The sequence below is a fragment of the Maribacter sp. genome (genome assembly GCA_020629415.1).
In the GTDB taxonomy this organism is placed as follows: Bacteria; Bacteroidota; Bacteroidia; order Flavobacteriales; family Flavobacteriaceae; genus Maribacter; species Maribacter huludaoensis.
Window position 1 is genome coordinate 1 of record JAHDDL010000018.1, and the last position, 57,671, is coordinate 57,671.

Annotated in this window: 52 protein-coding genes and 1 other RNA gene; 21 read left to right on the top strand and 32 right to left on the bottom strand. The window is 35.8% G+C overall.

What is annotated here, in order from left to right; all coding sequences use genetic code 11:
• Positions 1-24: 24 nt before the first annotated feature.
• An RNA gene (gene ffs, locus QZ657_RS08930) (signal recognition particle sRNA small type) lies at positions 25-123 on the top strand.
• An 89-nt stretch (positions 124-212) separates the two neighbouring features.
• Positions 213-1,022 carry an SDR family oxidoreductase gene (locus tag QZ657_RS08935; protein ID WP_291960256.1) on the top strand — a complete coding sequence of 270 codons (810 nt, stop codon included), beginning with the start codon at positions 213-215 and terminating at the stop codon, positions 1,020-1,022.
• Here QZ657_RS08935 and QZ657_RS08940 read toward each other — a convergent pair.
• Positions 1,019-2,401 (bottom strand): transaldolase, encoded by a 1,383-nt coding sequence (locus QZ657_RS08940; protein WP_291966364.1) that lies wholly within the window; start codon positions 2,399-2,401, stop codon positions 1,019-1,021. The two genes, QZ657_RS08935 and QZ657_RS08940, sit on opposite strands and share 4 nt — an antisense overlap.
• 179 nt (positions 2,402-2,580) lie before the next feature.
• On the opposite strand from QZ657_RS08940, the gene QZ657_RS08945 reads away from it, so the two are divergent.
• Together QZ657_RS08945 and QZ657_RS08950 are read left to right on the top strand one after the other, a co-directional pair.
• Positions 2,581-4,203: an ABC-F family ATP-binding cassette domain-containing protein gene (locus tag QZ657_RS08945; RefSeq protein ID WP_276472344.1), complete on the top strand. Its 1,623-nt coding sequence runs from the start codon at positions 2,581-2,583 to the stop codon at positions 4,201-4,203.
• Positions 4,204-4,235: 32 nt separating this feature from the next.
• Positions 4,236-5,360 (top strand): hypothetical protein, encoded by a 1,125-nt coding sequence (locus tag QZ657_RS08950; protein ID WP_291966366.1) that lies wholly within the window; start codon positions 4,236-4,238, stop codon positions 5,358-5,360.
• Positions 5,361-5,368: 8 nt separating this feature from the next.
• Here QZ657_RS08950 and QZ657_RS08955 read toward each other — a convergent pair whose 3' ends face one another.
• On the bottom strand, positions 5,369-6,091 hold the full coding sequence (locus QZ657_RS08955) for a hypothetical protein (protein ID WP_291966368.1): 723 nt from the start codon (positions 6,089-6,091) through the stop codon (positions 5,369-5,371).
• Between the two features lie 203 nt (positions 6,092-6,294).
• On the opposite strand from QZ657_RS08955, the gene QZ657_RS08960 reads away from it, so the two are divergent.
• Positions 6,295-6,867, top strand: a complete 573-nt coding sequence (locus tag QZ657_RS08960) for a fasciclin domain-containing protein (protein ID WP_291966370.1) — start codon at positions 6,295-6,297, stop codon at positions 6,865-6,867.
• On the opposite strand, the gene pheT is transcribed toward QZ657_RS08960, so the two are convergent.
• Complete coding sequence (pheT, locus tag QZ657_RS08965; protein WP_291966372.1) at positions 6,868-9,297, bottom strand: phenylalanine--tRNA ligase subunit beta; 2,430 nt, start codon at positions 9,295-9,297, stop codon at positions 6,868-6,870.
• 127 nt (positions 9,298-9,424) lie between these two features.
• On the opposite strand from pheT, the gene QZ657_RS08970 reads away from it, so the two are divergent.
• Positions 9,425-10,648 (top strand): TlpA family protein disulfide reductase, encoded by a 1,224-nt coding sequence (locus tag QZ657_RS08970; protein ID WP_291966373.1) that lies wholly within the window; start codon positions 9,425-9,427, stop codon positions 10,646-10,648.
• A gap of 1 nt (position 10,649) precedes the next feature.
• Here the strand turns inward: QZ657_RS08970 and leuB are convergent, their stop codons facing one another.
• Both leuB and QZ657_RS08980 read right to left on the bottom strand, forming a co-directional pair.
• Positions 10,650-11,768 carry a 3-isopropylmalate dehydrogenase gene (gene leuB, locus QZ657_RS08975; protein ID WP_276472350.1) on the bottom strand — a complete coding sequence of 373 codons (1,119 nt, stop codon included), beginning with the start codon at positions 11,766-11,768 and terminating at the stop codon, positions 10,650-10,652.
• Positions 11,769-11,770: 2 nt separating this feature from the next.
• Positions 11,771-12,943 (bottom strand): 2-isopropylmalate synthase, encoded by a 1,173-nt coding sequence (locus tag QZ657_RS08980; protein WP_276472351.1) that lies wholly within the window; start codon positions 12,941-12,943, stop codon positions 11,771-11,773.
• A gap of 145 nt (positions 12,944-13,088) precedes the next feature.
• Here QZ657_RS08980 and QZ657_RS08985 point away from each other — a divergent pair, with 145 nt between their 5' ends.
• Together QZ657_RS08985 and QZ657_RS08990 are read left to right on the top strand one after the other, a co-directional pair.
• Complete coding sequence (locus QZ657_RS08985; RefSeq protein WP_276472352.1) at positions 13,089-14,633, top strand: hypothetical protein; 1,545 nt, start codon at positions 13,089-13,091, stop codon at positions 14,631-14,633.
• 9 nt (positions 14,634-14,642) lie between these two features.
• Entirely contained in the window at positions 14,643-15,509 is an 867-nt protein-coding gene (locus tag QZ657_RS08990; protein WP_291966375.1) for a DMT family transporter, read from the top strand.
• Between the two features lie 9 nt (positions 15,510-15,518).
• Here the strand turns inward: QZ657_RS08990 and QZ657_RS08995 are convergent, their stop codons facing one another.
• The 3 genes from QZ657_RS08995 to panB all read right to left on the bottom strand — a co-directional run bounded on the left by QZ657_RS08995 (position 15,519) and on the right by panB (position 17,675).
• Positions 15,519-16,049 carry a DUF4252 domain-containing protein gene (locus tag QZ657_RS08995; protein ID WP_276472354.1) on the bottom strand — a complete coding sequence of 177 codons (531 nt, stop codon included), beginning with the start codon at positions 16,047-16,049 and terminating at the stop codon, positions 15,519-15,521.
• Positions 16,050-16,080: 31 nt separating this feature from the next.
• Positions 16,081-16,779: an RluA family pseudouridine synthase gene (locus QZ657_RS09000; protein ID WP_291966377.1), complete on the bottom strand. Its 699-nt coding sequence runs from the start codon at positions 16,777-16,779 to the stop codon at positions 16,081-16,083.
• 77 nt (positions 16,780-16,856) lie between these two features.
• Complete coding sequence (gene panB / locus QZ657_RS09005) at positions 16,857-17,675, bottom strand: 3-methyl-2-oxobutanoate hydroxymethyltransferase (RefSeq protein WP_291966450.1); 819 nt, start codon at positions 17,673-17,675, stop codon at positions 16,857-16,859.
• Positions 17,676-17,798: 123 nt separating this feature from the next.
• On the opposite strand from panB, the gene QZ657_RS09010 reads away from it, so the two are divergent.
• Positions 17,799-18,275: a nuclear transport factor 2 family protein gene (locus QZ657_RS09010; protein ID WP_291960285.1), complete on the top strand. Its 477-nt coding sequence runs from the start codon at positions 17,799-17,801 to the stop codon at positions 18,273-18,275.
• 4 nt (positions 18,276-18,279) lie between these two features.
• Here QZ657_RS09010 and QZ657_RS09015 read toward each other — a convergent pair whose 3' ends face one another.
• Positions 18,280-19,323: a ThuA domain-containing protein gene (locus QZ657_RS09015; RefSeq protein WP_291966379.1), complete on the bottom strand. Its 1,044-nt coding sequence runs from the start codon at positions 19,321-19,323 to the stop codon at positions 18,280-18,282.
• A 155-nt stretch (positions 19,324-19,478) separates the two neighbouring features.
• On the opposite strand from QZ657_RS09015, the gene QZ657_RS09020 reads away from it, so the two are divergent.
• The gene (locus QZ657_RS09020) at positions 19,479-20,009 is read left to right on the top strand and encodes a hypothetical protein (protein WP_291960287.1); all 531 of its coding nucleotides are present in this window, start codon (positions 19,479-19,481) and stop codon (positions 20,007-20,009) included.
• A gap of 9 nt (positions 20,010-20,018) precedes the next feature.
• On the opposite strand, the gene QZ657_RS09025 is transcribed toward QZ657_RS09020, so the two are convergent.
• Entirely contained in the window at positions 20,019-20,909 is an 891-nt protein-coding gene (locus QZ657_RS09025) for an alpha/beta hydrolase (RefSeq protein ID WP_291966381.1), read from the bottom strand.
• Positions 20,873-21,187: a hypothetical protein gene (locus QZ657_RS09030; protein WP_291966383.1), complete on the bottom strand. Its 315-nt coding sequence runs from the start codon at positions 21,185-21,187 to the stop codon at positions 20,873-20,875. Before QZ657_RS09030 ends, QZ657_RS09025 begins: the two co-directional genes overlap by 37 nt.
• A gap of 180 nt (positions 21,188-21,367) precedes the next feature.
• On the opposite strand from QZ657_RS09030, the gene QZ657_RS09035 reads away from it, so the two are divergent.
• Entirely contained in the window at positions 21,368-22,372 is a 1,005-nt protein-coding gene (locus QZ657_RS09035; protein WP_291966385.1) for a sugar kinase, read from the top strand.
• An 8-nt stretch (positions 22,373-22,380) separates the two neighbouring features.
• Here QZ657_RS09035 and QZ657_RS09040 read toward each other — a convergent pair whose 3' ends face one another.
• The 4 genes from QZ657_RS09040 to QZ657_RS09055 form a co-directional block, all read right to left on the bottom strand.
• Entirely contained in the window at positions 22,381-22,812 is a 432-nt protein-coding gene (locus QZ657_RS09040) for an OsmC family protein (protein ID WP_291966387.1), read from the bottom strand.
• A gap of 117 nt (positions 22,813-22,929) precedes the next feature.
• A complete protein-coding gene (locus tag QZ657_RS09045; RefSeq protein ID WP_291960295.1) occupies positions 22,930-23,388 on the bottom strand; it encodes a DUF3291 domain-containing protein in 459 nt (152 codons plus the stop codon).
• A gap of 91 nt (positions 23,389-23,479) precedes the next feature.
• Entirely contained in the window at positions 23,480-24,256 is a 777-nt protein-coding gene (locus tag QZ657_RS09050; protein WP_291966388.1) for a TIGR03915 family putative DNA repair protein, read from the bottom strand.
• 208 nt (positions 24,257-24,464) lie between these two features.
• Positions 24,465-25,724, bottom strand: a complete 1,260-nt coding sequence (locus QZ657_RS09055; protein ID WP_291966391.1) for a putative DNA modification/repair radical SAM protein — start codon at positions 25,722-25,724, stop codon at positions 24,465-24,467.
• 139 nt (positions 25,725-25,863) lie between these two features.
• Here QZ657_RS09055 and QZ657_RS09060 point away from each other — a divergent pair, with 139 nt between their 5' ends.
• Positions 25,864-26,631, top strand: a complete 768-nt coding sequence (locus tag QZ657_RS09060) for an XRE family transcriptional regulator (RefSeq protein ID WP_276472366.1) — start codon at positions 25,864-25,866, stop codon at positions 26,629-26,631.
• A 9-nt stretch (positions 26,632-26,640) separates the two neighbouring features.
• On the opposite strand, the gene QZ657_RS09065 is transcribed toward QZ657_RS09060, so the two are convergent.
• The 4 genes from QZ657_RS09065 to QZ657_RS09080 form a co-directional block, all read right to left on the bottom strand.
• A complete protein-coding gene (locus tag QZ657_RS09065; RefSeq protein WP_291966393.1) occupies positions 26,641-27,066 on the bottom strand; it encodes a GNAT family N-acetyltransferase in 426 nt (141 codons plus the stop codon).
• A 515-nt stretch (positions 27,067-27,581) separates the two neighbouring features.
• Positions 27,582-28,280, bottom strand: a complete 699-nt coding sequence (locus QZ657_RS09070; protein WP_291966394.1) for a hypothetical protein — start codon at positions 28,278-28,280, stop codon at positions 27,582-27,584.
• Between the two features lie 61 nt (positions 28,281-28,341).
• The gene (gene ggt / locus QZ657_RS09075) at positions 28,342-30,033 is read right to left on the bottom strand and encodes a gamma-glutamyltransferase (RefSeq protein ID WP_291960973.1); all 1,692 of its coding nucleotides are present in this window, start codon (positions 30,031-30,033) and stop codon (positions 28,342-28,344) included.
• A 62-nt stretch (positions 30,034-30,095) separates the two neighbouring features.
• Positions 30,096-30,692: an acyl carrier protein phosphodiesterase gene (locus tag QZ657_RS09080; protein ID WP_291966396.1), complete on the bottom strand. Its 597-nt coding sequence runs from the start codon at positions 30,690-30,692 to the stop codon at positions 30,096-30,098.
• Positions 30,693-30,787: 95 nt separating this feature from the next.
• Between QZ657_RS09080 and glmM the strand changes: the two genes are divergently transcribed.
• A complete protein-coding gene (gene glmM, locus QZ657_RS09085; RefSeq protein ID WP_291966398.1) occupies positions 30,788-32,176 on the top strand; it encodes a phosphoglucosamine mutase in 1,389 nt (462 codons plus the stop codon).
• 73 nt (positions 32,177-32,249) lie between these two features.
• Here glmM and QZ657_RS09090 read toward each other — a convergent pair whose 3' ends face one another.
• The gene (locus QZ657_RS09090; RefSeq protein ID WP_291966400.1) at positions 32,250-33,146 is read right to left on the bottom strand and encodes a lysophospholipid acyltransferase family protein; all 897 of its coding nucleotides are present in this window, start codon (positions 33,144-33,146) and stop codon (positions 32,250-32,252) included.
• A gap of 57 nt (positions 33,147-33,203) precedes the next feature.
• Between QZ657_RS09090 and QZ657_RS09095 the strand changes: the two genes are divergently transcribed.
• On the top strand, positions 33,204-33,854 hold the full coding sequence (locus tag QZ657_RS09095; protein ID WP_276472373.1) for a rhomboid family intramembrane serine protease: 651 nt from the start codon (positions 33,204-33,206) through the stop codon (positions 33,852-33,854).
• A gap of 127 nt (positions 33,855-33,981) precedes the next feature.
• The gene (locus QZ657_RS09100) at positions 33,982-35,646 is read left to right on the top strand and encodes a hypothetical protein (protein ID WP_291966401.1); all 1,665 of its coding nucleotides are present in this window, start codon (positions 33,982-33,984) and stop codon (positions 35,644-35,646) included.
• 74 nt (positions 35,647-35,720) lie between these two features.
• Here QZ657_RS09100 and QZ657_RS09105 read toward each other — a convergent pair whose 3' ends face one another.
• Positions 35,721-36,839 carry a TlpA disulfide reductase family protein gene (locus QZ657_RS09105; protein WP_291960965.1) on the bottom strand — a complete coding sequence of 373 codons (1,119 nt, stop codon included), beginning with the start codon at positions 36,837-36,839 and terminating at the stop codon, positions 35,721-35,723.
• A 103-nt stretch (positions 36,840-36,942) separates the two neighbouring features.
• Positions 36,943-37,422: a hypothetical protein gene (locus QZ657_RS09110; protein WP_291966402.1), complete on the bottom strand. Its 480-nt coding sequence runs from the start codon at positions 37,420-37,422 to the stop codon at positions 36,943-36,945.
• Between the two features lie 90 nt (positions 37,423-37,512).
• Here QZ657_RS09110 and QZ657_RS09115 point away from each other — a divergent pair, with 90 nt between their 5' ends.
• On the top strand, positions 37,513-40,428 hold the full coding sequence (locus tag QZ657_RS09115) for an FAD-binding and (Fe-S)-binding domain-containing protein (protein WP_291966404.1): 2,916 nt from the start codon (positions 37,513-37,515) through the stop codon (positions 40,426-40,428).
• Here QZ657_RS09115 and QZ657_RS09120 read toward each other — a convergent pair whose 3' ends face one another.
• Positions 40,429-41,301, bottom strand: coding sequence for a UDP-2,3-diacylglucosamine diphosphatase (locus tag QZ657_RS09120; RefSeq protein WP_291960960.1), 873 nt, complete (start codon positions 41,299-41,301; stop codon positions 40,429-40,431).
• A 229-nt stretch (positions 41,302-41,530) separates the two neighbouring features.
• Here QZ657_RS09120 and aroC point away from each other — a divergent pair, with 229 nt between their 5' ends.
• Positions 41,531-42,595 carry a chorismate synthase gene (gene aroC, locus QZ657_RS09125; RefSeq protein WP_291966406.1) on the top strand — a complete coding sequence of 355 codons (1,065 nt, stop codon included), beginning with the start codon at positions 41,531-41,533 and terminating at the stop codon, positions 42,593-42,595.
• Between the two features lie 60 nt (positions 42,596-42,655).
• Complete coding sequence (locus QZ657_RS09130) at positions 42,656-43,957, top strand: dicarboxylate/amino acid:cation symporter (RefSeq protein WP_291966408.1); 1,302 nt, start codon at positions 42,656-42,658, stop codon at positions 43,955-43,957.
• 11 nt (positions 43,958-43,968) lie between these two features.
• On the opposite strand, the gene QZ657_RS09135 is transcribed toward QZ657_RS09130, so the two are convergent.
• From QZ657_RS09135 to QZ657_RS09145, 3 genes are all read right to left on the bottom strand, one after another.
• Positions 43,969-45,063 carry a DUF748 domain-containing protein gene (locus QZ657_RS09135; RefSeq protein ID WP_291966410.1) on the bottom strand — a complete coding sequence of 365 codons (1,095 nt, stop codon included), beginning with the start codon at positions 45,061-45,063 and terminating at the stop codon, positions 43,969-43,971.
• A 132-nt stretch (positions 45,064-45,195) separates the two neighbouring features.
• Positions 45,196-45,600, bottom strand: coding sequence for a thiol-disulfide oxidoreductase DCC family protein (locus tag QZ657_RS09140; RefSeq protein WP_291966412.1), 405 nt, complete (start codon positions 45,598-45,600; stop codon positions 45,196-45,198).
• A 159-nt stretch (positions 45,601-45,759) separates the two neighbouring features.
• Positions 45,760-47,931: an endonuclease MutS2 gene (locus tag QZ657_RS09145; protein WP_291966414.1), complete on the bottom strand. Its 2,172-nt coding sequence runs from the start codon at positions 47,929-47,931 to the stop codon at positions 45,760-45,762.
• A gap of 153 nt (positions 47,932-48,084) precedes the next feature.
• Here QZ657_RS09145 and QZ657_RS09150 point away from each other — a divergent pair, with 153 nt between their 5' ends.
• Both QZ657_RS09150 and QZ657_RS09155 read left to right on the top strand, forming a co-directional pair.
• Complete coding sequence (locus QZ657_RS09150; protein ID WP_291960977.1) at positions 48,085-48,750, top strand: uracil-DNA glycosylase; 666 nt, start codon at positions 48,085-48,087, stop codon at positions 48,748-48,750.
• 81 nt (positions 48,751-48,831) lie between these two features.
• Entirely contained in the window at positions 48,832-49,260 is a 429-nt protein-coding gene (locus QZ657_RS09155; protein WP_276472384.1) for a response regulator, read from the top strand.
• A gap of 6 nt (positions 49,261-49,266) precedes the next feature.
• Here QZ657_RS09155 and QZ657_RS09160 read toward each other — a convergent pair whose 3' ends face one another.
• The 6 genes from QZ657_RS09160 to QZ657_RS09185 form a co-directional block, all read right to left on the bottom strand.
• Positions 49,267-50,112 (bottom strand): substrate-binding domain-containing protein, encoded by an 846-nt coding sequence (locus tag QZ657_RS09160; protein WP_291966416.1) that lies wholly within the window; start codon positions 50,110-50,112, stop codon positions 49,267-49,269.
• Complete coding sequence (gene ppk1 / locus QZ657_RS09165; RefSeq protein ID WP_291966418.1) at positions 50,099-52,135, bottom strand: polyphosphate kinase 1; 2,037 nt, start codon at positions 52,133-52,135, stop codon at positions 50,099-50,101. The genes QZ657_RS09160 and ppk1 overlap by 14 nt, the downstream gene beginning before the upstream one ends.
• A 54-nt stretch (positions 52,136-52,189) precedes the next feature.
• Positions 52,190-53,056, bottom strand: coding sequence for a nucleoside phosphorylase (locus QZ657_RS09170; protein WP_291960945.1), 867 nt, complete (start codon positions 53,054-53,056; stop codon positions 52,190-52,192).
• Between the two features lies 1 nt (position 53,057).
• The gene (locus QZ657_RS09175; protein WP_276472388.1) at positions 53,058-53,990 is read right to left on the bottom strand and encodes a DUF1835 domain-containing protein; all 933 of its coding nucleotides are present in this window, start codon (positions 53,988-53,990) and stop codon (positions 53,058-53,060) included.
• A 108-nt stretch (positions 53,991-54,098) separates the two neighbouring features.
• Complete coding sequence (locus QZ657_RS09180; RefSeq protein ID WP_291966420.1) at positions 54,099-54,428, bottom strand: translation initiation factor; 330 nt, start codon at positions 54,426-54,428, stop codon at positions 54,099-54,101.
• 5 nt (positions 54,429-54,433) lie between these two features.
• Positions 54,434-55,384, bottom strand: a complete 951-nt coding sequence (locus tag QZ657_RS09185) for an isopenicillin N synthase family dioxygenase (RefSeq protein ID WP_276472390.1) — start codon at positions 55,382-55,384, stop codon at positions 54,434-54,436.
• Positions 55,385-55,506: 122 nt separating this feature from the next.
• On the opposite strand from QZ657_RS09185, the gene QZ657_RS09190 reads away from it, so the two are divergent.
• Positions 55,507-57,483 (top strand): dehydrogenase E1 component subunit alpha/beta, encoded by a 1,977-nt coding sequence (locus QZ657_RS09190; protein WP_291966421.1) that lies wholly within the window; start codon positions 55,507-55,509, stop codon positions 57,481-57,483.
• The last annotated feature ends 188 nt before the right edge of the window (positions 57,484-57,671 follow it).

A 57,671-nucleotide genomic window follows, 5' to 3' on the forward strand; every position in this document is an offset into this window, starting at 1 on the left:
TTTAAAAGATTGTATATTTGCACCCGGCAAGTCCTACACGACCAGCTCCTGTAGAATCCCCCAGGGTGGGAACGCAGCAAGGGTATACGGTCGTAGCGGTGCGATGTAGGTAGCTTGCCTTTTTTTGTGCCCTAAAGTGAAATTTTATATTTTAGGCTAACACATTCATAACCAATTCTATATAAAGTTTAGCATCGCTTATTTTCTATAAAATGAAAACAAAAGTAGTTCTAATTACAGGGGGGTCTTCGGGTATTGGTAAAGCAATAGGTACATATTTAAAGGAGAAGGGGTATAATGTTTATGGTACAACACGTAGCAAAAGCAAATATCCTTCATTTTCAGAATTTCCACTCTTAGAGATGGATGTAAGAGATGTAACTACTATTAAAAGTTGCATTGCAGAATTGCTTAAAATTGAAGGTAGAATTGACGTTTTAATCAATAATGCAGGAGTAGGCATAACAGGACCTATGGAAGAGACTCCTCATGAAGAAGTCTTAAAAGCGTTTGCCACAAACTTCAACGGGCCATTGAATGTTATGAACACTGTATTGCCAACAATGCGTAGGCAAAAAGAAGGCCTGATCATTAATATTACTTCTATTGCAGGTTACATGGGCTTACCGTATAGAGGAGTATATTCAGCTTCTAAAGGAGCTCTTGAAATTGTAACAGAGAGTTATAGAATGGAAACCAAATCTTTTGGCATTCATCTAACAACATTGGCTCCAGGTGATTTTGCTACCAATATTGCTTCTGGTAGGTACCACACTCCTGTGTACCAAGATTCTGCATATAAAGAAGCTTATGGTAATACTTTGAAAGCTATAGATGCGGATGTTGATAGTGGTGGTGATCCTTCTGATGTTGCTAAAAAAGTTGCAAAGATAATTGAGACAAAAAATCCAAAACCCCATTACAAAGTAGGTTCTTTCATTCAAAAGTTTTCGTTGACACTTAAAAATATACTGCCCGGGCGTTGGTTTGAGAAGTTACTTGAAAGTCATAGTTCTCACTAGTTCTTATATATATTTGAAAAGCCGTCCACAATAACGGAATTGTCTGTTATAATAGCTTTGTTCATAGGATAGAGCACCAATTTTTCAGTCAGTTCTTTAAAGTCGTTGCTATGGTATTGTAATGAAGGATCAACACCTAATGTGCCAATAATTTTTTTCCATTGCTCAAACTCTGTTTTAATATTGATACCAATGAGAACATGGTCTGGTTTCTTCTCTCTTAACAATGCTATTCTTTCAAAGATATTTTTATATTGTCTACTGTTGGTGCCGGACCAAAAATAAAAAAGGACTTTTTTATTGGCGGTAATATCGGTTAGCGTTGTGGTTTCATTTTCAAAAGAAATAACATCTAAGTTAGGAATTATTTTTGTGGGCTGTAAGTTTGCAATACCCTCATATAGATTTTCTATTTCCTCTAAATGCATATTATTTTTAGAAACTTTCTTAAATTCATTCAAGAAAATTTCAGTGTTTTCAGGAGCGTCCTTTTTCTTTAACAGATAGTCAAAAGCAACGTTTCTAAAAAGATTGTCTCGCAATTCTTTCTCAACCACAAGACTATCTATTAAATGTAGTTTATGCTTTTTGTAATGTAGTTGCTTGCTCTCTTGTTTATGTTCGGTATCACAATCATTTAAGCAGCTCATATATGCTAAATTTCCTAAGTGGGCTTTCATGAAATCATAATAGGGTCTAAGGTAAGTTAGGGTGTGGTCACCATAATTAACTTGATTTCTGTAGCCGTAAAAATCTTTAGGTAATTCATGAAAATTTTGTTCTGCAGTTTTTCTTTTATGTCTAAAAGGGTAAATTTCCTTATACCTATTGTACGTATAATCTATACTGCCGTTCAATAACTTTAGCGCTTCATCAGAAAGTTGGCTTTCAGAATTTAATTCTTTTAACTTATTGACTTTTTCCTGTTTTAATAATGTAATTTTATTTAGGAAATCTAAAGGTTCTAATTCATAATATTCAGAATACATTTCAGAATCCTCTTCTTCGGTCGCCAAAAATAATTCTAAAAGAAAATTATTGGTTTCCTCATTACTACCTGAAAAAACAAGGGATTCATCAAAATAAATGGTATTCAGTCTAACCATTAAACTATCGCCCTTTTCCAAATAAACATATTGATGTTCTGGCGCTAGATTAAAATGGTACAATCCGTTTTCAATAGAATTCAGCTTAAACTTAAAGCGGTTTCTATCGTCAAGTTTGGCAGAATCAACTTTAACTCCTCCCTTTAATAAAATAACTTGATCACTTGTAGGGTTTACGATTTCGCCTGCAAATAGTACGGTTTCAGAATCTTTTTTTTGGGAGGAACAACCCACTAATAAGGCTACGCATGTTGATAGTAAAATTCTTATCATATAATATATGGGACTGGTAACAGTCAAAATTAAGAAACCTAATCACCAGATGTTGTTAATAGCTAGTTAAATGTTATGTAGTGCCAACTTAAAAATCTTTTGTGGAATTTGAGGGCAATCTAGGTACGTCAAGCCTATAAATTCAGTATTTTTGCACGGATTTTTAAAATTTTGTTTTTATGTTATCTGTTTCTAATCTTTCTGTTCAATTTGGAAAACGAGTGTTGTTCGATGAAGTAAACGTTGCCTTTACCCAAGGCAATTGTTACGGTATAATTGGTGCCAATGGTGCTGGTAAGTCAACGTTTCTAAAGATTCTTGCAGGGCAATTAGATCCTACTTCCGGCCATGTGCATTTAGAGCCGGGAAAGAGGATGTCGATATTGGAGCAAAATCATAACTCTGCCGATGAATTTACGGTATTGGAAGCTGTGGTCATGGGTAACAAACCACTTTATGAGATCAAGAAAGAGATTGATGCCCTCTATGCTGATTATGATGATAAAAATGCAGATAGAATAGGGGAGTTACAAGTAAAGTTTGAGGAAATGAACGGTTGGAACGCAGATAGTAATGCTGCTGCGTTATTGTCCAACTTAGGTATCAATGCAGATATGCATTTTACTTTAATGTCAGAGTTAGATTCCAAGTTGAAGGTGCGAGTGCTTTTGGCACAAGCATTGTTTGGAAATCCTGATGTATTGATTATGGATGAGCCAACCAATGACCTGGATTATGAAACAATTAGTTGGTTAGAAAATTTCTTGGCAGATTATGAAAATACAGTTATTGTCGTAAGTCATGACCGTCACTTTTTGGATACAGTTTGTACGGATATTGGTGATATTGACTTTGGTAAATTAAATTTATATTCCGGTAATTACACGTTTTGGTATGAAAGTAGTCAATTGGCCGCTCGCCAACGTGCACAACAAAATAAAAAGGCAGAAGAAAAAGCAAAAGAATTACAAGAATTCATTGCTAGATTTAGTGCTAACGTTGCAAAGAGTAAACAAGCTACTTCCCGTAAAAAGATGCTTTCAAAATTAAAAGTGGATGATATTAAGCCTTCTAGTAGAAGATATCCGGCAATAATTTTTGATAGAGAGCGCGAGGCTGGTGACCAAATATTGAATGTAGAAGGACTTTCCGCTTCAACGGAAGAAGGAGAGCTGTTGTTTGATAACGTAAATATTAATTTGGCAAAAGGGGATAAAGTAGCTATTATATCAAGGGATTCTAGAGCTACATCTGCATTCTACGAAATTATAAACGGAAATAAGAAAGCTGATAAAGGTACCTATCAATGGGGTGTTACTACAACCCAATCTTATTTACCTGCGGACAATTCTGATTTCTTTACCAGTAATATAAATTTAGTAGATTGGTTGCGCCAGTACGCTAAAACAGAAGAAGAGCGAGAAGAGGTTTATATACGTGGTTTTTTGGGTAAAATGTTATTTAGCGGAGAAGAAGCGTTGAAAAAATGTACGGTACTTTCCGGTGGTGAAAAAGTACGTTGTATGTTAAGTAGAATGATGTTAATGCGTGCTAATGTATTAATGTTAGATGAACCTACCAACCACTTAGATTTAGAGAGTATTACGGCATTCAACAACTCCCTTAAGAATTTTAAGGGCACCGTTATGTTGACAACACATGATCACGAGTTTGCACAAACCGTAGCGAATAGAATTATAGAATTGACTCCTAAAGGCAACATTGATAGGTATTCTACGTTTGATGAGTATATGTCTGACAAGGCATTAAAAGATCAGCGTAATAAAATGTACGCTGATTAAACATAGAATAGATTAACCCAAATCGATGTTTTATGAAAACCTACAAATATGTGGCCTGCTTTGTGCTGGGTTTAAGTTTCTTCGCTTGCGAAAAATCTTCAGAACAAGTTGAAGATAATATAGCTCCAAACTTACAAGTAGAATACACTGTTTTTTTACAAAATAACAATGTGTTGAACGGAGTTGTTTTAGGGTCTGGTGAAGATGAATTTTCTGTAAAAAGTAGTTTAAGCACTTTTAGCAATTTCCCTTCCAACGCAATTAAGTATAGAACAAAAACTGATATAAGTTACTTTGCTACAACAAATTGTAAAGCAACGTTGCAGTGGTTTAATTCAGAAAATTCAGAATCTACATCTGTAGCTCTTTTTGAAGACATAAATGCTTGTGACATCAATGTACATGCCATGGCACGTTTCAATGAAATTGTGGCTGTAGCATATGAACGGGATTTGTTGGGTAAGGATAAACAGTTTGTGGTTCGTTTAAACTCTTTTGTTGGATCGGTCAACAGTCCAACAGAAATTATCTTGGACAAGAAGCCGGTAGATTTGTTGTTTTCATCAAACAGATTGTTTGTTTTGACGTTAAATGAGTTTGTAACCGAAGAGTATCACCTGTCCGCCATTGATTTGAATACCAATGAGATTTTAATGGAACTTGACTTGGGCTTAGATGCTAAGCGTTTATTTGCCAATAATGTAGGTGAGATAATTGTTAGCTATCCCAAATTACACACTATTATTGATCCTGTGACTTTAGATAAATCATACACTTCATATGGTGATAATACAGAACCTGGGTTTGTTACAACTTCAGATTTCTTTATGGATAATGCAGGAAAAATCTATTTCCAAAAGAATGTTCCAAGTGCAGAAATAACAGAGGTACCCGCTATTTATGACTTTGAAAAAAACAGTACGGTAGTATATCTTTTTGAGAATTTTTTGACAGAAACCGAACTAAACATAAAATATGATATCGCCCAAACAACATCGGTTGCCTATGACGAAGCGAATAATTACGTTCTAATTGGTTATCAGAAAAAAGGTCAAGTCGATAAAGGCGGAATTCTAAGAATAACTCCTGCACCCGATTTCAAATTAATTGATAATATTGATTTGGATGGAGTACCCAATACTATTTTTATAAAATAATTATAGTATTAACTATTAAAATATTTACTGTTCCAGATAGCAGGATTAAAATTTTTCCCCATAGCAAATCCGTAAAAAATAACTACAGAGGCTATACACTTAAACATAAAGAAAAATAAAATCCAAAATTGGGCATTTGAGCTTGATTTTGAAAATAATCCATCTGGTATAAGTATTGTAGTTGCAAAACTTATTAGAAGAACTAAGAAAGCAAGGTTTACTATGCTTTTAAAAGGCCACATTAACAACTTGCGTAATGGGTGAAGGTCATTGCCCCATTGGTGTATTAAATAATAATATCCATTGCCAATAGAAGCAAATAACAATGGGTCGTCTTTATCTTCCAGCTTAAAAAGTTTAGAAGGCGCTATAATTTTAAAAGCTTTAATTTCCAGATCATGCTCTTTTTCCAATCTCTTGATTTTTGATAAAGCTTCAGCCGGTATGGTGCCTTTAAAATATTTGGTATCCAGAAAGCGCAATCTGTAGTCAATGCAAATTTGTTTTATCTCTTCAATATGAAAGATTTTAGAACTTTCTAATAAATCTACATTGAAATTATGATAAATGGTATTGTTAGTCGATGAAATGTTTTGCTCAATTCTGTCAAATTCTTGGTCTAAATTAGAAAGAATGTGATAAACCTCTTTCATCCTTGCCTCATCGGATAGCACCTTGCTATTTCTAACTTTTGAAAGTTTTTGTTCAATATTTGTCTTAGGTAAAAACATGTTCTTTTTTTAGCAATACTCTCAAAATTAATCAATTGGTAATTTTATTAAAATCTTGTTTAACTTAATTAAAAGTTAATAAAATGTTAAAATAATTAATACGTATAATTTGGGTTAGGTGTAAAACACATCTAATTGTATATTAACGGAGAAATCGATCCGTTTATCGATTTTTGAACAGTAGCCCCTAAGAACCAACTATCATGAAAAAATGGACATCCCTCGTGTCCCTGTGTGTCCTATTGCTAGGGCTTTATACCAATGCACAGGACAATGTAATAGAATTTAAACTAGAGAAAATAATTTCTACCATTGTCAATGAACAATCAATTTTGGAACGTACAGCGTCAATTGCAGACCATTCTACTTTGTTAAAAGGGCTGAGAGTTACAAACTTGGATAAAGTATTGGATTACACAGGAGAGTTTACCGTTTTTGCACCATCAAATCTCGCTTTTAATAAACTTTCTAAATCCACTGTGGATAGATTATATAATCCAGAAAATAGGAAGATATTAAAGGAGATACTTTCCTATCATATCATAGCGGATAAATTATCCGCCTCTAAAATATTAAAAGCAATGTGTAGGGGAAACGGGGTGGCAAAATTTACAACTATACAAGGTGAGAAAATTACTGCTACCATGAAGGGTATAGATATAATTCTTACAGATTCTTCAGGAAACGTTGCAACTATTACCAATGCGGATGCGAATCAATCTAACGGCATCATTCACGAGGTAGATGCCGTATTTGTTCCACAAGATAGGTTTTGATCAACGAAGCGTAGCTCCTAAGTTACGCTCGTAAGCGTTCTGTAATTTTGACATAATTTTCTCAATTTGCTTTTCTGTCAATGTACTTTTATCATCTTGTAAAGTAAAACTTACTGCATAAGACTTTTTACCATCCGGTAGGTTTTTGCCTTCATAGACATCAAAAAGGGTCATGTCTTTTAAATACTTGCGTTCTGCACCAAATGCAAGGTCATAAAGCTCTTTGTAAGATGCATTGTTATCTAGCAAAAGTGCAAAATCTCTTTTAACTTCCGGATGCTTTGGAATTTCTATATAGGAAACAGGTGCGGTGTCAATTTGCTTTAAAACCGCATCCCAGTCAAAATCTGCAAAAAGCACATCTTGCTTTATGTCAAAATGCTTTAGAATTGATTTTTTTATCAGCCCAAAAGAAACCAATACTTTTTTCTTGTGTGTAAAAGATAAGCCTTCAGAAAATATTGTTGCATTGGTTGGTGTACTTTTTAAATTGGATAATCCTAATCTAACAAGCACTGACTCTACTATGGATTTTAGTTCAAAAAAGCTTGTGGCAACCTGCTTATTTGTCCAACTAACTGGTATTGAGTCTCCGCTAATTAGGATACTCAAGTATTTTGGTTCAATCCTTTTATCACCTTTTGTAAAATAGGTCTTACCAAATTCAAATAATTTAAGGTTAGGTTTTCTACGATTGATATTGTAGCTGGCAGCCTCCAAAGCAGAAAACAAAGACGTTCTTCTAAGTACTGATAAGTCTCCACTTAAAGGATTGATTATCTCTATGGATTTATGCTCCTCGTTCTCCTTGTTTAAAATTGAGGTGTAGTCCGGGTTCGTTAAGCTGTTGGTCAAAATTTCGTAATACCCCTTTGCTGCCAATGCGTTACCAACAATGTTTTGAACGGTATGGTCTGCTGCAGCTTCGGTTGTAGCGATAGATGCATTTAATTTCTGACCAAATGCTATATTGTTATAACCGTAAACTCTTAAGATTTCTTCAATAACATCTACCTGTCTCTGAACATCTACACGGTAAGAAGGCACTTCAAGACCCATACCTGCCTCGGTTACGTTTTTAACCTTAATATCTAGAGAAGCCAATATTGATTTAATGGTGTCTTGGGGAATTTCCTGTCCTATAAGCTTATTAATTTTTTCAAAAGCCAAGAACACTTCAAAATTAGGGTGTTTTTTAGGGTAAAGGTCATAGACATCAGAGGTTATTTCCCCTCCTGCAATTTCTTTGATTAATAGAGCTGCACGTTTTAAGCTGTATTCAACATTTTCAATATCAATACCTCTTTCAAATCTAAATGAAGCATCGGTATTTAAAGTGTGTCTCTTAGCTGACTTCCTTATGGAAACAGGGTTGAAATACGCACTTTCCAAAAATATAGAAGTGGTTTCCTCGGTTACTCCTGAACCTAATCCCCCAAATATACCCGCTAGACATAAAGGTTTCTCGGCGTCGCAAATCATTAGGTCATCTTCATGTAAAGTTCTTTCTACTCCGTCAAGAGTAGTGAACTTTGTGCCTTTCTCTAATGTTTTTACTATTATTTTATTTCCTTTGATTTTTGCTGCATCAAAAGCGTGTAACGGCTGCCCAAGTTCATGTAAAACGTAGTTCGTAGCATCTACAACATTGTTCTTTGGGGTAAGCCCAATAGCTTTAAGTCTATTCTGTAGCCAAGTAGGTGAAGGCTGTACGATTAAATTGCTTAACGTAATGCCGCAATAGCGTGGCGCCAATTCAGGCTTTAAAACATCTATATCAATTTTAAGCGATCTGTCGTTTATATTAAAATGACTTGTTGAAGGCGTAATCAGTTCTTTGGTAATTTCCTTCTGTTTAAGTCCAGCTTTTAAATCTCTTGCAACACCAAAATGGCTCATGGCATCGGCTCGGTTAGGTGTTAGCCCAATTTCAAAAATCTCGTCTTCTTTAATATCAAATACTTCAGAACAAGGTGTGCCTACCTTTAGGCTTTTTTCTAGTACCATAATACCTTCGTGACTATTACCAAGACCTAATTCGTCTTCTGCGCAAATCATACCAAAGCTTTCCTCTCCTCTAATCTTTCCTTTTTTAATGGTCCATGCTTCACCTTCGGGAGTGTAGAGTGTTGTCCCGATCGTTGCTACCGGAACTTTTTGGCCAGCAGCTACGTTTTTAGCGCCACATACAATTTGTACCGGTGCATCTAAACCTATATCTACCATGGTAACGTTCAACTTGTCCGCATTGCTATGTTTTTCGCAACTTAATACATGACCTACTACAATGCCCTTTAATCCGCCTTTAACAGATTCAAATTTTTCTATGCCTTCAACTTCCAAGCCTAAATCGGTTAAAAGTTCTCCGGTTTTTTGTGATTCCCAATCTATTTGTATGAACTGTTTAAGCCAGTTATATGATATTTTCATTCAAAAAATTTATTGGTAGCAAAGATAAAACAATGCCCTAATACATTCAATAAGCTATATAGTCTTTATTTTAATTTTTAATTCTGCCATTTTAATTGTTTATTAGAAGTTAATTTAAAAATGAACTATGAGAATTGGTGTTGCAGTACTGGCCGTTTTGATGTTATTTATTGGTTGTAAGGAGGATAAGCAAAACGAGGGCTTGTCCGAAGGTCTTTGGGTTGTGGAGTTAGAAATAATGGACAACCAGGTTTTGCCATTTAATCTGAAAGTCAATAAAAATGATAACGGCGATTATGCAATGCAAATTTTTAATGCGGAAGAAGTTATTAATGTAGATGAGATTGAAATAAAAGGAGACTCCATTGTAATGCGTACACCTGTTTTTGAAGGTTATTTAGCAGGTACCTTTACCAAGAATAGCATTGAAGGTAAATTCATTAAAGAAAGTTTGGATAGAATAGTACCATTTAAGGCCGTGCAAAGTAAGGCGGAACGTTTTACTGCCAAGAACGATAATACCAATAAGAATGTCTCTGGTATTTGGGAAACATATTTTAGCCCTAATGTAGAAGAAGAATATGTGGCTAAAGGTATTTTTCTACAGGAGGACAATAGGGTAACGGGTACTTTTAGAACTACTACAGGTGACTACAGGTATTTAGATGGTATACTTGATGGAGATTCATTAAAATTATCGGCTTTTGACGGTGCCCATGCGTTTCTTTTCAATGCAAAGATTACAGATTCTACTATGAACGGTATTTTTTACTCAGGAAATCATTTTAAGGAACCGTTCGTTGCAACCAGAAATGACGGGTTTGAATTGCCTGATCCGGATTTATTGACCTTTCTTAATAAAGGTTATGATAAATTGGCGTTTACATTTCCTGATTTGGAGGGGAAAATGGTTTCTTTAGATGATGAGAAATATAAAGACAAGGTGGTAGTTATACAATTAATGGGAACTTGGTGCCCAAATTGTTTAGACGAAACAAAATTTTTGGTAGAGTATTTGAAAGAGCATAAAGATATAGAAGTAATTGGTTTGGCGTTCGAATCTGCCAAAACAAAAGAATTGGCTATAAAGGGTATAAAAAGATTAAAGGAAAGGGTAGGGGTGACCTATCCAATTTTACTGGCGCAATATGGGACTTATGATAAGCAAAAAGCTCAAGAAAAATTACCGATGCTAAACCATGTGTTGTCTTACCCTACTACAATATTTATTGATAAAAAAGGGAATGTTAGAAAAATTCATACTGGTTTTAACGGTCCTGCCACCGGAGAGAAATATGAGGAATTTAAAACTCATTTCTCTACAATGATTGATGAATTGAGCAATGAATAGGTTATATGATCGTAGATTTTCCCAATCCTATATTTTCATCATTTATATTGAAGCTTCCATCTAGTTCCATGATGTTATCGGCAATGAAATCTCCAACATAATTGGTGCCGTATTTAGAGCTGCCTAAAATATCTGGAGTAACAATTTTTTTGGAAAAAGACTTTAATACAGCGGCAACAACGGCATCGGATTCTTCGTTCATTTTAAAATGCTGTAATAACATCGCCATACTTAAAATGGAAGCAACAGGATTCGCAATATTTTTCCCTGCCGCATTTGGGTAAGAGCCATGTATGGGTTCAAACATTGCATGTTCAAGTCCTACTGATGCAGAAGGTAAAAGACCGATCGAGCCAGCTATTACACTACCTTGGTCGGATAGAATATCACCGAACATATTATCGGTCAAAATTACATCGAACTGTGACGGATTTAAAATCATCTGTACAGCTGCATTATCAATAAATAGGCAATTGAGGGATACATCTGGGTAGCTTTCGGATATGGAACGTACTACACGTCGCCATAAACGAGAAGTTTCTAGCACATTTGCCTTATCTACGAGAGTTACCTTCTTTTTTCTGGAACGTGCAGATTTGAAGGCTAAATGTGCAATTCTGCTTATTTCAGATTCTGTGTAGGTACATGTGTCCGTGGCAGAATTTTTTTCTTCATCAATAGACTTGTCCCCATAGTAAATTCCACCGGCAAGTTCTCTAAAAATAACTAAATCTGTATTTTGGACTTGGGTTTTTGATAATGGTGATTGCTTTACCAATGAAGGAAAAACCTTTACGGGTCTAATATTGGCGAACAGTCCTAATTTCTTACGTAATTTAAGTAGACCTTGTTCAGGCCAAATTTTTGCTTTGGGGTCGTCATCAAATTCCGGTAAGCCTAATGCACCAAATAACGTTGCATCGGTATTCTTACAAAGTTTTAAGGTCTCTTTTGGCAATGGGCTGCCGGTCTGTTTGATCGCAGTTGCGCCTATAAGTCCTTTTTTAAAGGTAAAGCTATGGCCAAAGGTCTCTTCTACGGAGCGTAAGCACTTAATAGATTGTGCAACGACCTCCGGTCCAATTCCATCTCCTTCTAAAACAGCAATGTCTAAATGCATAATTAGCTAATACTTTGTAAATCTATATTTGAAGTTTCAATAATTTGATGAATGTCATCATCTTTAATTTCTTTTCTAGTGTCGGCGTATTTCAAGAATTCTTGGTATACATCGTCTAGTTGCGTTTTTGTTAATTCGTAACCTACTATTTTGGCTCTATAGGCCAAAGCGGCCCTACCACTTCTGGCAGTCAATACAATAGAAGATTCTGTAACGCCAACGTCTGCGGGATCAATTATTTCATAAGTTTCTCTATTCTTGATAACACCATCCTGGTGAATGCCAGAGCTATGTGCAAAAGCATTCGCGCCTACAATAGCTTTGTTGGGTTGTACCATCATACCCATTTTGCGAGAAACCATTAAACTGGTGTCATACAATAATTGGCTGTTTATGGTCGTGTCTAGATTTAGGTTAGGGTGCTGGCGCATGATCATGACCACCTCTTCTAAGGAAGTGTTGCCCGCACGTTCGCCAATACCATTAATGGTACATTCAATTTGTCTTGCTCCGTTTATAACACCTGCAATAGAGTTTGCGGTTGCCAAACCTAGGTCGTTATGGCAATGGCAAGAAAGAATAGCTTTATCTATTCCTTTTACGTTTTCACGTAAGTATTTAATTTTAGCGCCATATTCATCTGGTAAGCAATAACCGGTAGTGTCTGGAATGTTAAGAACGGTAGCGCCGGCTTTAATTACGGCCTCACAAACACGTGCCAAAAACTCGTTATCCGTACGGCCGGCATCTTCGGCATAAAATTCAACATCTTCAACAAATGTCTTTGCATAGCTGACCGCAGAAACTGCACGTTCTATAATAGCATCTCTGTTAGAATTGAACTTAAATTTTATATGAGAATCAGATGTACCTATACCTGTATGAATTCTTGGTGTTTTAGCATGTTTTAAAGCTTGGGCCGCAACTTCAATGTCATTTTTGACAGCACGCGTCAAACCACATACCGTGGCATTTTTTACGAGCTTGGCTATAGCTTCAACAGATTGAAAGTCACCAGGGCTAGATACGGGAAAACCAGCTTCAATTATGTTAACCCCCAATACATCTAGGCGTTCTGCAATGACCAGTTTCTGTTCACGGTCTAATTTACAGCCCGGTACTTGCTCCCCGTCTCTTAATGTAGTGTCAAATATTTGAACGATATCTTTACTCATATTATTTACGTAGTTTTACTCGTCAAACGAATATATAACCTAAAACATAATGCTTATAAAAAATGTAAACTTGTTTACAACGTTAAGCTAGTTTTTTAGGTGTATAAAACATTGAATTTCAATTATTTAAACTCATTTTTTTACGATGACAAATGCGCATAAAGATGCTTTGTTCGTTTTAGTTAAATCACTTTCTAAATCTGAGAAACGTCAATTTAAGCTTTACGTTGGCAGATTAGGGGTGAATACCGATGCCAAATTTTTGGCATTGTTCAATTTATTGGATAAAATTAAGCAGTATGATGAAAAAATAATTTTACAAAGTGGAATCGTCAAGAAAGCACAGCTATCTAATTTAAAGGCTCACCTGTATAAGCAGATTTTGGTAAGTTTAAGATTGAATCCGGTCAATCAGAACATAAGGGTTCAAATTCGTGAGCAGTTAGATTTTGCTACTATCTTATATCAAAAAGGACTTTACAAGCAGAGTTTAAAAATTTTAGATAAGGTAAAGGGTGTTGCCATTGAGAACGAAGAGAAGAACATAGCGTACGAAATAGTAGAGTTAGAAAAAATTATTGAAACTCAGTACATTACTCGTAGTATACCTGACCGCGCAAATGAACTTGCCATACAGGCCAAAGAATTGTCCGGTCATAATGTAATGACCAGTAAGCTGTCAAATCTGTCTTTACAGCTTTATGGTATGATGCTCAAAGTTGGTTATGCCCGTAGCGATGAAGATTATCAAAAGGTGAAAACGTACTTTAACGACCATTTGCCTCTATATAATTTAGAGGATTTGGGTTTTAGGGAAAAATTGTGGCTGTATAAGGCTCATTTATGGTATAGTTTTTTGACCCAAGATTTTTTATCGTGTTTTAAATATGCAAGTAAATGGGTAGATCTTTTCTACGATAATAAAGACATGATTTATTTAAACCCTGTATTCTTTTTGAAAGGGAATCATTATTTATTGGAATCACTTTTTTATGTGCAATATAGTTCTCAATTTAAAGAAGTTTTAGAGCGTTTAGAAAATACGATCAAGGAAAAGGAGTTTCCTGATAACGACAATATCAACTCACTGGTATTCATGTATTTAAATGCGAATAAATTAAACTTGCATTTTCTTGAAGGCACCTTTGAAAAAGGGTTGTATCTGGTTAAAATTATTGAATACGGTATAAACAAACATCGTGATAGAATAGATGTGCACCATGTAATGGTACTGTACTATAAAATTGCCTGTCTATATTTTGGTATTGGAGATAATAAAACTTGTATTCAATATTTAAAAAAGATAATTGAAAATAAAAATTTAAAAATGCGTGAGGACCTTATGTGTTTTGCACGTGTTTTAAGTTTGGTTGCCCATTATGAAGCTGGTATGGATTATCATTTAGAAGTACAATTAAAAAGTACATATAAGTTTCTTTTAAAAATGGATGATATGCATGCCGTACAAAAGGAAATGATCAAGTTTCTTAGGAGTTTGGGGGGTATTTACCCTAATCAGTTAAAGGCAGAATTTCAAAAACTGTACAACGAACTTAAAAAGTACGAGGATCATCCGTATGAAAAGAGGGCTTTTCTGTATTTGGATATTTTATCGTGGTTAGAGAGTCACTTACAGAACAAACCTGTTTCTCAAATAATGAGAGAAAAAGCGTTGGCAAAATCCCGTTAAGTAAAATTCATGCAGAAGAAAAGCAACCATGTAAAACATTTGCTTGAAATTAACCTGGCAATGCTATTTGTAGCTACTTCAGGTGCTTTAGGGCGTTATGTTCAGTTACCGGTACCAGTTGCAATTGGTGCTAGGGCGGTTATAGCTTTTTTTGCTTTAGTGCTGTATTGTAAATGGAAAGGCTTCAACTTAAAAATCGATAAAAAGGACGCACTTGTAATTTTTTTAAGCGGATTATTGATGGGCGCGCATTGGGTAACCTATTTTTATTCGTTAAAATTATCTAACGTAGCAATTGGTATGCTTTCCGTTTTCACATATCCTGTAATTACTTCATTTTTAGAGCCAATTCTTCTTAAAACCAAATTTCAATTGATGCATTTGCTTCTTGCTTTTTTGGTGCTGACCGGAATGTATTTTCTGAGTCCTACACTAGATTTTGAAAATTCGTATACCATTGCCATTGCATTTGGGGTTTTTTCTGCATTGGCATATGCATTAAGAAACATTATATTAAAGCAAAAAGTTTCTAAATATAATGGAACTGTGCTAATGACATATCAAACAGCAATTGTAGGTGTTATTTTATTTCCTTTTCTATTAACCGTTTCAACAGATGCAATAGTAAATCAATGGGAGGTTTTGGTAGCATTAGCAGTGTTGACCACGGCAATTGGCCATACCATGTTTTTAATGACATTTAAACATTTTAATATTACAACAGTTAGCATTTTAAGCAGTGTACAGCCCGTGTATGGTATTTTAATTGCAGTTGTTTTTTTGTCTGAAATACCTAAGGGTACAACAATTTTAGGAGGTATACTGATTTTAAGTTCTGTTGTAATAGAAAGTATTCGCTCAAAAAAGAAGACTTAGAGATATGTTTTAATTTTGAGAATTGATGCCAGGTGTACTTGCTCCGAACTGATTAATGATGTTGTCTCCAAATTTGGTAAACTGTTCGTTTTTTGCCATTTCCCTAACTTTTACCGGATCAAAGTCTCCGTTGAAATATAGAAATGAACCTGTTTGGCTATCGTTGTTATAGATAAGAATTTCTTTAACCAGGTTCTTTTTCTCTCTGATCGAGACAACGTTACGCTTTAGATTGTCATTTTTTCTAAAAACTTCTATAAAAGAATTGCCGGTAATGCCGTTCATCTGCTGATTTAAAAATTGTGTTTTGCTAGAAGTTGCACTCGGAAATTGCATATATCTTAAATCCTTGGCATTGCCGACCATAGCTTTCATTTCAGGCGAAATTTCGCTGATCATTGAAAGCATAAACTGTGGTACGCGTATAGCGGTTACCTGATTGTCATTTTTATGGGCATCGTAAAAAGAGTCAATAGAATTATAACTGCCGCATGAAGTTATACTTACAAATAAAATAAAGGTGAATATTTTCTTTAACATGGTTATAGTGTTTAAGTTAAAAGTAAGAAAATTAAAGACATGCATTCCAAATAGGGTCAATAGGAGGAGGGGCTATAATTTCTAAAGGTTCTTTTTTTACCGGATGCATCAACTTTAATTTTCTAGCATGTAGATGTATGCTTCCATCGGCATTGCTTCTGCTGAAACCGTATTTTAAATCTCCTTTTATAGGGCTTCCTATTGCGGTAAGTTGAGAGCGTATTTGATGATGACGACCGGTTTCCAAGTCTACTTCAAGAAGAAAATAGCGATCAAGTTTTTTTAATATTCTATAGCTTAAAATAGCTTTTTTACTATCCGGAACCTCTTTAATGTTAGCGTAAGATTTATTTTGTTTGTTGTTTCGCCTCAACCAATGAACCAGTCTTTTCTGGGGTTCGGTAGGACTGTCCTTTACAATTGCCCAATATGTTTTTTTGGCATCTTTTTCCGCGAACATTTTGTTTAGCCTAGGCAATGCCTTAGAAGTTTTTGCAAACACTACAATGCCCGATGTAGGTCTATCTAAACGATGCACTACGCCTAAATAAACATTTCCTGGTTTATTGTACTTCTTTTTAAGAAAAGCCTTAACGGTGTCGCTTAAAGGTTTATCCCCGGTTTTATCACCTTGTACAATATCTCCAGGCCGTTTATTGATTACGATCAAGTGGTTGTCTTCAAACAGAACTTGAAGATTATCTACGGTAGAATGTTGTTTTTTTGACAAATTTCAGACGTATCTCATTAACTTTTCAACAGTATAAATTTGCAATATCCTTAAGGTGTTTGGATAGTGGATCTTGTTTAATATTGCTCTTCGTCATTAGGGAAATCTTGACTTTTTACGTCACTGACATAATTTGATATTGCCTTCCCCATTTCCTCGTAAAGGTTCATGTATCTACGTAAAAATCTAGGGTTAAATTCGTGGGTCATACCTAATAGGTCATGCACCACTAAAACTTGACCGTCAGCATGTTTTCCTCCGCCAATTCCAATAGTAGGAATGGTCAAACTTTCAGAAACCTTTTTTGTGAGTTGAGCAGGTATTTTCTCTAATACCAAACCAAAACATCCTAACTTTTCTAATAATTTTGCATCCTCCATCAGTTTTTCCGCTTCTTCCTCTTCTTTTGCACGAACTGTATAGGTTCCAAATTTGTAAATAGACTGTGGCGTTAGGCCTAAATGTCCCATTACCGGTATTCCTGCTGCTAGAATTCTCTTTACGGATTCTTTAATTTCGGCACCACCTTCTAATTTTACAGCGTGGGCTCCACTTTCCTTCATAATTCTAATTGCAGAACGTAAAGCTTCTTTTGGATCACTTTGGTAACTACCAAAAGGTAAATCTACAACTACCAAAGCTCTGTCTATAGCTCTAATGACCGATGATGCATGGTAAATCATTTGGTCTAAGGTAATGGGTAGGGTTGTTTCATGACCGGCCATTACATTACTGGCAGAATCGCCAACTAAAATAACATCTACCTTGGCATCGTCCACAATTTTGGCCATGGAATAGTCATATGCAGTAAGCATAGAGATCTTTTCTCCATTCTTCTTCATATCTACAAGTGATTTCACCGTTACTCTTTTATATTCTTTTTTGGCTACAGACATATTTTTATATTGATTAAGAGCCATAAAAGTAAGGAGTTTTAACGAGATCTAAATAGAATCCATTGGAAAGTGTTGGTGCTAAATTTGATTATTTTTACCGCAAGTAACTTTTTATAAGAATCCATGAAATATTTTGCTTTCCTTTTACCATTCTTGTTTATCAACCTAATTAAGGCACAAGCAGATGAAGAGGTAAAGGTCAAATACGCGGTTGAAACTTTTTTTTACGCATTAAATGGTAAAAATGAACATGCAATGAAACGTGTAGTCAAATCTGATATTTTAATGCAGACCGTAGTTACCTTAAATGAATCAGGTAAAATGGATTACCGAAAAAACGGTATTCAGGATTTAATATATTTCATGTCTTCCACACCGGATTCAATACCTTTTCACGAAAAAATATTGGATTATAAATTGCAAATAGACGGGGGTATTGCCCACGTCTGGGCCCCATACGAATTTTGGTATAATGGTGAGTTCAGTCACTGCGGTGTTAATTCTTTTCAGTTAATGAAAGAAAAAGATGCATGGAAAATCATCCACTTGCTAGATTCTAGGAGAAGAGAAGACTGTAAACCAATATCCGATCAACATTAAAAATCTATTTCCATGATCGGGAACTGGAGGTCTCCGCTGATGGAAAATCTTTAGGAATCTTTTGGGTAACCTTGCCTGTAGCTGCCCATTCGGTACCGCGCTGTAACGTAGTTATAAAACCAACACACTCCATAGAATAATCAAAATGTCCTAAGGTAGAATGAAAAATACGCCCCTTACCGTAATTAATGACCATGAGTTGAGGAACATTCTGACCTAAACCTGTAATTGAAGGGTCCCAAGGCGGGGCATTCTTTTCAACGTCTGCAAATGCCGTCGCCAATATGGTTGCATTTTCAAAAGGACCTCTCATGCGCTCGTACATTTCATCGGGTGTATGTAGCCATTTTTCAGGAATACCTTTCATAATCGGGTGATCCGGTGCCCTATTGGTCAATTCAAACTCATATTCAGGACCGTGAGAACCACAGATTCCCTCAGAGGTGTCTATTATCAATTCCCCGTTAGCATCATAGTACACATATGGTCCGGATTTCTCATCACGACCTCCCCATGCTCCTAAACCGATCATTTTATTATATTCTTCCCAGTCTCCCCATGCGTTATCGGCAGAATGTATTACCACTAGACCTCCACCGTTTTTCATATATTCCTCAAAATCTTTTCTGGTCTGTTCTGGCCACAGAGGAGAATCGGCCCCTAGATTGGAAATTATAACATCATAATCGTTAAAAGGGAATTTAAAATCAGAAGTTTTTATAGGACTTTCAGATATGTGATATACTTTATCGTTCAAAGGATAGGATTCTATGAAAGAAGTATAGCTTTCAGGTCTTGTCTTATTATATTTTATGCCCAACCAGATTGAATCCATTCTTTGAATATCTACCGTGAATAAATTAGTCTGCTCTAAATAATCTTTCATCATCATGGTAGTCTTTGGCCACACATAATGATTATTCTGTCCATCAATAATTAATGCTTTTAGTTTAGAAGGTGGTTGGGCTTGTTCGGCAATTTCTTTCTTTTTCTCGCCACAAGCGGTGAACATTAAGCTACATAAAATTATTGCCATTAAATTTTTCATATTGATGGGTTACGATTATTGTTGACTTTAAATGTACATGAAGAAGTTAAGATGACAAAAAACTTGGTACAATAAGTATAGAGTAAAAAATAGACATCTTTTTGCTGAAGATAAAAACTGATCTTAAATTAGCATGGAAATTAAAGCACAGCAGAATGAAAATATTAGGAATAGGGTCAAGAATAATACATAAAGAATACGGCAAAGGAGTAATTACCAATGTTTCAAGCAATATGTATTGGGTCACATTCATTGATAAAGGATTGGAGACCATAGAAATTGATGCGGATATAGAGGTTGTTGAAGCAATTGAAAATGAAGTGGATACCGTTAGTTTTTTTGATGTAGAAAGTTCTTTGGTAGCTATTTTGCAAAAATGGAGTGATGCAACACAGCGAGTGGCCATTGCCGATAAGTGGAAGGGTGGAAGTTTAATTTTAGAGCCCGGGGAAGTAGGTATGAGCAATAAAGAAATTCCAATAAATACGTTCTTTCATAAAATTGTGATGGTGCGTGACCGTATACGGGTTATGGAGCAAAAAATAAATTCAAGCAAGAATTTAGATGATCAAGAGAAAATAGATTTGCAACAGTATATTACTCGTATCTATGGTAGTTTAACAACATTTAATGTTCTTTTTAAGGCAAAAAGCGATCATTTTGTTGGCGAGAAATCGGGTAAATAGATTTCCGGTTCAATGTTGAACACGAAGCGCTTTTACAATTTCATATTGTTTTTTAACAATAGCTTCATTTACCATATGGGCCGCTTTTGAAACGATTACAAATTCTTTTCTTGGGGCCCTAATTTTATCAAAATAAGGTTTGGTCAATTCCTTTGGGCATAAAACGTCATTTTCTCCTTGAATTAAATAAACCGGTAGCTTAAATGTTACTGCTGTTTTATCAAAATCAATGTGTGTGGTCATTGCGGGTACCCCCAAATACTCATCGCCCACAAGATTTAGAAAAGTATAATCATCGCCATCGTATCTATTTTTACTATCATGGTTGTTGTCATATTCATCTGCAATTTTTCGCCATTTAGAGGGTACAGGTTCTGAATGTTCTTTTTCAAACCGTTGCACTACATTTAGTAGCTGACCATAATCTTTTGCTCTCCGGTATGGTGGCGCGCCCAGATCATTAAGTTTTTTTACGGCTTGATCATCTAACTTTTCTTTGGCAAATTTAAAAACTTCACAATAGGCATTATTGATATTTCTAGTAAATTTTACAAATTGAGCATGGCCAAGATAGGCGTGAAATAAATCTGGATTTTTTTGCGCCATTTGTGTCGCCAATATAGAGCCCCAAGAAGTGCCGATCAATATTAATTTGCTCTTATCTAATCGATTTAATACATACTCTGAAACTGCAATACCATCATTGGCCATTTGTTCAAATGAAAGTAGATTATTGGTATAAAAATCATTGTTCATTTCTTTAGGTCGATTAATACCAAATGTTTTACCGGAGCCTCGTTGATCCCAATGTACTATGGTATACTCTTTCATCCAACCAGCAAAGACATTTTCTTTATAATAGCTCATGGTGCTTCCCGGACCACCGTGAACCAGCAACACCACGGGATTATTGGTGTCATTTCCGCTAATGGATACCCATTGTTCAATACCGCCAATACTTCTGGTAAGACATCTGTTTTCTTTAAAGTCATTTTAATAGCATATGCAAGACTGTACAGTGCCTGAATATATTCTGTAAAAGTTGCACTAGTAGGATTACCCTCACCGTGGATACTTAAATATTTAAACTTTGGTATGGTTACTAATTCTGGGGTACTCTTAGGCAAATAAATACCTTTTTCCGTTTTTCTCCATTCATGTTTTACTATCGCCTTCATATAAACAAAGTAAGTGAATAAGGCAAAAGGTTGCACGGTTCATATAATTAACTTGTAGTTTTTAGTACCGTATAAAGCTTTATCACGCAGTTATTATTCATTTGTTAGCTGTTTTATTATATTTTATAATAAGACTTGTTTTTAATTGTGCATTGGCTATTTTAGAATAAAATTTATATCATGGGTAAGGTGGTTACGTTCGGTGAAGTATTAATGAGAATCTCACCTAGAGGCAACAAAAAATTCGTTCAATCCAATATTGTTGAGTTTTATTTTGGCGGGACGGAGTTAAATGTGGGAATTTCCATTTCTAATTTTGGAGGCAATGTAAAACACATTAGTGCCGTATCCGATGATTTTATTGGAGTTACTGCCTTGACCTATATTCAAAAATTTGGGGTAGATACATCTGCAGTTGTAAAGTCTAAAAGACCTTTGGGTGTTTATTTTCTAGAAGTAGGCGCAGTAATAAGGCCCAGCATGATATCTTATAACCGATCTCATTCAGCATTTTCTGAAATAGAGCCCTCTAGAGTAAATTGGGAAAATGCATTGGAAGATGCAGGGTGGATGCATTGGACAGGTATAACACCTGCATTGTCAGAGGGAGCTTATGTTACCTTGAAAGAAGGATTAAAATTAGCAAGAGAAAAAGGTATTGCCGTTTCTGCGGACCCTACCTATCGTAGTGGTTTATGGAAATATGGTCAAGATCCAAAAGAAGCATTAATAGAATTATTGCATTATTCTACCATATTTATTGGTGGCGTAAATGAAATTAATGAGGTTTTGGGAACCGACTTTGGATATGAAAACGATGACTTTATAGCGGCTAGTAAACAACTGATGAAGGAATTTCCAAACATTGAAAAAGTATTTGATAAAATTAGGACTTCATTAAATTCTTCTTGGCATAAAATAAGGGCAAGAATGTGGAATGGTAAAGAGTTTAGGGAGACGCAGGATATAGATATAACCCACGTTGTTGACCGTATAGGAACAGGTGATGCGTTTGCTGCAGGATTGATTTACGGGTTACAACAATATGGTGATTATAAAGCCATGGAGTTTGCCAGTGCAGCATGTGCTTTAAAGCATACTTATGAAGGTGATGTAAATTTTGCAACCGTAAATGAGGTCAACAATATAATTGCGGGCAATATTACGGGCAGATTGGTACGATAGAATTAAGACTATTGTAAACTTTCAACTTTTATCATGCCTGTAATTTGGCATGAGCGTTTTACCGTGTTGTATATAGTACCGTGTTTTTCAATATTTTTTTTCAAAAGTCTTGTATTTAGTTTTTCATCATTGCTATAAATAATTAAACTGTAAACAATGTTATCCATTCTCGGTGGATTTTCAAGCCTATCTGCGTTAATTTCTAAATCGGTTTTCTGATATTCAAACTTCATCATTTTAGAAAAACGTTCAACATTTTTTAACATGCAAGCAGCAAAAGAACCCAAAAATAATTCCGCAGGATTTGGAAGACTTTTTGAAGTTGAATTGGTAGTTACAAAATCTATACTGGATTTTTTAATATGAATTGTAGCGTCATCGTTAGATTTAGAATTAGCATTTATTCTATAGTTTATGTAGCAATTTTTATATTTTAACAATACCGTATTAGTATACCATTGTAATATTTAGTAGTGTAAAATTACAATTGAATGCGCTACTAAAAACTGATTAAAGTCACACTTATTCAGTTAAACATAAAAGCATGAAAAAAGAATTTAGGGGTTAGGGGATGAGAACTTGTTTTTAAAATCGAATACTTTTTCTGAAGCACCGTTTATTTGAAGGTAATCAAGAAGAGCAACAGCGTTCTGCACAGTAGGGTAATCACCCTTATTGATCCACCACATTGCATTAGATGCCTTACCATATTTTAAAAACCATTCTTTTCTTCTTCTTAAAAAATCTGTATGGAAAGTTCTGTATACAAATTTTTCTAAAGTTTCAGTAGATTCCCAAACAGATATGTTTACAATTACTTGTTCATCATTGTAAGGGTTGAAGCTGGTAGCATCATTGGTTTCATCTTTAAGTCGCCATATAAAACCTTCACTTTGTTCTGCTAGCTGGTTGACCTTGTCTAAGTTGTCGACAAACTCTTTCATAATTGGGTCGTTAATGCTTACTCCCCTCATTCTGGCAATATTGATCTGTGCTAATTGGTAATGGTTCTCCATGTAATCAATGCTTATAAATATGAGCTTAATAAAATATATTACATATTTATACCAAGGTAAATTACCAAATTAACAAAAATGAATTATAAATCTACACGGCTTCCTTTTTTTCAGATAAATATTTCCAATAACGCTTTGGTACATGTTGAACATGTAATTTGGTATTGATTCTAGACTTAATAGTGGTACTTTTAAAATAGTTGTTCCATAAGTCTTGATAATTGTATTCTTCCTTTGTAAATACAGCGCTTTTTTCAATACTATTAGTGTGAATATCCGTTAAATCAAGTGATATGATTTCTACGGTCTGTAAATCATAAAATATCCCGTATTTACGCTTAACATCATAAATAATCCATTGCTGATCGGCATATCTATTTCTAAAGTGTTTTGATATTAGTGGTAGTACATCAAAATCTGGCTCAATATTGGCAAAATAAACATCGTCTTTAGTGAGTTGAAATCGAACAAAGGCTTCCATTCTGTGTTTTTCTCTACCTACTTTATGAGCTATTTGATTTATTTTCAAAATTGCATCATCGCCAAAATCTGTTGAGCCCAAGTACTTGCCACCCATTAATTTTTGTATGTAGTGATAGAGTAGTGCCTCAATATTATTTTGCTCACTTAAAAAAGCAAAGTAAATATTCTTAATTGCCGAATTATTTTTTTTTCGTACACCATTCCAAACACGCTGTGCTTTTTCAATATTTGTAAAAATTGTTTCGGTTTCGGCAAAGAGTCCTTTTTGAAATTGACTGTTTTTTTGAATATCGGCATGAGCTAATTTTTGTTCAAAGCCAATAAAAACAGCAGTCAAAAAACCATTGAAACTACCATCGTAAACTAGAATTTTTGAAGTATTCATATTATAGTTTTAGAAGTTAAAAAAAAATATACGAGTAATGATTTTTAGTCTTTTTTTAATTTTAGTTTTTAATAATACCAATTGGTATCCTAAAGTTAAAATTTGACTCTGACTACGGTTCAAAACAATGTTCAAAATTGAAATGTTTTGTGTATTTAATGGGCTGTTTAGATTTTCCATAGTCATAAAATTATAATTAAGTTATACTTTAGTTAAATAGTGATAATTGATTGTTATATTGATTTTTGAATTTCCCGTTTTGAGATTGTAAAATCATTCCTTTAATTTTAGGTGCGTCTAAATCTCTACGTTCCCAATCATTAGAATTACAGATAATAAAATACTTAGCTCTATTGAGCGCGATTCCCATTTTTTTAAGATGTTCCCAATTTAAACTACGATATTTTCTTGCACTTATTATTTTATGTACAGAGCCCATACCTATTCCCGGTATTCTTGCCAGCATTCGTGGTTCTGCTTTGTTGATGTCTACCGGAAAATGATTTAGGTTACGTAACGCCCACATTAATTTGGGGTCAATATCCATATCTAAATTTGGATTGTCAGCATCCAATATTTCATTTACACTAAAACCATAAAAACGAAGGAGCCAATCTGTCTGATATAACCTGTTTTCACGAAGCATAGGAACTTCTGAGCCTAATGACGGTAGTCTACTATCTGTAGAAATAGGAACATAGCCGGAGTAATACACACGTTTCATTTTATAATTTTTATAAAAATGTGTGGCAGAGTACATAATGTCCTTGTCACTTTCTCCTGTAGCACCAACTATCATTTGGGTGCTCTGACCTGCAGGAGCATATTTGGCGGTACTTTTAATGATTTTACGTTCTTCTTTGTAACGTATAATTTCATCTTTAACCTTTTGCATAGGCTTAATGAAATCTTCATGTTTTTTATCTGGGGCCAATAGTTTAAGGCCGGAAATAGTGGGGATTTCAATGTTGACCGATAAACGGTCAGCATATAAACCGGCCTCATACATTAGTTCGTCACTGGCGCCAGGTATGGACTTTAAATGAATATAGCCGTTAAAACTTTCTTCTTCACGCAATTTTTTAGCTACGGCAATAAGTCGTTCCATAGTGTGGTCGGCACTTTTGAAAATACCGGAACTTAAGAACAGACCCTCTATATAATTTCTCCTATAAAAATTAATGGTTAGGTCTACTACTTCTTGTATTTTAAAAGCAGCTCTTTGTATGTCGTTACTTTTACGAGTAACACAATATGCACAATCAAAAATACAATGATTGGTTAACAATATCTTTAACAAGGAGACGCAACGCCCATCTTCTGTGTAGGTATGGCAAATTCCGGTACCGGTGTCTCCCAAACCATTATTTTTGTTTTTACGATTACTGCCGCTACTTGAGCAAGACACATCATATTTAGCGGCATCTGCCAAAATATTCAATTTTTCTTTAATTCGATTAAAATCCATAGCAATTAGTAATTAATCCAAAATTATGGAAATATTCCTAATTATGGAAATATTCCTAATTATTTTTTGGATATAATCCATATTCACTATATTTGAAGTATCGAGAATGCTAAATACTTGATTGATAACGAGCTATATTATGGAAAACGAATTGACGTTAAAACGGTTTACAGATTTGAGACGGGAATTAGGATATACCCAGGCAGATTTTGCCAAGTTGATCGGAGTCTCTAATACCACTGCTGATATAGAACGGGGCAGAACAAAACTTTCAGGTAAAGTGGTTTCCGAGTTATTGAAGCAATTTAAAATTAATCCGCTTTGGCTTTTTGGCGAAAGTGAAGAACAATATTTAGAAACGTCAAAGACAAGCGTTATACCCAAAGTTGTAACGGTTGATTCCGCTAATAGGGATAACATGGTTTTGGTGAATGCGAAAGCTGCGGCCGGGTATCCTCAAAATATTTCGGATACCAGTTGGTATCAGCAATTACCTGCTTTTGATTTGCCTATTCCCGAATTTAGAAATGCTACTTATCGTGGCTTTCAAGTAGAGGGAGATAGTATGTTGCCCAATTTACATCCGGGTGAATGGGTTTTGGCCAGGGCAATTGAACATATAGATTATGTAAGTGCGAATAAAATGTATGTAGTGGTTTTGCAAGATTCTATAATGGTAAAAAAGGTGGAGAAAAGACCGAATTCAAATAATGTAACACTGATTTCTTTAAACGAAACATACCCTCCTTATGATATAAAACCTTTTCAAATTCAAGAAATTTGGGAGGTGAGCAGTAAAATTACGTTCAATGTAGATGCTACAACGGATAGTGGATTGCTGCGACAGCTTCAAGAGTCTATGAAAGAGTTAAAAGATCAATTACAACATGTTAAGAAGGTTAATTAAATAAATACTTTAAATTTTTTTAATATATATTCCGCTTTCTTTTAACGTAAATCCTAAGCTTTTGTAAAGCGCTATAGCGGCAGTTCTATGGTGACCGCTAAATAGTAATACATCGTCTAGTTTTGATGCTTCAGCACGTTCTAAAAGTTTTTCCATTAGTTTTCTTCCAATACCTTGACCTCTATAATCTGATGATACGATTACATCCTCAACCATACCTTTATGTCCTGATACTACTTTGTATTTTGCCATCATGGCAATACCTACTAGTTTTTTATCTACCAAACAAACTACGGCTTCAGTAGTATTGTAATCGGACAATGCTGTGGCAATGTCCAATTGTGTTAATTCCGAATTAAGTTGCTTGTATAGTTCGGTCAGTTGGGATTGTAGTTCGGAGGTGACTTCGTTAAGCGTTATTAATTTAATTTCCATATTCATATTTCAAAAATTGAAGTAATTTCATTTATTGTATCTAATGTAATCTGGTATTACTTTTTATACTATTTATGCTAGCTGAGTTTAAATTGTTTATAAGCTAAGTATATATCTAAATAAAGTGATGCGCTGTGGCAAAATTTTATAGTTTTTAAAGCATGAGTAGAGCCATCTGTACCATTTGTTAATAAAGCTTAAAGCATTTTGATTTCCATTAAACTTTTGCAACATAGCTGGTAAAGCGTAGGTAAGCTATGAACTTTCCACGCTTACAAGTATTCCGGTTAGTTCATTTTATAAAATATCCAAGCAAACTAAATTTAGAATGAAGCCTTTAAATACTTGAAAAATAAAAACTAGCAACTCAAAAAGTCAAAAATCATGGTACAGGTTTACGGCAGAGTAATCATTGAACAAGGTTCTAAATAGAAAAAAAATCTTCAAAAGAGTTTTTCTCTTGTTAGAACAAATTATCAGTGATACAATATTCTAATAACGATTTGCAATATGTGTTAGCGACCAATAACATCGCCCATAGAAATTGAAAGCGGTCCTAATTTGTGTTGTGTTGGTAAAAACACTCCGCTTTCGGTTTTAACCCACTCTTCCCAACTAGCCTCAATTCCGCCTATAGGAATTATTTTTGTCCATAATTTAAAACTTTTAGGTCTTCCACTGGGTTCAATAATCCACATATAAGAATCACCTGGGGTATCTCCACCTTTCGTATAAGTAACCAGTAGTGCTTCTGAACCATCTTCCATATCTATTAAATAGCGCTCTGTGCCTTGGTCAAAGGCTTTAAATGGCGCTACCAGCCAGAAAGAATCATTGTTAAAATAACTTTGTGCTTTTTCAATAAGGTCCTGTGTTTTTTCGTAGGATACAGATTCGTTATTTATACTTGCCGTACTAGAAGAAGGGGTGATCAAGTCTAATTGAACAATAATATTGTCCCATGAAACTGTAACAATCTCCTTCTCTCTATTCCATTTGTAATGGTGGTCGTCACGAAAAGACCATTCTAAAATTTTAGTTTTATTATAATTTTTATAATTAAGGGCATCTAACATTCTATAGGCCAAAGCGTCCGCTTCAGGTCCAGATTCCCCTGTAGGTAATGGCTCATTATAGAGGTAGTAAAGAATTCCATAACCTATTAATCCAAGTAAAAATAGAATTCCGATTATTTTAAATAGTTTCTTAATCATAATGTATATAAATTATTGTACAGTAAATATTTATAAAATAATAAAAGTTTGTTTAATAAGTTTAAAATCCTACGGCTGCATCATCTCCACGTTTATCGGCACCGCCCTCAAGCTTTCCATTATCCAATATACGAATGGCATCTACTTTGCCAATGATAGGTGTTCTTTCTTCATTAATAATATAACCTTTGGCCTTGAGTTCATCCTTTAAGCTGGCGGAGAATCCGTCTGGTTCAAAAATGACCATATCAGGTAACCATTGATGGTGAAAACGTGGAGCGTCAACCGCTTCTTGCATGCTCATTTTAAATTCGTATCCGTTTAGAATAGTTTGTGCAACGGCAGTAATGATCGTAGATCCGCCTGGGGTACCTACTACCATATATAATTTTCCATTACGTTCAACTATAGTAGGAGTCATGCTACTAAGCATTCTTTTTTCGGCGGCAATACTGTTAGCTTCCGCACCTACTAGACCAAACATATTTGGTACACCTGCTTTGGCACTGAAATCATCCATTTCATTGTTCAAAAAGAATCCAAGCTCATCTGAATATAACTTAGAGCCATACGCACCGTTTAAAGTAGTTGTTACGGAAACGGCATTACCATCTTGATCAACAATAGAGTAGTGGGTGGTCTCCATACTTTCAACAACATCAATTTTACCATGCTCTACCTCAGAAGATTTTGTTGCCTTGTCAAATGTAAAATTGGCCATTCTTTCGGCTAGGTAGTCCTCACTTAATAATTTGTCATATGGAATTTTAACAAAGTCGGGGTCACCTAAAAAATAATTTCTATCGGCATAGGCCCTTCTAGATGCCTCGGTAAATAATTGTACCATTTTAGGGGTATTGTGACCTAGTTTTGCTACATCATATTTTTCCATCATTTTGAATATCTGATTGATGGTTACGCCGCCACTGCTTGGCGGACTCATGGAAATGATGTGCAAATCTTTATAATCAAAAGTAATTGGGTCTCTCCATACCGCCTGGTATTTTTCTAAGTCCTCTACAGTAACGTAACCACCTTTTTCTTGGATGAATGCTGCCAGTTTCTTGGCAATCTCACCTTTGTAAAATCCGTCTCTTCCATGCTTTGCAATACTTCTAAAAGTATTTGCTAATGCCGGGTATTTAATGGTGTCGTTTGTTTTGTAAACAGTTGCAAATTTGGTGCTGTCACCATTTACCTCAATAAATTTATCTCTTTGGCTGGATAGTCTTTTTTCTTGATTAGCGGTAACGACAACACCGCGTTCCGCTAGAGCAATAACGGGAGCCATAATTTCTTCTAAGGGGAGAGAGCCGAATTTTTTGTGTACTTCAATAATTCCGGCAACCGTACCCGGTACCCCAACAGCAGTAGCACCTAATGTGCTTTTGCCGGGAATTACATTGCCCAATGAATCTAAATACATGTCTTTATGAGCGGATAAAGGTGCTTTTTCACGATAATCCAAAGCACCGACTTCACCGTTTGCTTGTCTGTAGACCATGAAACCGCCGCCGCCAAGATTACCTGCAAAGGGGTAGGCGACTACCAAAGCCATTTCTGTAGCTACCATAGCATCAAAAGCGTTACCGCCTTTTTGCATGATGTCACTACCAATTTTTGAAGCTTCTTCACGTGCCGAAACTACCATTGCTTTATCCGTTACCCTACCTGTAGGTGCCGCAGGATTCTCTTTGCAACTGCCTAATATTACAAATGCAGCTAACCAGAATATAAATTTTGTTTGGTTCATAGATGGTTAAATTAATTATTTATATAAATGAGTTTAAATATTTGGTCAATAGTAAATAATATTTATACTTTTTTTATTAATGATGTGTATTTTTGTTTTGAAAAAGTAATAAGTTCTTCAAAAAACGCTGTAAACTCGGCCTCAAAAGCATCATAATGTTCTTCAAGGTCTAGAATGGCAAAATTCATTTTGGACTTATTGTTGGTTCTACGGTTCATACCGTTAAGTACGCGAGCTATTCCATCCATCTTAGAATAGTTATATATCCAATTATCGGCAATCATATAAGGCATCATCTTTTTGACTCCTATAGGCAGAATCTCGTAATTATCTTCTAAGAGGTCATAAAAATTATCTACAAAAACATCTAACGGAACGTCAGAATATTTAGACCAATTCTTTGCCAAAAAATGGTCATAGTAAATATCGACGATAACTCTACTGTAATGGCTGTAGTTTGCATGAAGCCGCTTACTGCTCAACTTTGGTATAACATGACTATCTGTATAGGTATCTATATGGCGATGTAATTTTATGCCTTTTTGTACCTTAATAGGTAAATGTTCAAATTTATTGGCACGAATACTATCGGCTATAAAGTTGCCAATAGTAATTTCTTTATCGTTGAAAGAAAGATAAATATGTGCTAAAAAATTCATTGGATTAAATTAAGCTTAGTAGTTCGAATTTACAAAGAAGGGCAATAGTGGTAAGTATGATCCGTTTATATTTGCAAAAAACTTATTAAGATTATATGACACTAATAAAATCTATTTCAGGAATACGGGGCACTATTGGGGGAAAGCCAGGAGACAATCTTACACCTATAGACGCGGTAAAATTTGCTGCTTCTTACGGCATTTGGCTAAAAGACTATTCCATAAAAGATAAGTTAAAAGTGGTTATAGGTCGTGATGCACGTTTGTCTGGCGAGATGATTCAAAACCTTGTAGTTTCTACTTTGGTGGGTTTAGGTATTGATGTTGTAGATTTAAATTTATCTACCACGCCCACCGTTGAAATTGCGGTGCCTATGGAAAATGCAGATGGTGGTATCATCTTAACTGCCAGCCATAACCCAAAGCAATGGAATGCACTTAAGCTCTTGAATGAAAAGGGTGAATTTTTAGATGCTGCACAAGGTGCCAAGATTTTGGAAATAGCGGAGAAAGAAGATTTTAATTTCTCTAAGGTTGATGATTTAGGTATTATCAATAAGAATGACAGTTATATAGATATACATATAGACGAAGTTTTAAATCTTTCTTTGGTTGACGCCGAAGTGGTCAAGAAAGCTAAGTTTAAGGTTGTTGTTGATGGGGTAAATTCTACAGGTGGAATTGCCATACCAAAACTTTTAAAGGAATTTGGTGTAGAAGTGGTAGAACTGTATTGCGATCCTACTGGTCATTTTCCTCATAATCCAGAGCCCTTAAAAGAACACCTAAAGGATATCTGCGAATTGGTGGTAAAAGAAAGAGCTGACTTTGGTATTGTTGTAGATCCGGATGTTGACCGTTTGGCGTTCATTAGCAACGATGGTGAAATGTTTGGGGAGGAATATACCTTGGTTGCCTGTGCGGATTATGTTTTAAGTAAAACAAAGGGCAATACGGTCTCCAATTTATCGTCTTCGCGAGCATTACGGGATATTACCCTAAAACATGGCGGAACTTATGAAGCTGCAGCTGTAGGTGAGGTTAACGTTGTTACTAAAATGAAGGCTAACAATGCAGTAATAGGTGGTGAAGGTAATGGCGGTATTATTTATCCTGAAAGTCACTATGGTCGTGATTCTTTAGTGGGTACGGCATTGTTTTTAATGCTAATGGCAGAAAAAGGCGGTACCGCTGCCGAGCTTAGGGCTAGCTACCCAAGTTATTATATGAGTAAAAAGAAAATTCAATTAACACCTGGTTTAGATGTTGATGGTATTTTAAAATCTATGGCAGAAAAGTATGCCAATGAAGATATTTCAACCATTGATGGTGTAAAGGTAGATTTTGCGGAAAACTGGGTTCATCTTAGAAAGTCGAATACAGAACCTATAATAAGAATTTACACAGAAGCCAAGAGTCAAATTGAAGCTGATGCACTAGCGGATAGAATTATTGGTGAGATAAAAACAATTGCAGGTTTGTAGGGTATACTTCTAAAATTTGAGATAAAAAAGAAACCGGAAATAGTTCAGCTATAACCGGTTTTTTTTTATGATTTTAATTTACATCTGCAAATGACGCAGGTTTTTTGCCCCTATGTTTCCAGCGTTTATGCGTCCATAGGTAATATTCCGGTTTTTCTCTAATTTGTTTTTCTGTAAGTCTAAGGAACTTATCGGTTATTTCGTGCTCTTTGGTTTCTTTGCTGTTAATGGATATAGGAATAAATTCTGCCTTATAAAAACCTCGTTTTACTTTACTGACTTTTAGAAATACCGTAGCAATCCCTGTCTTACGGGCCAAAGCTTCGCCGCCATTGAATATAGGTACCGTAATCCCCATAAAATCTGTCCAATAATGAGCTTTGTGTGCTTGTGGAGATTGGTCGCTCACCATGCCGTAGGTTGCCCTTACATTGTTTCGGTAGTTTTGAATAATCGTTTTAGCTGTTTGGGCCTGTGTAATCAATACGGTATTCCAGCGTGCCCTAACTTTTTTAATGAATTTGTCAAAATAAGAATTGTTTATTTTTTGATAGACCGCATAGCCTTTAGAATTAACGTAATTATTGATACTTACGTTCCATTCCCAATTGGCGTAATGAGCGCATAAAATTATAATACTACGCTCTTTTTCTATTTCCAACAAAACTTCAGGATTGACCAGCTGGTATTTTTTTGCAACGGCCTCTTTGCTCAAATTCATGGTTTTGACCATTTCTAGGAACATATCACAAAGGTGTTTGTAAAAATTCTTCTCAATACGCTCAATTTCCTGTTGAGACTTTTCAGGGAAGACCAAATTTAAGTTCTCTTGAACTACTTTTCTTCTATAACCAAAAACACGATAGATAAAGAAACAGGCAATATCGGATAAACCATAAAAAAGGCGATGCGGCAAAATGGAAACGACCCATAAAAAAGGATAGATTAAAACAAAGGCCAATAGTTGCATTCTCAAAAAAATTATGGACAAATATAGTTATATTTGACGCCAAATAAAGGGCAGTAAATGTACAACATTGATATAGCGACCATAGCAATAATAGCGGCAAATGTATTAGTATCAATAAAAGGGTTTAATGATACTACGTTTTTTGAACGTTATAAATTTAGTATTGGTGCTATTAAAGCGGGGCAAAAAGACCGGATGGCCACATCAGGTTTTTTACATGTAGATGTTTCTCACTTGCTATTTAATATGTTGACACTTTATTTCTTTGCAGGCGTTGTAATTAATTGGTTCGACACAACAAAATTTCTGATTATATATGCAATAAGCCTTGTAGGCGGTAGTTTATTAGCGCTAAGTTTTCATAAGGATGAGCCGTACTATTCCGCAGTAGGTGCCAGTGGTGCCGTAACCGGTATTTTGTATTCAGCAATTCTTCTTCAGCCTAATATGCGTTTAGGTATTATGTTTATTCCAATCCCCGTACCTGCCTACGTAGTAGGTATCGGTTATTTATTGTATTCAATTTATGGTATGAAAAAACGTTTGGGCAACATTGGGCATACCGCACACTTTGGTGGTGCAATAGGGGGTTATCTGACTACACTTTTATTTATGCCAAGTCTTTTACAGACCGAGACACTAATGGTAGGCTTGCTTGCCTTACCGATTATCTTATTGATAGTACTTGAAAAAATGGGTAAGATTTAGACCACTTTCAGTAGTATTTATCGATGAAGTGTATTTTTTACGTTAAAAACATGCATTTCATCGTATTTCTCTGTGTATAGACAACAAGAGGGCAATTCGGTACGTTAAAACCGAAACCCCGAATTAAATGAAATCAAACCTATCTGTAAGAAAAGTATGGTTTTTATCAATTGCTGCATCCTTCTTTGCGGCAAGTTGTAGTGATGAAACCACAATTTTTGAAAACCCTGAAGATAATTTAGTAAGTGAAACTGATCAATCTAAACTGGATAACAGTATTAGTTTTGAGCGTGCCGGTGTATTGGATATTTTTGAAGATCCGTCGGTCAGCGGAAAAAGATCAACTATTACCGGTAAAGATGAAGAGGAACAAGCAGGTGATTATCCACTTTCTCTAGTTGCTCAAATAGAGCCTCCTACATTTACTAACGGACAAAATTTAGCGGCTACACATGTTGCCTTAGATGGTGATTATGGTTATGTATCTTATAATACGGTTGGCCTAGACTATGTTGGTGCCATTGATGTTATAAATATTAGTGATCCAACAAGCCCTAGAGTTACGTCAAGAGTATATTATACGAATGCCGATTTAAATTCTATTGCGTATGATAATGGGTATATATATGTTGCAGGTGGCGTAGATGCGGAACAGTCCGTTACCGCAACGGCAAATTCCCTTGTGGCCAAAATAGCTGTTAGTGGTGGTAGAATGAATACGTCTAACATAACTTATGGTTTTCAAGAGGGCTTTAATGCAACAGATGTACGTATAATCAATAATAATGTAGTGGTTACAAGTGGTCAAGATGGCTTTGTGGTCGTTTATGATAAAAATGATTTAAGTGTGTTGAACGAGGCAGCATTTTCAGATTTACGTTCCGTTGCTTATAATGGTAATGAAATGGCTGTTTTGGACGCTGCGCAAGGAGTGAGCTTTTTAGATCAGAATTTGAATACCACGCGTAGTATTGCTATAGATTCCGATTTTGGAATAGATGCCAAACGTACATTAGATTTTTTAAATGACAATATTGTTGTTTCGGAAGGAACCAGAGGAGCAGGTGTATATAACGCAACTTCAGGTAGCTTTATAGAATACTTGCCAATATTGACGAGTCCTGAAAATGCCGAGCCGGGAGAAATAGTGACCAATGGTGTAGCCGTCAATGAAAATGTATTATTAATGGCAAACGGTGCAGGAGGGTTAAGTCTTTCTGAAACCAATGATGATAATACGGTTGGTGTAGGTGTAATTGAGCTTACAGGTTCTATTAACTATGTAGCTACAAAAGGCGATTATATTTTTGCAGCTTCAGGAAAACAAGGTTTTCAGATTATAAAACTAAATAGGCCAGATGATAGTTTGGTTACACGATGTGAGGATTTGAATGCATACTCAGGTAGTTCCTATTTAAACGTTAATAACGAAGATACCCTTGCTTATAGAGGTTCTAAAAGATTCAACAATATTAATGTTGGAGGAAATTTATTGCTATGTGGATCATGGACCGTAAGGGATGGTGTTAATGTAAATGCAGATGGATTGTTTGAAATAAACGGTACATTGGTTGTTGGTAGAAATAATAGACAAAGAAATGTAACCATTAATTCTGGTGCAACATTAAGGGTAGAAGGTAATTTGACCATTTATGGCGATTTAATTCTTAATGATGGTGCTTCCATTGAATTTATAGGAGATGACTCTGTAGTAAATATCTTTGGTAGAGTTACTAGAGCAGCTAATACTACGATAGAAGGTACCTTTAGAGATGTAAGAGATGTGTTTTGATCATTTTGATATAAGGACATAAAAAAAAAGCCCGAACATTTAATGTTCGGGCTTTTTTTTTAATACTTTAAAATCTAGTTGAGTAATTCTGCCACTTTAGCTTCTAAGGCGGGTCCTCTTAAGTTTTTGGCAACAATAATCCCGTTTTCATCTAGTAAAAAAGCCGCAGGTATAGCATCAACATTATATAGCTTTGCAATTTTATCATCAAAATAAGAAATATTAGAAATATGGTTCCACTCCAATCCGTCTTCCGCAATTGCTTTCTTCCAAGCTTCTTCCGTTCTATCTAAAGAAACCCCAAGTATATTTAATCCTTTGTCATGATATTTATTGTAAACTGCAACAATATTAGGGTTTTCTGCTCTACAAGGCCTACACCAACCGGCCCAAAAATCTATTAGGGTTACCTTACCCATAACATCCTTTAGTGCAATTTCTGTGCCGTCAAGACTTGGACCTGAAAATTCTGGAGCCTTTGCACCAATACTTGAGTTTTTACCGGCAGCTTCAGAAGCCTTTAGCTTTTCAATACCTTCTAAAATCTGTTTTCCGGGCTTGGAGTTTTTTATTTCATCGGATAATGTCTTGTAAATTTCCTCGGCTTCTTGTAGTTCAATTGCTTTGGTAGCAACTGCTCTGTCCAGCACCAAAGCAGAGATTAGTGCCTTAGGATGCTTCTTTACATAGTCAAGCTCAAAAGTTTTATATTCCTCTTGCAACTCTTTCATCTCGTCTTGTAGTGCCAATGCCGCTTCGCCAGATGCAGATTTCATATCTTGCTGTATAGATTGTGCTTGTAACGATATTTCCCTGGACTGTTCCATGTAATCAGCAAAGGTGTCGTTCTGAAAAGTTCCGCCTATATCTGCAAAACCCATACTATCTCTTTGAGCGCTAAATTGTATTTCCCCATTTTCTAAAATAACTGCGGTATAGCCCGGCAACTGTTCAACGAAGATGTAGTGAAGCTCAGGAATATCAGCAGTACCTGTAAAGGTAAACTCACCATTGGTGGTCGTAGCCGTGTCTACTTCCATAGGTTGGTTGTTTTCTCCTATTTTCTTCAAAAAAACACGAGTTCCATCGGTCATTTCACCTCTTAATTTACCATTAAGGGTAAAGCCTTCCGGTTTTGAATTACAGCTGAACAATAAGACGCCTGCAAGCAGTATTAAAATACTATTTTTCATAAATTTCACTTAGGTTAAGTTGCAAATGTACTTATATATAGGATATAAAAAAAGACCCTTGGCGCAATGGCCAAAGGTCTTTTTAATATTGTTTTATTTAGTTTTAAAATTGATAGCGAATACCTAATCCAATATCAAAATCAAAATTATCAGAGAATCCGTCATAGCCTACAACGCCTAGTTCTGGTCTAAAATCTAAAGATAGGATCAGTGGTATGTTAAAATTGTATTCAATACCAACATCGCCTGCGGCAAAAACAAATAGCCCTCCATCGTCACCGGGAAAATCAACATTGCCCAATCCGCCACCAACACCGTAGTACCATTGAAAGTCACCTTCAATGGGTCTTACCCATTGGTAAAGTCCTGCAATTTTAAAGGCATTAAAATTTCTGCTATCCCTCCAACCTAGGTCAAACTCCAGCCTGGTGTCCCTAGTTAATGACTTTTGATAACTGACTTCTGCTCCAAATCCGTCACTATCCCCTAATCGTAATCCTAAGGCGTGATTAGCTATTTCTTGAGCGGAAAGCGAGCAGGTTGCCATAAAAATCAATACGGTAATACCCTTTAAAATCTTCATATAGTTGTATTTTTTTGTGATGAAAAATGAGCTAATTTGTAATGTAGCTCACACAATAAAACTTAATTTAGCAATCAAAATTGTGTTACGTTGGATAATAATTCGCTGTTAAAGTTACAACAAGATATAGAGGGAGATGTACGATTTGATAATCTTACCAAGACTATTTACGCTACAGATGCGTCCGTATATAGAAAAATACCTTTAGGGGCCGCTTTTCCAAAGAGTGTAGATGATATCAAAAAAATAATACAATTTGCAAATAAGGAAGGAATAGGAATTATTCCTAGAACTGCTGGTACCTCTTTGGCCGGACAATGCGTGGGTGATGGTCTGGTAGTGGATGTCTCAAAATATTTTACAGAGATCATTAGGGTAGATAAAGAAAAGAAACAGGTAACCGTTCAGCCAGGTGTTATTAGAGATGAGCTAAACCAGTTCTTAAAACCCTACGGTCTGTTTTTTGGGCCCAACACCTCTACCTCTAATAGATGTATGATCGGTGGTATGGTAGGTAATAATTCATCGGGCACCACATCCATACAATATGGGGTTACTAGAGATAAGGTTGTTTCTATCAAAACCATATTGTCAGATGGTAGTGAAGCTCAATTTGGAAGAATTTCAGCAGCTGAATTCAAACAAAAACAACAAGGTAATTCACTTGAAGCATCTCTTTACAATAACATATTTAATGAACTAGTTGATAAAGATGTAGCTTCTGAAATAAAAGAACATTTTCCAAAACCTGAAATTCATAGAAGGAGTACCGGTTATGCCGTGGACGAATTATTAAAATCAGAAGTGCTGGGAGGTGAATTGCCGTATTTTAATATGGCGGAATTATTATGTGGCAGTGAGGGTACATTGGCTTTTACCACCGAAATTACGGTTCAATTAGATGACCTTCCGCCAGCATTGTCGGCAATGGTAGTTACGCATTATACCTCTTTGGAAGATTGCTTAATGGATGTAGTTCCGGTAATGGAACACCCCTTGCAATTGTGTGAAATGATGGATAAGGTCATTTTAGATTGTACCAAAAATAACCGTGCGCAGTTGGCCAATCGGTTTTTTGTTGAAGGCGATCCGGCAGCGCTGTTAATGTTACAGGTATCGGCACATACCGAACAGGAATTGAATGCATCTGTGGCTTCTTTGCAGAAAACTATAGCGGAATCAGGTCTTAGTTATGCCAACCCTGTCCTATATGGCAATCAAATTCCCAAAGCCATTGAGTTGCGTAAAGCAGGATTAGGTTTGTTGGGAAATATTGTAGGTGATATGAAGGCCGTAGCCTGTATTGAGGATACTGCAGTGGCTTTACCGGATTTAAAAGATTTTATTACAGAGTTTTCCGTAATTATGAAAGGTTATGGGCAAAGTGCGGTGTATTATGCACATGCAGGTGCTGGTGAATTGCATTTGCGTCCTATTCTGAATTTAAAGAAATCAAGCGATGTAGGTCTTTTCCGTGCCATAACTACAGATGTGGCTAAGCTGACCAAAAAATATAGAGGTTCTTTTAGTGGCGAACATGGCGACGGGATTGTTCGTGCGGAATTTATACCTGTAATGATAGGTGAGAAGAATTATCAATTGCTAAGAAGAATTAAGTATTACTTTGATCCAAAAGGTATATTTAATCCGGGTAAGATTGTAGACGCTTATCCAATGGATCAATCTTTTCGTTATGAGGTGGATCGTAAAGAGCCGGATATCAATACATTAATGGATTTTTCGGACAGTGAAGGTATACTCAAGGCTGCCGAAAAATGTAATGGCAGTGGTGATTGCAGGAAAACCCATCATATGAAGGGTGGCATGTGTCCAAGTTATCATGCGACCAAGAATGAAAAAGATACAACCAGAGGAAGGGCCAATACGTTAAGAGAGTTTCTGACAAACCCTAACAGTACTGCAAAAAATAGTTTTGATAGTCCTGAAATCAAGGAAGCTTTTGATCTTTGTTTAAGTTGTAAGGCATGTGCTAGCGAATGTCCAAGTAACGTAGATGTATCTACACTAAAGGCAGAATTTTTATATCAGTATCAAGAGGCCAATGGTTATTCCTTAAGAGGAAAATTGTTTGCCTATAATACAAAGTTGAACGGATTGGGAAGTAAGGTTTCCGCGCTTACAAATGCCATGTACGATTCTAAATTGATTGGCGGTTTATTGAAAAAAACTAGCGGAGTTGCCAAAGAAAGGAGTCTTCCAAAAGTTTATAGCTTTAATTTTGATAAGCATCTTCAAAAATCTAATAATCAAAATACTAAAAAAAATAAAAAGGTAATTTTATTTATTGATGAATTTACGAAATATTTAGATATTGAAGTAGGTCAAGATGCCATTGAACTTTTAACGGCTTTAGGGTACAATGTAGAGTTGTATTATGCAGAAAGCGGTAGAACATTTTTGTCAAAAGGCTTTTTAAGGCAAGCTCAAGAATTGGCAATTAAAAATGTTCTGGAGTTAAAGAAATTCGCAGAATCAAATTTACCGGTTTTAGGTTTGGAGCCTTCTGCAATATTATCGTTTAGGGATGAATACAAACGTTTAACCTCTGATAAGAAAACAGCACAGGCAATAGCCGACAATTCGTTTTTAATAGAGGAGTTTTTGGCAAATGAAATAGCGGAAGGTAATTTAAGTTCATCTAATTTTACCGATGAAGCTAGGGATATTAAAATTCATAATCACTGTCATCAAAAGGCATTGAGTAATCAAAAAGTAACTTTTGATGTTTTAAATCTTCCCGTAAATTATAAGGTAACCATTATAGCTTCTGGCTGCTGTGGTATGGCGGGTTCTTTTGGGTATGAAGAAGAGCATTATGAGACCAGTATGAAAATTGGGTCGTTAAAATTATTTCCGGCAGTAAATAAATCAGCTCCTGAAACAATAATTGCGGCAAATGGCACTAGTTGCAGGCATCAAATATTTGATGGTACTAAGAGAATAGCAAAACATCCGGTAAGTATTTTAAAAGAGGCTTTATTATAATTATAAATCGTTAAGACCGTCTTTTTCTTTCTGATTTTTTAGTTTTCTGGCCTTACGTTCGGTTATGGTCGCAATTAATTCGTTCATATCCATAGATTTAAGTTCCTCATCCATGTAAAATGAAGCTAGCTTGTCATTTTCATAGCGGTACAGTTTCCAACGTTTAAAAGAATATTCTAGGGCGGTCATATGTTTTACCCAATCGCCAGAGTTTAGATATAGGCATTCTCCTTTTTTAGTTTCAAAAAGTTTTTTGTTAGGTGCGTGGCTATGACCACAAACAACATTGTCATAGTGTTGCTTTATTGCCATTTTGGCTACGTTTTTTTCGAACAAGGCAATTTGCTCCGGGTCACGATCGCCCTGTTCTAAATCTGGATTTGTAAAAGGTTTGTTTTTCTTTCCAAATAGTTCTAACCCCTTTGTTTTTAATTTTGCCAATTTTAAAAGTGCATCGAAACCAAATTCTCCAAAATTTAATAGCCACTGTGAGTGACGAAAAGAAAAGTCAAATATATCACCGTGAAAGAATAACGTGTTTTTGCCATTAAGTTTAAGTGTTAGCCTATTGGAAACTTGTATGGCGCCCATATAAATGTCATCTATTTTACGAAAAGGTTCATCTCGGTTACCGGTAATATAATGTACGACGGTACCTTTTGCCGCTAAAGAGAAAATCTTCTTTACTACTTTTAAGTGCGAAGGGGGAAAGTAGTTGTTACGCATTTTCTTTGCATCAAGTATATCACCGTTTAGAATTAAGATTTTCGGGTCTATACTAGATAGATAGGTCAATAGTTCCTCTGCATGACAAGCGTAGGAACCCAAATGAACATCCGATAAAACAGCTATTTCAAGACGTCGTTTTTTCAAGGGGATAAATTTTAGGTCAAAATTAATGCTAACGCTATAGTTGACAGTAGTTTAGTTGGTCAACAATTATTAATCTTTAGGTTAAATAATCATTATCACAAAAGAGTAAGGTTAAGCTAATATTAAGCGCTTTTTAAATTTTTCTTTCATGCTTTTAACATTTACCTTTGATGTCAATTAAATTGTAATTTTTTACAATAAGTAAAATATCATATAGAACGTACGTATTATGGCCGGAAATACTTTTGGAAACCTTTTTAGGGTCAGCACTTTTGGAGAATCTCATGGAAAAGCAATTGGGGGAGTTATAGACGGCTGTCCTTCAGAAATATCTTTGGACTTCGCTGCTATTCAAAAAGATCTTGATCGTCGTAAACCTGGGCAGTCCGCCATTGTTACCCAAAGAAAGGAGCCGGATGAAGTAGAGTTTTATTCAGGAATATTTGAAGGAAAGACAACGGGTACACCTATAGGATTTGCAATTCATAATACCAATCAAAAATCTAAAGATTACGGACATATTAAAGATTCTTACAGACCATCTCATGCAGATTACGTTTATGATCAGAAATATGGATTTAGGGATTACCGTGGCGGAGGTAGAAGTTCTGCTAGGGAAACTGCCAGTAGGGTAGTGGCGGGCGCTATTGCAAAACAATTTTTGAAAGGAATAGAAATACAGGCGTTCGTTTCTCAAGTAGGAGACATGAGTTTGGGCAAACATTATACAGATTTGGATTTATCGTTGACAGAATCTAACGCAGTTAGGTGTCCCGACCCGGAAATGGCGGTAAAAATGGAGGATTATATTAAGTCCATTAAAAAGGACGGAGATACTATTGGTGGAATTATTACCTGTGTTGCCAAAAATGTACCGATTGGTTTGGGTGAGCCCGTATTCGACAAGTTGCACGCAGAATTGGGTAAGGCAATGTTATCCATAAATGCGGTCAAAGGTTTTGAATATGGTAGCGGCTTTGACGGTGTAAAGATGAAGGGCAGCGAGCATAATGATCAATTTAATAGTGATGGCTCTACAAAAACAAATTACAGTGGGGGTATACAAGGCGGTATAAGCAACGGAATGGATATATATTTCAATGTAGCCTTTAAACCCGTTGCTACAGTGATCCAGGGTTACGAAACTATTGATAAAGAGGGGAATATGGTTAAGACTCAAGGTAAGGGAAGACATGATCCCTGTGTTGTGCCAAGAGCCGTACCTATTGTTGAGGCGATGACTGCTTTGGTCTTGGCGGACTATACTCTAATGAACAGGACCATTAAATTATAGGTTCCTTTTTAGCACTTTTCCTAGCAAAATACTATCTTACTTCCCTAAACTAATTTATATATGAGGAAGCTTGAGTTGCATTGGCAAATACTGATAGGAATGTTGGCAGGTGTTTTATTTGCATTGGCAATGGTTCAATTGGAATGGGGACCAAAATTCATTTCGGATTGGATTAAACCTTTTGGTAACATTTTTATCAATTCATTAAAGCTTATAGCCGTTCCTCTTATTTTAGGCTCATTGATCAAAGGTGTATCCGATTTAAAGGATATCTCCAAGCTTTCCCAAATGGGCGGTCGTACCATCGGTATTTATATTGCTACAACAGTAATTGCTGTTACTATAGGATTAGGAGTGGTAAATATTGTAAAACCTGGTGCCTCCATTACGGAAGAAACCAGGGTAGAACTTGTTGAGAACTACAAAGGTGATGCGGATGCAATTAAAAGCAAAGCCGATAAGCAAAAAGAAGCAGGACCGTTGCAGGCTTTAGAAGATTTGGTTCCTAGTAATATTTTTAAAGCTGCTTCAGATAACGGTAATATGTTACAGGTAATTTTCTTTGCAATATTTTTTGGTATAGGACTTATTCTAATACCTGAAGAACAGGCTACACCGGTAAAAAAATTCTTTGACGGATTTAATGAAGTTATTCTAAAACTGATCGATTTGATTATGCTGGCCGCACCGTTCGGTGTATTTGCGTTACTGGCCGCTTTAATAGTAGAATCGCCAAGTTTAGATCTATTCAAAGCTTTGGCGTGGTATGCCTTTTGCGTGGTTTTAGGACTTTCGCTAATGTTAGGGGTCTATTTAATAATGGTCTGGGTATTTACCAAAACATCGCCCAATACGTTTATGAAAGGTATGTCGCCCGCTCAACTGCTTGCTTTTTCCACAAGTTCAAGTGCTGCTACCTTACCGGTAACCATGGAAAGGGTTGAGGAGCATTTGGGTGTAGACGAGGAGGTAACAAGTTTTGTATTGCCAATTGGTGCAACGGTAAACATGGATGGTACTAGTCTTTATCAAGCTATAGCAGCTGTCTTCATAGCACAGGCATTTGGGATGGAGTTGAGCTTGTCCGCCCAACTAGGGATTATAGTTACCGCAACTTTGGCCTCTATAGGTAGTGCGGCAGTACCTGGGGCAGGTATGGTCATGTTGGTCATAGTTCTTGCCCAAGCAGGTATACCGGAAGCGGGCTTAGCTTTAATATTTGCCGTAGATAGACCCTTGGATATGTGTAGAACGGTCATAAATGTATCCGGTGATGCATCTGTTTCTATGATGGTGGCTAAATCTGTAGGGAAATTACATGAACCAAAAATTAAGAATTGGGATGATAACTACAAAAAGTAAATATATCTATTTTACTCTTTAAGTTTATCTGCGCCGTCAGTGGCATCCTTAAAACTAAGGTCATTGTCAACAACATCTTTATAGGCTTGAATCCATGCATTTCTAAATATTCTTGTAACGGTAGGTAAAATCTTTGTTTTTACGTTGTTTAAATCGCCTTCAACGGGTATTTTGGTCGCAAGGGTATCTTGTTTATGATTTTTTAAAATGAACTTAAAAAAGCCGACAAATCCCTCCCATAGGGTTTTTAAAAATCCATCGTCTTTACCAATAAGTTTTGCATTTTTTAAAATTGGTTTAAACGATCCCTTCATATAACCATCGGCAATGGCAAGTTCGCCGAAGAGATCAAAAGAGCCCTCGTCAAAATCAATACCTGCGTAATAATTGGTAAAATCATTAAGAGCTTTAGCATTGGCACTTTCCAAGCTAAAAGAAATATCCATATCAGGTATTTCCTTTACCAGGTTCATCTTGCCATCTAGAACAACGTTTCCATTTCCTATTGAAGTTGCTGTGGCGTGAATATTAGAAGGTAAAGTCCTTGTCTTTTCTACCACATTTCTAAGGTTTGATGCAGACAATTGTACGTTGGCCAAATGTAAATCAATGTTAGGATCTGCCTGTAATTGTAGAAAAGCAAATTTGCCATTTTTAACGGTAAATTGATTTATATCAATTGGTACTAAATCTGTAAGTGCTTTTGACCAATCCTCGGTATCTGCCACACCAGTAGTATCTTGTTGGTCTTCAAATACATATAATATTGTAGGTTCGGTCATCTCAATTTCGCTTACTATTTTACCATGAAAAAGAGCATTCCATTCTACTGAAATATCGGTCTCTTTAATATCCAAAAACGGCAACTCGTTATTGCCATTGACCGTGTTTAAGTACATTCCATGAATGGTATATGCTCCGCGGATCAGCGATATGTCTATATCTTCAACATGACCGTAATAACCAGGTATATCTGCAAGTACTTTGTTAACGTAATTTTTTGCTAAAGAGGGCAGAGATAAACGAAGTATAAGCAGAAATACTACCAATAGGATGGGGATTATGTATCTCTTCTTCTTGTAGCGTGATTTATGTACCTCGTTCATCTAATTCAAAATTTATTTAAAACATTTATAATATAAACGTTTTAAATTAAAACTATTGATATACAAGGCGATAGAAGTAAAAAAATTAAGGTTAGAATTAAAAATAGCTTTTTAAATGTCTAAAGGCGGTATTTAAATGAATTTACGTTTTAAATCCTCAGTAGGAATCATGCAAGCTTCTTTTTTACCGTACCATTTATATCTGTTTGCGGCTATAAAATCGTATACGATATTGCGAAAAGACTCGGGAAGCCACAGTAAAATGGAGGAAATAGTACGCAAGCCTCTTAAATTTTTTCCAATTTCAAGTGCTGCGGTAGATTTAGTGTAGTAAGCAATGTTAGGTTCAATAAGAATTATAGAGTCCACTTTCTTAGTGTCAATACTTCGTTCTTCCAATAACCTTTTACCGGTTTCACTCTGTAGGGCAGCATATCTAAAAATGTCATTTTCATCTCTTTTAATGGCAAACTGAACACTGCTATTGCAAAGATTGCAAATGCCATCAAAAAGAATAATTTTTTTATTTGATTCCACTTTGTAAAATTAAGACAAATGACAAACAACTATTCACAACATATTTATAATTTCTTAACTTAAAACTGCTTTTGAATAATAGTCGGTAGCTCTAGATATGCGTATTACATCTGTTTTTTAATCGTATACGATTTAATGTAACTATTTGAAATTGAGTTGCTATTTCTTTTTTTCTACCATTTCTAATTGATCAACGCTAACATTAGTGGTAAAAATGCCATAGTTAACAATTGCCTTGCCTTTTTCCAGGGAGTCAATGCTGCCAACAGCTTTACCATCTAGCATGCGAACACGATCACCAATTTTAAATACTGGTCTTGGCTTGTTTTTTTCTTTGAAAAGGGCTTTTTTCTTTTCAACCTTCTTTTTTTCTCGAATTACCTTTACCTCTTTTTGAACTTCCTGGGCCACTTTTGCTTTTTTAGCACGTTCTGCCTTTGCCTGGTTTGCGGTCTTCTTCTTACGCTTACTGTTCTCGGTTTCAACTATTCTTAATAGTTCGGAAACTAAAGGTCTTTTCTTGTTGTCTTGAAAATATTTATCAGCGGCAACGTTAACTTTATTGCCCAATTGTATCATACGCTGATCATGATCGTAGAGTTCTTGGTAGTTCTCTAGTTTTGACTTTATTTTGGCGTTCAATTTTTCTAACCTTTCATTTTCTTCCCTGGCCCTGTCTTCTTCCTCTTTTAACCTAGAGCCGGTCTGCGCCATTTTACTACGTTCTTTTTGTAGTTTGGCAATGGTGGCATCAAATCGGACCTTGCCGCGTTCAATCTTCTTTTTCGCCTTATTGATAAGCGAATATGGAATACCATTTTTCTGGGCGACCTCAAATGTAAATGAGCTTCCTGCTTGTCCCAAAATCAGCTGAAAAGTAGGTTCAAGTGTTTTACCGTCAAAAAGCATATTGGCATTGGTCACATGAGGCAGTTCATTGGCAAGTGCCTTCAAGTTGGCATAGTGTGTCGTAATTACGCCGTATGAACCTCTTTCATAAAAAACTTCTAGAAAGGCTTCTGCAAGCGCTCCGCCAAGTTCAGGATCACTACCGGTACCGAATTCATCAATTAGAAATAAGGTGTTATCATCGCACCGTTTTAAAAATTGGTTCATGTTTTTAAGGCGATAACTGTATGTACTTAGATGGTTTTCAATACTTTGGTTATCTCCAATATCGGTTAAAATCTTTTTGAAGAAGCAAACCTCGCTTCTTTCATGAACAGGGATCAGCATTCCGCTTTGAAGCATTACTTGAAGTAACCCAATGGTTTTTAAGGTAATACTTTTACCACCGGCATTAGGACCGGAAATGACTATGATTCTATTTTCTTGATGAAGCTCAATGGTTTGTGGATAGGTTTTTTCATTCTTGCGCTTGTTGTTCAAGAATAACAGCGGGTGATAGGCATCACGTAGAAACAACCTATTGTTGGAATTGATATTGGGCAATAAAGCGTTGATATCTTGCGCGTACTTAGCTTTTGCCGCAATAACATCTGCTTGACTTAGAAAGTCTTGATAATCGCTTAAAAGTGCTCTAAATGGTCTTATTTGATTTGTTAGCTCCTTAAGAATGCGTTGAACTTCTTCTTTTTCTTCGAATTCCAAATTGTTGAGCTCTCTGCTGTATTTTAAGGCCGCCTCAGGCTCTATATAAATAATACTGCCTGTTTTAGAAGTACCCATAACCGCACCTTTTACTTTTTTACGGTACATTGCCTTCACCGCCAGCACTCTTCTGTTCTCAACAACGGACTCTCTAATTTCGTCTAAATAATCAGATGATTGATAGCTGTTTAGTGCGGAACCAAAGCTTTGGCTGATTTTTCCACGAACTACATTGATCTGTCTTCTAATAATCAATAATTCATTGGAGGCATTGTCCTTGACCTCTCCAAACCGGTCTATTACGTTATTGATCAGTACTGGGATTTCAGTATTTTGCTCTAATCTCAAAGCAAAATCATGCAATAGAGGATAATAATCCTTGAATTTTTTAAAAAATCTTTGGTGTTCAACTACTGCGGTACAAATACTTGCAATTCTTTTAAATCCCTGTAGTTCTAGTGTTGTATTTTCTATCTTTAAGAGTTTCAGGTCAGCACTTATGGAGTCGAATCCATGATTGGGGATTCTATTTTCGCTTATAAACGAAGACAGGTATTCTGCAGTTTTGCCCAGTTCTAATTTTATGACCTCTTCCGTTATAAAAGGTGTTATGTTCAATGCTGCTTCTTTGCCCAGCTCTGTATGGCAACGAGTAGAAACTTGTTGCAATACAGAAGGGAATTCTAAGTCTTGTAATGTTTTGGAATGTATGTTTGCCACGTTCTTTTTAATGAGTTGCAAAGGTACGCATTGGCAATGATATTTTGTAGATAGTATTCGGCCGGCTAAAACAGGTAATAGGTGTTTATTAGTTCATTGACTTTTGACATGGTTAATAGTAACTTTGATGTTGAAATGGAATACGATACTATTATGAATGTTTATTTAGATCAAAGTTGGAGAAATGAACTGGAACAAGAGTTTGATAAGCCTTACTATAAAAACTTGATGCAATTTGTAAAAAGCGAGTATGAGCAACATACCTGTTATCCGGAATATTCAAATATCTTTTCCGCGTTCAATCACTGCAAATTCCAGGACACCAAGGTGGTGATTATTGGTCAAGATCCTTATCACGGTCCTGATCAGGCAAATGGTTTATGTTTTTCGGTCAAGGAGGGAATTAAGCATCCACCATCATTGGTCAACATTTTTAAAGAAATTGAAAGTGATTTAGGTAATCCCTATCCTGAAAGTGGCAATCTCGAGAAATGGGGAAAACAAGGTGTTTTACTATTAAATGCTACGCTTACCGTAAGGGCTCATGAGCCGGGAAGTCATCAAAGACAAGGTTGGGAGGTATTTACGGATGCAGTGATTTCCAAATTGTCCAAGAATAGAGATAATTTAATTTTTATGCTTTGGGGCGGATATGCAAAAAAAAAGGTAAAACTTATAGATACTAATAAACATCATATATTGACATCGGGCCATCCTTCACCATTAAGTGCAAATCGTGGCTATTGGTTTGGTAACGAACATTTTTCATCTTGTAATAAAATATTGACCAATTTGGGCAATAAATGTATAGCGTGGTAAGTTAGATATTTATTAAAAGCATTAAATTTAGCTTGTACTTAAGGGTACAATCTAAGATTCTAACTTAAACAACAACTCAAAATGAATAATTTAGATAGACTAAATACCATTTTATTGGTAGACGATGATGATGCCAGTAACTTCTTACATTCCATCTTTATCAATAAATTGGATATGGATGTAAATATCAATTCTGCTTTAAATGGTCAAGAAGCTATAGATTTTATACTTGGTAAAGGTCAAGAGCAATTGGAATTGCCATGTATGGTCATGTTGGATTTAAGAATGCCCGTTATGGATGGCTGGCAGTTTATGGATGCTTACGAAGATTTAGTACCTAAAAAATTGAAAGATCAAATTACCATTGTTCTGGTTACCATAAGTGATAATAAGGAGGATAAACAACGTGCAATTGATAACAAGCATATTGCGGATTTTGCCCAGAAACCACTTTCTGATGAAACCTTTAAGGCTTTAATTCAAAAACATTATAGTCTAGCCGCAATTTAATTCAATTCAATTCAATATTTCTTCTGAGGGAAGAATACTGTCAATCAAATTCAATTTCTTTAGCGTATTCTGAACATTGGTCAATGTAGGCTCCGGTAATTGTTTTTGGCTCCATTCCGTAATGTTCAGCCATTCTTGAATATCTTCCAATTTTTGTTGATATCGATTTGCCAAGGTACTGTCTATTCTAGGAATTTGTTTAAATTCTGCCGTGTACATATTAATTATTTCAAGGATATGATTCAGTAGGTTTCCATTTTCTTTCAGAAAAGAATTCGTACCCACCAAAACAAAGCATGGCCATGGTGTAGGGCAATTTCCTAAGTGTTTAAAAATCCCTTTGTCAACAAGAGGCTTTGTGGTAAAACGCTCCCACATGAAATAATCTGCCGTACCTGTAGAAAGACCCTCAACGGCCCCGTCAAGGTTGTTTATTATATTGAATTTCAAATTTTCAGTGTCCCAGCCCATGTTTGTTGCTTGAACATAGGACATTAGGTGGCTACCACTACCATAACGGCTTATGGCAGCTGTAGTGTCTTTTAAATCGTCTAAAGAGTTGAAAGAACTTTTTGCAGCTACATGAATAGCCCAAAGAAGGGGAGATGCAATATATTCTTGAATAATTTTTACAGGATTGCCCTCTGTAATACTTTTTACGATACCCTCAGTTAAAATGATAGCCAGGTCGGTATCGTTATTCCTGAGCATTTGGCTCATTCTGCCAGTACCTTCAGGAACTTCCGTCCATTCCAAGTTAATACCTCTTTCTTCAAAAGCACCTTCTTCAATGGCTAAATGCCATGGTAGGTTAAAGTGTTCTGGAACACCTATGATCTTAACGGTTTTCATCTAATTTGTTTTTAAGGTAATCGTAAATGGCATATTGAGAACGTATACTTTTTTCATTAGGCAATTTTTCAACTTTTCTGTTAGAGTTTTCTAAATCCAATATACGGGCCTTTTGATTGTCCTTCAGTTGAAGGGTAAGAATGTGTTTTAATTCATCAAAAATGTCTTCATCTAAAATTGGCGTCAATACTTCAATTCGTCTGTCAAGATTACGGGTCATCCAGTCAGCAGAACCAATATACATTAATTCATCCCCACCATTTTCAAATACATAAATTCTACCATGTTCTAAATAACGATCTACTATGCTGGTGATATATACATTGTCTTTCATACCCTCCGTAAGGCTATTATTTGCGGTCAAATAACAACAAAAGCCCCTAACTATAAGTCTTACGTTAACTCCTGCATTTACAGCTCTATACAACGCCCTGATCATGTCAGAATCTTCTAGACTGTTCATTTTGGCTGTGATTGAAGCTTTTTTGCCTTCTCTAGCAGCATTTATTTCGTTTTGTATAAGGTTCAGGAAAGTAATTCTAGTGGTAAACGGAGAAACCAATAGACGTTTTAGCTTTGGCACAATAATTTTGCGCTCTAGGACCTGAAAAACCTGACCTAAATCTTTTGTAATTTTCTTATTAGCTGTAAATAGGCCGTGGTCACAATAAATTTTAGAGGTTTTGGCATTGAAATTACCGGTACCAATGTATGCATATCGTTTTAATTTGCTGTTTTCCTTTCTAAATACCATAGCTATTTTAGAATGCACTTTTACTTGTGGTATACTAAAAATTACTTTGGCACCTTTTTCCTCAAAAATACGTCCCCATTTTATATTGTTGGCTTCATCGAACCTAGCTTGTGCTTCTACGAATAGGGTGACGTTCTTACCATTTTCTAATGCTTTTAAAATAGCATCTGCCAAAGAAGAAGTTTCGGCAATACGGTAAATAGTCATTTTTATAGCGGTAACATGTGGATCGGTAGCTGCAGAACTCAAAAAATCTTCAACAACTTTAAAATCTTGATACGGAAAATGTACCAATTGGTCTTTTTGGGCAATACTTTCAAAAATATTTTCGCTAAAAGATAATTTAGGATGTGGTAATGGCGGCTTTTCTTGATATTGCAAATGTTCTGTGCCTTCCGGAAGAGGGAAAGAAAAGAAATCTGACAAGTTGTGATAGATACCTCCTGGGGAAAGATCTACAGTACCCAGATCAAAATCGGACTTTAGGGATTCTATTAACCAGCTTGGCATAGATTCATCGTAAAGTAATCGCGTGGCTTGTCCATGTAAGCGTTTATCCAGCGAATTATAAATTTTTTCTACTAGTTCAATATCGGAATAGTCGTCTTCTAGATATAATTCCGCATCCCTGGAAAGTTTAATGGAATAGCAGCCTATAATTTCTTTTTCAGGTAGCAATTTTTTAATATTCAATCTAATGGCATCGTCCAGAAAACAAAATTGATGTCCAATTCCAGGTAAACTAATAAATCTATCTTGGTTGCGGGTAGGTATCTCAACAATACTATATTCTTGGTTAGGATGCGAAACCACCATGTACAGAGCTCCGTCCGTTAACTCTAAATTTTCCTTGTGCACCGCACACAATTCTTTGATACTCTTGTCAAATAAAGACGCTACGTATTGTTCTTGTTCATCTGTAAAGTTGGAAGCATTGCGAATATAAATATCATGCTTCTCTAATTCGGAAAGCGTGTTTTTTATAACATTGCCAAATTCAACTTGTTGCTGGTTTATTGTTTGTAGTATATGTTGTAAGGTAGTGTTGGCCTTAAACATTAATTTCTTTCGAAATTTTTTGTCCAATTGCTTTATTTGACGTAGTTGAGAAACACGTACTTTAAAGTACTCATCTAGGTTAGATGAAAAAATGGCTAAAAATTTTAATCGTTCTAATAATGGCGTGTCGGCACTTTTAGCTTCAAGCAAAACACGTTCATTAAAATAAAGCCAATTAATATCTCTATGCTTAAAGTTGTCTTTTTTCATGATAGGGTTTGCGTAAAAATAAGAAGTACAATAGTAAAATATTGTAAAAGAATGTTAAGCCAATTGTTTTAGACAAAATTCTATCAATCTGTCAACAGATTCGGTTGGGGTAATGGAGAATTCGCCCGTTGACCTATTGGCTAAAATACAGTTCATTGAAACTGCCTCATGACCTAATAGTTGAGCCAGGGCATAAATACCCGAAGTTTCCATCTCCAGGTTCGTCAATTTGAGCTCCTTGAATTTAAAGGTCGATAATTTTTCCATTAACTCCATCTGGCTGGGCTTGATTCTTAATTGTCGTTGCTGGGGTCCGTAAAACCCGGTATTTGTTGCTGTAAAGCCTAATCGTATACGATTATCGCTGAACCGCTTTCCAAGTTTTTCCGAGTATGAGAGAACGTAAGGTCTCGCTTTGTGGGCATTCCATGAGGTATGTGCAATAAATTCATCTTCTATTTCAGGATAGTTGATTTTATCATGCTCGTAGAAATGTAACAAGCCGTCAAAACCTATGGAGTATTTACTGATCAGAAAAGAATCGATAGGAATATCTGGCTGTATAGCTCCGGTTGTACCAATTCGTATAATATCTAAAGAAGTATGTTTTTCTTTAAGCGTTCTTGTTTTAAAATCAATGTTTACCAGAGCATCCAACTCGTTTAGTACAATATCAATATTGTCCGTACCAATTCCGGTAGATATTACAGATATACGCTTGCCGTTTAAGTGCCCGGTGTGCGTATGAAATTCGCGTTTTCCCTTTTTTACTTCAATAGTATCAAAATGTTGGGAAACCTGACGAACCCTATCCGGGTCGCCTACGGTGATAACGGTTGTTGCAATATCTTCTGGTAATAAGTTGAGATGGTAGATACTACCATCTTCATTGATGATAAGCTCAGCAGGCTTTAGTTGCATGCTATAATTTTAAGATTCGGTTTGTACTGGTGTTATATAGGAAATTGTACTTTAAAGCACCTCCTAAATACACATCGTTGTCTTGAATACAAGAATAATAACTAGTTTGTCCGTCCAAAATTTCTTTTCCTTTTTTAGAAAGTCTAACCGGGTTAAGGCTTGTTATCAAAGGTTTTAACCTTGTTAGTGCACGGTCATATTGCGTGTTGGAAAATCCTAAGTTACCCTGGTTTTTAAGCAGAATATCCATGTATTCTGTTTTTGATTTTGGTTTTTTGTCAATAGCGAGTTGTAAAATGGTGTTCTCCATTTCGTTTAGACCGTTATTAATACTAGGGAAACGCTTTAAATGAGACTTTACGGCATCACCTAGATAATCAAACTGATAATCATTGAAGTCCGTTAGGTTTTCTAAACGAATAGGATTGTTGCTGCAATACAATTGCCAAACATAATCGGCATATTCCGTATCGTCTTGGGACAATATTTTTTTATTCTTATAAAGACTCAACAATTGGTCGTCCGTAAGCTCGTTAAGACTATATAGTTTATCGGAATTATCTTCCTTGCCACTACAGACCAAAGATATTTGAGCGTATTTTCTATGCGTTAGTAACCAACTAATCACCGCTAGCATATTTACCTGGCAGAAAAGATCATATTCAAACCATAGTACAATATGGTCTTGTTGCTTATGGCTACATAAGGATCTATATTCTTTAAGGGTCTTTTCAATAAACCATGACTTGGAAACTTTGTAGTTTTTATGCAGAAATTCAAAACGAGCTTTCCAGAAAGATTCCGTACCTACATTGGGTAGCGTTTTTCCTTCACATAACATTTCGCGCCATGTGATGACATCGCCATCTAAATTTAATTTTTTAAGACGTTCTGTGAAAACATCGCCATTGGTTATGTGCAAGAGAGAACTCATACCAGGTTTGATTTAGTTTGATTAGATTAAAAATAATACTAAAAACAACGTTATAAAATAATTTAACAGAAAACAAATAGAACTTTCAAGGTAGTGTTTTTAGCATTATTAACCACCTACACGCTTCACCGCGAAGCCTTTATCCTTAAGTATAGTCATGATTTTGTCTCTGTAATCACCTTGAATAATAATTTTATCGTCTTTAAAACTGCCTCCTACACTAAGTTTGGTCTTCAATTCTTTGGCCAATTTTTTGAAATCTTCATCGGCACCGGTGTATCCTTCTAATATAGTTATCGGTTTTCCTTTGCGTTTTTCATATTTACAAATAATTGGGTCGTCTTGAAGCCAAATGGCATTGTCCGCTTTTTTCTCAACAGGTGTTTCCTCTATTTCGAGATCGGGAAATAAATTTTTTAATTGGTCTTTGAGGTCCATAGTTATTACTTTTTGATTAACCCAAGGTCTATTAATCTTTCATGCAAAAATTCACCTGCCGTAATATCTTCGTACAACTTTGGGTGGTCCTCATCAATACAGTTCTCCAGGCAATTTAAGGGCATTTCGCTAACCGGATGCATAAAGAATGGAATTGAATATCTGGAAGTTCCCCATAACTCTCTTGGAGGATTTACTACTTGGTGAATAGTTGATAACAATTTATTATTGGTCAAGCGGCTAAGCATGTCCCCAACATTGATCATCAATTGATCGGGTCTTGCAATGGCATCAACCCATTCTCCATCGTGGTTTTGTACCTGAAGACCTTTACCATGAGCCCCCATTAGCAGAGTTATGAGATTTATATCTCCATGGGCTGCCGCTCTTACCGCATTTTTAGGTTCAGTTGTAATAGGGGGGTAGTGTATTGGTCGTAAAATTGAATTTCCATTTTTAATGAAATCGTCAAAATAATATTCATCTAAATTTAGATGTAACGCTAGGGCACGTAAAACGTATCTGGCTGTTTTTTCTAGCATTTTATAGGTTTCTTTACCTACTTCGTTAAATTTGGGAAGCTCCTTGACAATGACGTTTGCCGGGTATTCTTTTTCTAATTGTTCATTATCTTCAACATATTGTCCAAAATGCCAGAACTCTTTTAGATCTCCTTCTTTTCTACCTTTGGCATGCTCTTTACCAAAAGAGGTATAACCACGTTGACCACCAATACCTTCTATTTCATAGCTGTCTTTTACATCACTTGGCAAATCAAAGAATTTTTTGATTTCTGAATATAAGGTATCTACAAATTCTTCCGATAGAAAATGTCCACTTAGGGCTACAAACCCTATATCTTCAAACGCTTTTCCAATTTCATCAATAAACTTTTGTTTTCTTTTAGGGTCTTCAGAAAGAAAATCCCTCAAATCAACACTGGGTACTAAGCTCATATTTATAAAGATTTTACGTAAAATTAATAATTATTGTCCAGTTATTGGCGTTGTTACAATCGATAGTTACTATAGGTAATTTCGTTACATTTATGTTTTAATAGCCAAAATTGATCCAATCAATGAATTATACTGATTTTAAGGTAGCTCACGATGTTAAGTTAAAACTTTACAAATCAATGCTTAAGCCTCGTATGGTAGAAGAAAAGATGTTGGTTCTATTGAGGCAGGGCAAAGTTTCTAAATGGTTTAGTGGTATTGGTCAAGAAGCAATTTCTGTAGGGGTTGCTATGGCCTTAAATGATGATGAGTACATATTGCCAATGCATAGAAATCTAGGTGTTTTTACTACACGGGAAATACCCCTTTACAGATTATTTGCCCAGTGGCAAGGTAAGGCAAGCGGTTTTACCCAAGGTAGGGATCGCAGCTTTCATTTTGGCAGCCAAGATTTTAAAATTGTAGGAATGATTTCACATCTGGGTCCGCAATTAGGTGTGGCCGATGGTATTGCACTTGCCCATAAATTAAAAAACGAGAAAAAGATTACCGCCGTTTTTACGGGAGAAGGAGCTACTAGCGAAGGAGATTTTCATGAAGCCTTAAATGTGGCTTCAGTTTGGGATTTGCCCGTTCTTTTCTGTGTAGAGAACAACGGTTATGGCTTGTCAACACCAACAAATGAGCAATTTAGGTGTAAACATATAGCGGATAAGGGAGTTGGTTACGGAATGGAATCTCATATCATAGATGGCAATAACATATTGGAAGTCTTTTTTAAGGTCTCTCATTTGGTCAGGGATATGCGAATAAATCCTAGACCGGTTTTATTGGAATTTAAAACATTTCGTATGCGCGGACATGAAGAAGCTAGCGGTACGCACTATGTACCCCAAGAACTTTTAGATGCTTGGGCAGAGAAAGATCCACTGGAAAATTTTACGCAATATCTTATTGAAGAAAAACTTTTGACAAAAGAAAGTATTGCAAATTATAAGGCGGATATTAAAGCTGAAATTGACGAGCACCTAAGGATAGCCTTCACCGAAGATGCAATTAGACCAGGTGAAAGTAAAGAATTAAATGAGGTATATCAAAAATTTGATTTAAAAGAAATTAGACCAAGTAGATTTGTCACCAATATACGATTAGTAGATGCCATTTCAGAGGGGTTGCGACAATCTATGAAGAAGTTTGATAACCTAGTAATTATGGGTCAAGACGTTGCCGAGTATGGTGGTGTATTCAAAATTACGGATGGTTTTGTAAACGATTTTGGTAAAGAACGCGTGCGCAATACCCCCATATGTGAATCTGCCATTGTTTCTGCGGCAATGGGTTTGTCGATCAATGGAATGAAAGCCGTTATGGAAATGCAATTTGCGGATTTTGCCAGTAGTGGTTTCAACCCAATAGTAAATTATTTGGCAAAAAGTTATTACAGATGGGGCGAGAAAGCGGATGTAGTTATAAGAATGCCCTGTGGTGGCGGTGTTGCCGCTGGTCCTTTTCATTCACAGACAAATGAAGCTTGGTTTACAAAAACGCCAGGACTTAAAGTGGTATATCCAGCTTTTCCTTATGATGCCAAAGGGTTATTGGCAACGTCAATAGAAGATCCTAATCCCGTTTTGTTCTTTGAGCACAAAGGTTTGTACAGAAGTCTTTATCAAGAAGTGCCCGTAGACTACTATACTTTGCCCTTAGGTAAGGCCAGTGTTTTAAAGCAAGGTGATCAAATTTCTATTGTAACCTATGGCGCAGGTGTACATTGGGCTTTGGAGGTTTTAGAAAAAAATCCGGAAATACGTGCAGACTTACTAGATCTAAGAACATTACAGCCATTGGACACCAAGGCCATTTTTGATTCTGTAGTGAGAACTGGAAAATTAATAATTCTTCAAGAAGATAGTCTCTTTGGTGGTATTGCAAGTGATATTTCGGCAATGGTCACTGAAAATTGTTTTGAATATTTAGACGGACCAATAAAACGGGTGGGTAGTTTAGATACTCCAATTCCTTTTAATACAAAGTTAGAACAGCAATATCTGGCAAAATCAAGGTTTGAAGCTGATTTAAAAGAGTTAATAGCATATTAAATAATTTGTATTTAATTCAAACCATTTATATAGAGCTTCTAGAATTAACTTTAGTATCCTCATTTCAGCATTATCAAGTATCCATTTTAGGTTGTTAGCTATCTGTTCATTAAGTAAACCCGTTAACAATAGTATTAAAAGAGGTAATAGGTTTTTGGGTTTAGCTACATCTTTGCCATGTCATTTGG

Bases quoted from the DNA above. Each gene is read 5' to 3' on its own strand.
- QZ657_RS08935 (WP_291960256.1), top strand. From the start codon at position 213: ATGAAAACAAAAGTAGTTCTAATTACAGGGGGGTCTTCGGGTATTGGT.
- QZ657_RS08940 (WP_291966364.1), bottom strand. From the start codon at position 2,401: ATGATAAGAATTTTACTATCAACATGCGTAGCCTTATTAGTGGGTTGT.
- QZ657_RS08945 (WP_276472344.1), top strand. From the start codon at position 2,581: ATGTTATCTGTTTCTAATCTTTCTGTTCAATTTGGAAAACGAGTGTTG.
- QZ657_RS08950 (WP_291966366.1), top strand. From the start codon at position 4,236: ATGAAAACCTACAAATATGTGGCCTGCTTTGTGCTGGGTTTAAGTTTC.
- QZ657_RS08955 (WP_291966368.1), bottom strand. From the start codon at position 6,091: ATGTTTTTACCTAAGACAAATATTGAACAAAAACTTTCAAAAGTTAGA.
- QZ657_RS08960 (WP_291966370.1), top strand. From the start codon at position 6,295: ATGAAAAAATGGACATCCCTCGTGTCCCTGTGTGTCCTATTGCTAGGG.
- pheT (WP_291966372.1), bottom strand. From the start codon at position 9,297: ATGAAAATATCATATAACTGGCTTAAACAGTTCATACAAATAGATTGG.
- QZ657_RS08970 (WP_291966373.1), top strand. From the start codon at position 9,425: ATGAGAATTGGTGTTGCAGTACTGGCCGTTTTGATGTTATTTATTGGT.
- leuB (WP_276472350.1), bottom strand. From the start codon at position 11,768: ATGCATTTAGACATTGCTGTTTTAGAAGGAGATGGAATTGGACCGGAG.
- QZ657_RS08980 (WP_276472351.1), bottom strand. From the start codon at position 12,943: ATGAGTAAAGATATCGTTCAAATATTTGACACTACATTAAGAGACGGG.
- QZ657_RS08985 (WP_276472352.1), top strand. From the start codon at position 13,089: ATGACAAATGCGCATAAAGATGCTTTGTTCGTTTTAGTTAAATCACTT.
- QZ657_RS08990 (WP_291966375.1), top strand. From the start codon at position 14,643: ATGCAGAAGAAAAGCAACCATGTAAAACATTTGCTTGAAATTAACCTG.
- QZ657_RS08995 (WP_276472354.1), bottom strand. From the start codon at position 16,049: ATGTTAAAGAAAATATTCACCTTTATTTTATTTGTAAGTATAACTTCA.
- panB (WP_291966450.1), bottom strand. From the start codon at position 17,675: ATGTCTGTAGCCAAAAAAGAATATAAAAGAGTAACGGTGAAATCACTT.
- QZ657_RS09010 (WP_291960285.1), top strand. From the start codon at position 17,799: ATGAAATATTTTGCTTTCCTTTTACCATTCTTGTTTATCAACCTAATT.
- QZ657_RS09015 (WP_291966379.1), bottom strand. From the start codon at position 19,323: ATGAAAAATTTAATGGCAATAATTTTATGTAGCTTAATGTTCACCGCT.
- QZ657_RS09020 (WP_291960287.1), top strand. From the start codon at position 19,479: ATGAAAATATTAGGAATAGGGTCAAGAATAATACATAAAGAATACGGC.
- QZ657_RS09030 (WP_291966383.1), bottom strand. From the start codon at position 21,187: ATGAAGGCGATAGTAAAACATGAATGGAGAAAAACGGAAAAAGGTATT.
- QZ657_RS09035 (WP_291966385.1), top strand. From the start codon at position 21,368: ATGGGTAAGGTGGTTACGTTCGGTGAAGTATTAATGAGAATCTCACCT.
- QZ657_RS09045 (WP_291960295.1), bottom strand. From the start codon at position 23,388: ATGGAGAACCATTACCAATTAGCACAGATCAATATTGCCAGAATGAGG.
- QZ657_RS09050 (WP_291966388.1), bottom strand. From the start codon at position 24,256: ATGAATACTTCAAAAATTCTAGTTTACGATGGTAGTTTCAATGGTTTT.
- QZ657_RS09055 (WP_291966391.1), bottom strand. From the start codon at position 25,724: ATGGATTTTAATCGAATTAAAGAAAAATTGAATATTTTGGCAGATGCC.
- QZ657_RS09060 (WP_276472366.1), top strand. From the start codon at position 25,864: ATGGAAAACGAATTGACGTTAAAACGGTTTACAGATTTGAGACGGGAA.
- QZ657_RS09065 (WP_291966393.1), bottom strand. From the start codon at position 27,066: ATGGAAATTAAATTAATAACGCTTAACGAAGTCACCTCCGAACTACAA.
- QZ657_RS09070 (WP_291966394.1), bottom strand. From the start codon at position 28,280: ATGATTAAGAAACTATTTAAAATAATCGGAATTCTATTTTTACTTGGA.
- ggt (WP_291960973.1), bottom strand. From the start codon at position 30,033: ATGAACCAAACAAAATTTATATTCTGGTTAGCTGCATTTGTAATATTA.
- QZ657_RS09080 (WP_291966396.1), bottom strand. From the start codon at position 30,692: ATGAATTTTTTAGCACATATTTATCTTTCTTTCAACGATAAAGAAATT.
- glmM (WP_291966398.1), top strand. From the start codon at position 30,788: ATGACACTAATAAAATCTATTTCAGGAATACGGGGCACTATTGGGGGA.
- QZ657_RS09090 (WP_291966400.1), bottom strand. From the start codon at position 33,146: ATGCAACTATTGGCCTTTGTTTTAATCTATCCTTTTTTATGGGTCGTT.
- QZ657_RS09095 (WP_276472373.1), top strand. From the start codon at position 33,204: ATGTACAACATTGATATAGCGACCATAGCAATAATAGCGGCAAATGTA.
- QZ657_RS09100 (WP_291966401.1), top strand. From the start codon at position 33,982: ATGAAATCAAACCTATCTGTAAGAAAAGTATGGTTTTTATCAATTGCT.
- QZ657_RS09105 (WP_291960965.1), bottom strand. From the start codon at position 36,839: ATGAAAAATAGTATTTTAATACTGCTTGCAGGCGTCTTATTGTTCAGC.
- QZ657_RS09110 (WP_291966402.1), bottom strand. From the start codon at position 37,422: ATGAAGATTTTAAAGGGTATTACCGTATTGATTTTTATGGCAACCTGC.
- aroC (WP_291966406.1), top strand. From the start codon at position 41,531: ATGGCCGGAAATACTTTTGGAAACCTTTTTAGGGTCAGCACTTTTGGA.
- QZ657_RS09130 (WP_291966408.1), top strand. From the start codon at position 42,656: ATGAGGAAGCTTGAGTTGCATTGGCAAATACTGATAGGAATGTTGGCA.
- QZ657_RS09135 (WP_291966410.1), bottom strand. From the start codon at position 45,063: ATGAACGAGGTACATAAATCACGCTACAAGAAGAAGAGATACATAATC.
- QZ657_RS09150 (WP_291960977.1), top strand. From the start codon at position 48,085: ATGAATGTTTATTTAGATCAAAGTTGGAGAAATGAACTGGAACAAGAG.
- QZ657_RS09155 (WP_276472384.1), top strand. From the start codon at position 48,832: ATGAATAATTTAGATAGACTAAATACCATTTTATTGGTAGACGATGAT.
- QZ657_RS09160 (WP_291966416.1), bottom strand. From the start codon at position 50,112: ATGAAAACCGTTAAGATCATAGGTGTTCCAGAACACTTTAACCTACCA.
- ppk1 (WP_291966418.1), bottom strand. From the start codon at position 52,135: ATGAAAAAAGACAACTTTAAGCATAGAGATATTAATTGGCTTTATTTT.
- QZ657_RS09170 (WP_291960945.1), bottom strand. From the start codon at position 53,056: ATGCAACTAAAGCCTGCTGAGCTTATCATCAATGAAGATGGTAGTATC.
- QZ657_RS09175 (WP_276472388.1), bottom strand. From the start codon at position 53,990: ATGAGTTCTCTCTTGCACATAACCAATGGCGATGTTTTCACAGAACGT.
- QZ657_RS09180 (WP_291966420.1), bottom strand. From the start codon at position 54,428: ATGGACCTCAAAGACCAATTAAAAAATTTATTTCCCGATCTCGAAATA.
- QZ657_RS09185 (WP_276472390.1), bottom strand. From the start codon at position 55,384: ATGAGCTTAGTACCCAGTGTTGATTTGAGGGATTTTCTTTCTGAAGAC.
- QZ657_RS09190 (WP_291966421.1), top strand. From the start codon at position 55,507: ATGAATTATACTGATTTTAAGGTAGCTCACGATGTTAAGTTAAAACTT.